General features: G+C 57.2%; 64 protein-coding genes (2 of these 64 running past the window's edge). 15 read left to right on the top strand and 49 right to left on the bottom strand.

The features are described from left to right. A protein-coding gene (locus RBB77_RS07570) for an ABC transporter ATP-binding protein (RefSeq protein WP_353066102.1) crosses the window boundary here: on the bottom strand, positions 1 to 150 show its 5' end (the start). The gene continues 792 nt to the left of window position 1, outside the view; the window shows 150 of its 942 coding nt (coding positions 1–150); the start codon lies at positions 148 to 150; the stop codon falls past the left edge of the window. A 118-nt stretch (positions 151 to 268) separates the two neighbouring features. Beyond that, the gene (locus RBB77_RS07565) at positions 269 to 1,306 is read right to left on the bottom strand and encodes a zinc-dependent alcohol dehydrogenase family protein (RefSeq protein ID WP_353066100.1); all 1,038 of its coding nucleotides are present in this window, start codon (positions 1,304 to 1,306) and stop codon (positions 269 to 271) included. Positions 1,307 to 1,437: 131 nt separating this feature from the next. Between RBB77_RS07565 and RBB77_RS07560 the strand changes: the two genes are divergently transcribed. Next, on the top strand, positions 1,438 to 1,659 hold the full coding sequence (locus RBB77_RS07560) for a hypothetical protein (protein ID WP_183976537.1): 222 nt from the start codon (positions 1,438 to 1,440) through the stop codon (positions 1,657 to 1,659). A 147-nt stretch (positions 1,660 to 1,806) separates the two neighbouring features. Here the strand turns inward: RBB77_RS07560 and RBB77_RS07555 are convergent, their stop codons facing one another. Together RBB77_RS07555 and RBB77_RS07550 are read right to left on the bottom strand one after the other, a co-directional pair. After that, positions 1,807 to 3,387: an OmpA family protein gene (locus tag RBB77_RS07555; RefSeq protein WP_353066098.1), complete on the bottom strand. Its 1,581-nt coding sequence runs from the start codon at positions 3,385 to 3,387 to the stop codon at positions 1,807 to 1,809. Positions 3,388 to 3,628: 241 nt separating this feature from the next. Further along, the gene (locus RBB77_RS07550) at positions 3,629 to 4,366 is read right to left on the bottom strand and encodes a GvpL/GvpF family gas vesicle protein (protein ID WP_353066096.1); all 738 of its coding nucleotides are present in this window, start codon (positions 4,364 to 4,366) and stop codon (positions 3,629 to 3,631) included. 548 nt (positions 4,367 to 4,914) lie between these two features. Between RBB77_RS07550 and RBB77_RS07545 the strand changes: the two genes are divergently transcribed. Then, on the top strand, positions 4,915 to 6,111 hold the full coding sequence (locus RBB77_RS07545; protein WP_353066094.1) for a DUF481 domain-containing protein: 1,197 nt from the start codon (positions 4,915 to 4,917) through the stop codon (positions 6,109 to 6,111). A 68-nt stretch (positions 6,112 to 6,179) separates the two neighbouring features. Here the strand turns inward: RBB77_RS07545 and RBB77_RS07540 are convergent, their stop codons facing one another. Then, positions 6,180 to 6,737 (bottom strand): c-type cytochrome, encoded by a 558-nt coding sequence (locus tag RBB77_RS07540; RefSeq protein WP_353066092.1) that lies wholly within the window; start codon positions 6,735 to 6,737, stop codon positions 6,180 to 6,182. A gap of 141 nt (positions 6,738 to 6,878) precedes the next feature. Between RBB77_RS07540 and RBB77_RS07535 the strand changes: the two genes are divergently transcribed. Next, positions 6,879 to 7,613: an outer membrane protein gene (locus tag RBB77_RS07535; protein ID WP_353066090.1), complete on the top strand. Its 735-nt coding sequence runs from the start codon at positions 6,879 to 6,881 to the stop codon at positions 7,611 to 7,613. A gap of 164 nt (positions 7,614 to 7,777) precedes the next feature. Beyond that, a complete protein-coding gene (locus RBB77_RS07530) occupies positions 7,778 to 9,301 on the top strand; it encodes a fumarate hydratase (protein WP_353066088.1) in 1,524 nt (507 codons plus the stop codon). A 14-nt stretch (positions 9,302 to 9,315) separates the two neighbouring features. On the opposite strand, the gene RBB77_RS07525 is transcribed toward RBB77_RS07530, so the two are convergent. Together RBB77_RS07525 and pgsA are read right to left on the bottom strand one after the other, a co-directional pair. Beyond that, positions 9,316 to 9,504 carry a hypothetical protein gene (locus tag RBB77_RS07525; RefSeq protein ID WP_353066086.1) on the bottom strand — a complete coding sequence of 63 codons (189 nt, stop codon included), beginning with the start codon at positions 9,502 to 9,504 and terminating at the stop codon, positions 9,316 to 9,318. A gap of 242 nt (positions 9,505 to 9,746) precedes the next feature. Then, positions 9,747 to 10,439 carry a CDP-diacylglycerol--glycerol-3-phosphate 3-phosphatidyltransferase gene (gene pgsA, locus RBB77_RS07520; protein ID WP_353066084.1) on the bottom strand — a complete coding sequence of 231 codons (693 nt, stop codon included), beginning with the start codon at positions 10,437 to 10,439 and terminating at the stop codon, positions 9,747 to 9,749. A 372-nt stretch (positions 10,440 to 10,811) separates the two neighbouring features. Here pgsA and RBB77_RS07515 point away from each other — a divergent pair, with 372 nt between their 5' ends. After that, entirely contained in the window at positions 10,812 to 13,547 is a 2,736-nt protein-coding gene (locus RBB77_RS07515; protein WP_353066082.1) for an FG-GAP-like repeat-containing protein, read from the top strand. 54 nt (positions 13,548 to 13,601) lie between these two features. Here RBB77_RS07515 and RBB77_RS07510 read toward each other — a convergent pair whose 3' ends face one another. Beyond that, positions 13,602 to 14,867 carry a Glu/Leu/Phe/Val family dehydrogenase gene (locus RBB77_RS07510; protein WP_353066080.1) on the bottom strand — a complete coding sequence of 422 codons (1,266 nt, stop codon included), beginning with the start codon at positions 14,865 to 14,867 and terminating at the stop codon, positions 13,602 to 13,604. Between the two features lie 230 nt (positions 14,868 to 15,097). Here RBB77_RS07510 and trpE point away from each other — a divergent pair, with 230 nt between their 5' ends. Next, on the top strand, positions 15,098 to 16,612 hold the full coding sequence (trpE, locus tag RBB77_RS07505) for an anthranilate synthase component I (protein ID WP_353066078.1): 1,515 nt from the start codon (positions 15,098 to 15,100) through the stop codon (positions 16,610 to 16,612). Between the two features lie 23 nt (positions 16,613 to 16,635). Here the strand turns inward: trpE and RBB77_RS07500 are convergent, their stop codons facing one another. After that, positions 16,636 to 17,349, bottom strand: a complete 714-nt coding sequence (locus RBB77_RS07500) for a hypothetical protein (RefSeq protein ID WP_353066076.1) — start codon at positions 17,347 to 17,349, stop codon at positions 16,636 to 16,638. A 149-nt stretch (positions 17,350 to 17,498) separates the two neighbouring features. Here RBB77_RS07500 and RBB77_RS07495 point away from each other — a divergent pair, with 149 nt between their 5' ends. From RBB77_RS07495 to RBB77_RS07470, 6 genes are all read left to right on the top strand, one after another. Beyond that, complete coding sequence (locus RBB77_RS07495) at positions 17,499 to 18,086, top strand: anthranilate synthase component II (RefSeq protein WP_353066075.1); 588 nt, start codon at positions 17,499 to 17,501, stop codon at positions 18,084 to 18,086. 8 nt (positions 18,087 to 18,094) lie between these two features. Further along, positions 18,095 to 19,045, top strand: coding sequence for a nuclease (locus RBB77_RS07490; protein WP_353066074.1), 951 nt, complete (start codon positions 18,095 to 18,097; stop codon positions 19,043 to 19,045). 148 nt (positions 19,046 to 19,193) lie between these two features. Next, entirely contained in the window at positions 19,194 to 19,751 is a 558-nt protein-coding gene (gene efp / locus RBB77_RS07485) for an elongation factor P (protein WP_353066072.1), read from the top strand. A gap of 100 nt (positions 19,752 to 19,851) precedes the next feature. Then, positions 19,852 to 20,133 (top strand): acylphosphatase, encoded by a 282-nt coding sequence (locus RBB77_RS07480; protein WP_353066070.1) that lies wholly within the window; start codon positions 19,852 to 19,854, stop codon positions 20,131 to 20,133. A 6-nt stretch (positions 20,134 to 20,139) separates the two neighbouring features. Beyond that, positions 20,140 to 20,679, top strand: a complete 540-nt coding sequence (locus RBB77_RS07475) for an adenine phosphoribosyltransferase (protein WP_353066068.1) — start codon at positions 20,140 to 20,142, stop codon at positions 20,677 to 20,679. A gap of 88 nt (positions 20,680 to 20,767) precedes the next feature. Beyond that, positions 20,768 to 21,814 (top strand): NAD(P)-dependent alcohol dehydrogenase, encoded by a 1,047-nt coding sequence (locus RBB77_RS07470; RefSeq protein ID WP_353066067.1) that lies wholly within the window; start codon positions 20,768 to 20,770, stop codon positions 21,812 to 21,814. A gap of 24 nt (positions 21,815 to 21,838) precedes the next feature. On the opposite strand, the gene RBB77_RS07465 is transcribed toward RBB77_RS07470, so the two are convergent. Together RBB77_RS07465 and RBB77_RS07460 are read right to left on the bottom strand one after the other, a co-directional pair. After that, entirely contained in the window at positions 21,839 to 23,044 is a 1,206-nt protein-coding gene (locus RBB77_RS07465) for a lactonase family protein (protein WP_353066065.1), read from the bottom strand. Positions 23,045 to 23,063: 19 nt separating this feature from the next. Continuing rightward, complete coding sequence (locus RBB77_RS07460) at positions 23,064 to 23,495, bottom strand: hypothetical protein (RefSeq protein ID WP_353066064.1); 432 nt, start codon at positions 23,493 to 23,495, stop codon at positions 23,064 to 23,066. 214 nt (positions 23,496 to 23,709) lie between these two features. Here RBB77_RS07460 and RBB77_RS07455 point away from each other — a divergent pair, with 214 nt between their 5' ends. Beyond that, positions 23,710 to 25,158 carry a GGDEF domain-containing protein gene (locus tag RBB77_RS07455; protein WP_353066062.1) on the top strand — a complete coding sequence of 483 codons (1,449 nt, stop codon included), beginning with the start codon at positions 23,710 to 23,712 and terminating at the stop codon, positions 25,156 to 25,158. Positions 25,159 to 25,234: 76 nt separating this feature from the next. On the opposite strand, the gene rplQ is transcribed toward RBB77_RS07455, so the two are convergent. The 36 genes from rplQ to rpsL all read right to left on the bottom strand — a co-directional run bounded on the left by rplQ (position 25,235) and on the right by rpsL (position 48,037). After that, a complete protein-coding gene (rplQ, locus tag RBB77_RS07450) occupies positions 25,235 to 25,714 on the bottom strand; it encodes a 50S ribosomal protein L17 (protein ID WP_020715205.1) in 480 nt (159 codons plus the stop codon). A gap of 173 nt (positions 25,715 to 25,887) precedes the next feature. Beyond that, on the bottom strand, positions 25,888 to 26,991 hold the full coding sequence (locus tag RBB77_RS07445; protein ID WP_353066060.1) for a DNA-directed RNA polymerase subunit alpha: 1,104 nt from the start codon (positions 26,989 to 26,991) through the stop codon (positions 25,888 to 25,890). Positions 26,992 to 27,159: 168 nt separating this feature from the next. Continuing rightward, the gene (gene rpsD, locus RBB77_RS07440; RefSeq protein WP_179585608.1) at positions 27,160 to 27,792 is read right to left on the bottom strand and encodes a 30S ribosomal protein S4; all 633 of its coding nucleotides are present in this window, start codon (positions 27,790 to 27,792) and stop codon (positions 27,160 to 27,162) included. Positions 27,793 to 27,846: 54 nt separating this feature from the next. Further along, positions 27,847 to 28,032, bottom strand: a complete 186-nt coding sequence (locus RBB77_RS07435; protein WP_353066057.1) for a DUF1272 domain-containing protein — start codon at positions 28,030 to 28,032, stop codon at positions 27,847 to 27,849. Between the two features lie 15 nt (positions 28,033 to 28,047). Beyond that, positions 28,048 to 28,470 carry a 30S ribosomal protein S11 gene (gene rpsK, locus RBB77_RS07430; RefSeq protein WP_353066055.1) on the bottom strand — a complete coding sequence of 141 codons (423 nt, stop codon included), beginning with the start codon at positions 28,468 to 28,470 and terminating at the stop codon, positions 28,048 to 28,050. A gap of 3 nt (positions 28,471 to 28,473) precedes the next feature. After that, positions 28,474 to 28,854 (bottom strand): 30S ribosomal protein S13, encoded by a 381-nt coding sequence (rpsM, locus tag RBB77_RS07425; RefSeq protein ID WP_353066053.1) that lies wholly within the window; start codon positions 28,852 to 28,854, stop codon positions 28,474 to 28,476. 135 nt (positions 28,855 to 28,989) lie between these two features. Next, the gene (gene rpmJ, locus RBB77_RS07420; protein ID WP_158790629.1) at positions 28,990 to 29,103 is read right to left on the bottom strand and encodes a 50S ribosomal protein L36; all 114 of its coding nucleotides are present in this window, start codon (positions 29,101 to 29,103) and stop codon (positions 28,990 to 28,992) included. A 177-nt stretch (positions 29,104 to 29,280) separates the two neighbouring features. Then, a complete protein-coding gene (infA, locus tag RBB77_RS07415) occupies positions 29,281 to 29,499 on the bottom strand; it encodes a translation initiation factor IF-1 (protein WP_013581270.1) in 219 nt (72 codons plus the stop codon). 147 nt (positions 29,500 to 29,646) lie between these two features. Next, the gene (map, locus tag RBB77_RS07410; RefSeq protein WP_353066050.1) at positions 29,647 to 30,396 is read right to left on the bottom strand and encodes a type I methionyl aminopeptidase; all 750 of its coding nucleotides are present in this window, start codon (positions 30,394 to 30,396) and stop codon (positions 29,647 to 29,649) included. 20 nt (positions 30,397 to 30,416) lie between these two features. Beyond that, positions 30,417 to 31,142: an adenylate kinase gene (locus tag RBB77_RS07405; RefSeq protein ID WP_353066048.1), complete on the bottom strand. Its 726-nt coding sequence runs from the start codon at positions 31,140 to 31,142 to the stop codon at positions 30,417 to 30,419. Between the two features lie 12 nt (positions 31,143 to 31,154). Next, complete coding sequence (gene secY, locus RBB77_RS07400) at positions 31,155 to 32,564, bottom strand: preprotein translocase subunit SecY (protein ID WP_353066046.1); 1,410 nt, start codon at positions 32,562 to 32,564, stop codon at positions 31,155 to 31,157. A 92-nt stretch (positions 32,565 to 32,656) separates the two neighbouring features. Continuing rightward, positions 32,657 to 33,118 (bottom strand): 50S ribosomal protein L15, encoded by a 462-nt coding sequence (rplO, locus tag RBB77_RS07395; protein ID WP_353066044.1) that lies wholly within the window; start codon positions 33,116 to 33,118, stop codon positions 32,657 to 32,659. 98 nt (positions 33,119 to 33,216) lie between these two features. Beyond that, positions 33,217 to 33,411, bottom strand: a complete 195-nt coding sequence (gene rpmD, locus RBB77_RS07390) for a 50S ribosomal protein L30 (RefSeq protein WP_183792928.1) — start codon at positions 33,409 to 33,411, stop codon at positions 33,217 to 33,219. A 40-nt stretch (positions 33,412 to 33,451) separates the two neighbouring features. Then, positions 33,452 to 33,958 (bottom strand): 30S ribosomal protein S5, encoded by a 507-nt coding sequence (gene rpsE / locus RBB77_RS07385; protein WP_218884479.1) that lies wholly within the window; start codon positions 33,956 to 33,958, stop codon positions 33,452 to 33,454. A 48-nt stretch (positions 33,959 to 34,006) separates the two neighbouring features. Then, a complete protein-coding gene (gene rplR / locus RBB77_RS07380) occupies positions 34,007 to 34,372 on the bottom strand; it encodes a 50S ribosomal protein L18 (RefSeq protein ID WP_179636966.1) in 366 nt (121 codons plus the stop codon). A 115-nt stretch (positions 34,373 to 34,487) separates the two neighbouring features. After that, complete coding sequence (gene rplF, locus RBB77_RS07375; protein ID WP_353066041.1) at positions 34,488 to 35,033, bottom strand: 50S ribosomal protein L6; 546 nt, start codon at positions 35,031 to 35,033, stop codon at positions 34,488 to 34,490. A gap of 117 nt (positions 35,034 to 35,150) precedes the next feature. After that, positions 35,151 to 35,549 (bottom strand): 30S ribosomal protein S8, encoded by a 399-nt coding sequence (gene rpsH / locus RBB77_RS07370; RefSeq protein ID WP_183975624.1) that lies wholly within the window; start codon positions 35,547 to 35,549, stop codon positions 35,151 to 35,153. A 161-nt stretch (positions 35,550 to 35,710) separates the two neighbouring features. Next, a complete protein-coding gene (locus RBB77_RS07365; RefSeq protein ID WP_020715220.1) occupies positions 35,711 to 35,896 on the bottom strand; it encodes a type Z 30S ribosomal protein S14 in 186 nt (61 codons plus the stop codon). Between the two features lie 61 nt (positions 35,897 to 35,957). After that, positions 35,958 to 36,506 (bottom strand): 50S ribosomal protein L5, encoded by a 549-nt coding sequence (gene rplE / locus RBB77_RS07360; RefSeq protein WP_353066038.1) that lies wholly within the window; start codon positions 36,504 to 36,506, stop codon positions 35,958 to 35,960. 113 nt (positions 36,507 to 36,619) lie between these two features. Further along, a complete protein-coding gene (gene rplX, locus RBB77_RS07355) occupies positions 36,620 to 36,949 on the bottom strand; it encodes a 50S ribosomal protein L24 (RefSeq protein WP_353066036.1) in 330 nt (109 codons plus the stop codon). A 67-nt stretch (positions 36,950 to 37,016) separates the two neighbouring features. Next, a complete protein-coding gene (gene rplN, locus RBB77_RS07350) occupies positions 37,017 to 37,388 on the bottom strand; it encodes a 50S ribosomal protein L14 (RefSeq protein ID WP_158790617.1) in 372 nt (123 codons plus the stop codon). A gap of 78 nt (positions 37,389 to 37,466) precedes the next feature. After that, positions 37,467 to 37,811, bottom strand: a complete 345-nt coding sequence (gene rpsQ / locus RBB77_RS07345; RefSeq protein WP_179636960.1) for a 30S ribosomal protein S17 — start codon at positions 37,809 to 37,811, stop codon at positions 37,467 to 37,469. A gap of 2 nt (positions 37,812 to 37,813) precedes the next feature. Next, on the bottom strand, positions 37,814 to 38,089 hold the full coding sequence (gene rpmC / locus RBB77_RS07340; protein ID WP_353066033.1) for a 50S ribosomal protein L29: 276 nt from the start codon (positions 38,087 to 38,089) through the stop codon (positions 37,814 to 37,816). A gap of 40 nt (positions 38,090 to 38,129) precedes the next feature. Next, positions 38,130 to 38,564, bottom strand: coding sequence for a 50S ribosomal protein L16 (gene rplP / locus RBB77_RS07335; protein WP_353066031.1), 435 nt, complete (start codon positions 38,562 to 38,564; stop codon positions 38,130 to 38,132). Positions 38,565 to 38,628: 64 nt separating this feature from the next. Further along, entirely contained in the window at positions 38,629 to 39,303 is a 675-nt protein-coding gene (gene rpsC, locus RBB77_RS07330) for a 30S ribosomal protein S3 (RefSeq protein ID WP_158943402.1), read from the bottom strand. A 79-nt stretch (positions 39,304 to 39,382) separates the two neighbouring features. After that, positions 39,383 to 39,907 (bottom strand): 50S ribosomal protein L22, encoded by a 525-nt coding sequence (gene rplV, locus RBB77_RS07325; RefSeq protein ID WP_353066029.1) that lies wholly within the window; start codon positions 39,905 to 39,907, stop codon positions 39,383 to 39,385. Between the two features lie 89 nt (positions 39,908 to 39,996). Continuing rightward, positions 39,997 to 40,284: a 30S ribosomal protein S19 gene (gene rpsS / locus RBB77_RS07320; protein ID WP_020715229.1), complete on the bottom strand. Its 288-nt coding sequence runs from the start codon at positions 40,282 to 40,284 to the stop codon at positions 39,997 to 39,999. 96 nt (positions 40,285 to 40,380) lie between these two features. Then, entirely contained in the window at positions 40,381 to 41,205 is an 825-nt protein-coding gene (gene rplB, locus RBB77_RS07315) for a 50S ribosomal protein L2 (protein WP_353066026.1), read from the bottom strand. Between the two features lie 83 nt (positions 41,206 to 41,288). Continuing rightward, the gene (locus tag RBB77_RS07310; protein WP_183975620.1) at positions 41,289 to 41,582 is read right to left on the bottom strand and encodes a 50S ribosomal protein L23; all 294 of its coding nucleotides are present in this window, start codon (positions 41,580 to 41,582) and stop codon (positions 41,289 to 41,291) included. Beyond that, complete coding sequence (gene rplD / locus RBB77_RS07305; protein WP_353066023.1) at positions 41,583 to 42,257, bottom strand: 50S ribosomal protein L4; 675 nt, start codon at positions 42,255 to 42,257, stop codon at positions 41,583 to 41,585. Between the two features lie 92 nt (positions 42,258 to 42,349). Then, positions 42,350 to 43,087, bottom strand: coding sequence for a 50S ribosomal protein L3 (gene rplC / locus RBB77_RS07300; RefSeq protein ID WP_353066021.1), 738 nt, complete (start codon positions 43,085 to 43,087; stop codon positions 42,350 to 42,352). 97 nt (positions 43,088 to 43,184) lie between these two features. After that, positions 43,185 to 43,502, bottom strand: coding sequence for a 30S ribosomal protein S10 (gene rpsJ / locus RBB77_RS07295; protein WP_013581294.1), 318 nt, complete (start codon positions 43,500 to 43,502; stop codon positions 43,185 to 43,187). A 128-nt stretch (positions 43,503 to 43,630) separates the two neighbouring features. Beyond that, the gene (gene tuf, locus RBB77_RS07290) at positions 43,631 to 44,818 is read right to left on the bottom strand and encodes an elongation factor Tu (RefSeq protein ID WP_353063398.1); all 1,188 of its coding nucleotides are present in this window, start codon (positions 44,816 to 44,818) and stop codon (positions 43,631 to 43,633) included. Positions 44,819 to 44,887: 69 nt separating this feature from the next. Beyond that, entirely contained in the window at positions 44,888 to 46,987 is a 2,100-nt protein-coding gene (gene fusA, locus RBB77_RS07285; RefSeq protein WP_353066018.1) for an elongation factor G, read from the bottom strand. 84 nt (positions 46,988 to 47,071) lie between these two features. Further along, positions 47,072 to 47,542, bottom strand: coding sequence for a 30S ribosomal protein S7 (gene rpsG, locus RBB77_RS07280; protein ID WP_158943903.1), 471 nt, complete (start codon positions 47,540 to 47,542; stop codon positions 47,072 to 47,074). Between the two features lie 111 nt (positions 47,543 to 47,653). Next, entirely contained in the window at positions 47,654 to 48,037 is a 384-nt protein-coding gene (rpsL, locus tag RBB77_RS07275) for a 30S ribosomal protein S12 (RefSeq protein WP_014263802.1), read from the bottom strand. Positions 48,038 to 48,684: 647 nt separating this feature from the next. Between rpsL and RBB77_RS07270 the strand changes: the two genes are divergently transcribed. Together RBB77_RS07270 and RBB77_RS07265 are read left to right on the top strand one after the other, a co-directional pair. After that, a complete protein-coding gene (locus RBB77_RS07270; RefSeq protein ID WP_353066015.1) occupies positions 48,685 to 50,760 on the top strand; it encodes an alpha/beta hydrolase family protein in 2,076 nt (691 codons plus the stop codon). A gap of 219 nt (positions 50,761 to 50,979) precedes the next feature. After that, on the top strand, positions 50,980 to 53,472 hold the full coding sequence (locus tag RBB77_RS07265; protein WP_353066013.1) for a YncE family protein: 2,493 nt from the start codon (positions 50,980 to 50,982) through the stop codon (positions 53,470 to 53,472). A 203-nt stretch (positions 53,473 to 53,675) separates the two neighbouring features. Here RBB77_RS07265 and nusB read toward each other — a convergent pair whose 3' ends face one another. After that, the gene (nusB, locus tag RBB77_RS07260) at positions 53,676 to 54,098 is read right to left on the bottom strand and encodes a transcription antitermination factor NusB (RefSeq protein ID WP_353066011.1); all 423 of its coding nucleotides are present in this window, start codon (positions 54,096 to 54,098) and stop codon (positions 53,676 to 53,678) included. After that, positions 54,098 to 54,837, bottom strand: partial view of a 6,7-dimethyl-8-ribityllumazine synthase gene (gene ribH / locus RBB77_RS07255; RefSeq protein WP_353066009.1) — the 3' portion only. It continues 142 nt past the right edge of the window; the window shows 740 of its 882 coding nt (coding positions 143–882); the start codon falls outside the window, past its right edge; it ends in the stop codon at positions 54,098 to 54,100. The genes nusB and ribH overlap by 1 nt, the downstream gene beginning before the upstream one ends.

Genomic DNA, 54,837 nt, shown 5'->3' with positions numbered 1-54,837 from the left:
GATGCTGATGGTGGTGGTTTTTCCGGCGCCGTTGGGGCCGAGAAGGCCGAAGAGTTCGCCCTCGCGGACGCTGAGATCGATGCCGTCGACGGCGACGACTCGCTGCTTGCCTTCGTAGATTTTCTGGAGGCCTTGGATCTCGACTATCACTGAGTTTCACTCCTGCGGCGCTTCTGCGATTATATGCAACGTGATGGCGCGATCCGGATCGTCCAGTCGCTGACTATTTCGCATCGTCAATATGTTGCCCTCAGAAATTGCCCGCCCCCTACTGTTGCGTCGTGATGCGGATGACGATTTTGCCGAAGTGAGAAGCGGATTCCATGTGTGCGAAGGCCTCGGCGGATTGGTTGAAATCGAAGACTTTGTCGACCACCGGATGCAGACGTGACTTTGCGATGGCTGCATTCATTTGTTCGAACATCGTGCGGGAGCCGACGTAGATGCCCTGCACGCGCAGTTGCTTGTGCAGGATGGGGGTAAGAGCGATTGGGTCTGTGGTGGAACCGCCCGAGAGGATGCCTATCTGCGCGATGGTTCCACCGACGCGGACTGCTCGTAGGGACTGTCCGAAGGTGCCGGCGCCGCCGACTTCGATGATGCGGTCTGCCCCTTTATTTGCAGTAGTCTCGGAGACCCACTTGGACCAGTCGGGGCGCTGTTTGTAGTTGCATCCTTCGTCGAGACCGAGAGAGCGGGCGCGGGATAATTTTTCTTCGCTGGAGGAGGTGCCGAGGACGCGGGCTCCGAGAAGCTTCCCGAATTGCAGCGCAAAGATAGAGACTCCGCCAGTGCCCTGAATGACGACCGTCTCGCCAGATTGAGTGGGATTGGCGGGGTCTCCGGCGTGATGAAGTGCGTTCCACGCGGTGACGCCGGCGCAGGGCAGAGTCGAGGCTTCTTCATAGGACAAGTGTTCAGGGAAGCTAACGACTCCCTGTTCGTGCAGGAGAACGTATTCGGCGAGCATCCCGTCGACGTCACCGCCAAGTGCGTCTTTTGATTTTTCGGCGGTCGGCGGCCCGTCGAGCCAGCGCTGCATGAAGATGCCGCAGACTCGATCGCCGACTTTGACTCGAGTGACGCCTTCGCCGATGGCGACAACCTCTCCGGCTCCATCGGAGCAGGGAATGCGTGGGAGGGCCATCTTGGGGTTGTAGAGGCCCTTGACTACCATCAGGTCGCGATAGTTGAGAGAGACGGCGTGAACTTTGATCAGGACTTTGCCCGGCTCTGCTTGTGGTTTAGGTAGATCGATTGGACGAAGGTGTTCGATGCCGAATTGCTGGACGGGGTATGCGCGCATGGTTCCTCTGATGCATTTGGATGCTGATTGATTCGGAAGATACGGGCAGGCTAGAGCGGCGAAACTATTTATATATTGATATATGACGGCGTAGAATGAACCCTATGTCGCGAGGATGGGAGAGTAAATCCGTGGAAGAACAGCAAAATCAGGCTGCCGCTCCGAAGCCTGTCACCGCAAATGATAATGCCGAGGTGGCAGAACGTAAACGAAAGCGACAGGCGCTGGAACTGCAACGGGAACGTATTCTTTCGGAGCGGACCTCAAGCCCGCACCGGCGATCCGCTCTTACGGTTGCGCTTGCCGATATCGAAGAGAAGCTTTCGGAACTTGGTTGGTCAATCCACATGTAGAGTTTTTTGACTGCTGTGACGAGTGGATAAGCTGGTTCAGCCGCGACTGCGCCGTGGCATTGAGCGGCTTATTTGAGTGTCGACATTTTGGGCTGGCAAAACGAAGGGCCGCTACGAGCGGCCCTTTTGGGTTTGTAACAAAGAGGTTTACTGAGGAGTTGCCGGAGCTGGCGTGGCATCAGGGCTGCTTTGTTCTACTCCGATGGCGTCTCCCGAGACGACAAGGTTGACGCGACGGTTTTGGGATCGGCCCTGTGCAGTCGCATTGTCCGCTACAGGCTTGGCCTTGCCGTAACCAGTGGCGGAGATGTTGTCCGGCTGTACTCCCTGTGTGACCAGAAAGTCGCGCACGGCGTCGGCGCGATTTTCAGAGAGCTTCTGGTTGTACGCGTCGCTTCCCACGCTGTCGGTGTAGCCCTCGACCTGGACCTTTAGACCGGGATAGGCTTGCAGAATGCCGGACACCTTGGCCAGACTGATCTGCGTGTTGGGCTTGAGGGTGTAACGGCCTGTATCGAAGAGGACGTCGGACATGTTGACGATGAGGCCGCGCGCCGATTCGCTGGTGGCAAGGACGCTATTGAGTTGAGAACGCAGCTTCTCGCGAACGGCGTTTGCGTCTGTTGCGCTCTTGTTAGCGGCGGCAGCGCGAGCCTGCGCTTCGGCAGCAGCTGCTTCGGCACGGGCACGGTCTGCATCAGCCTCGGCTTGGGCGGCACGGGCACGTTCAGCTTCGAGTTGAGACTGTTGAGCCTGTAGCTGCGACTGTTGGGCTGCGGCCTCAGCATCACGCTTGGCGTTATCGGCATTCAACTGCCGCTCGGCGGCCTGCTTGCGCAGAGTGACTAGACGGGCGTCTTCAGCACGCTGCACGGCTTGGCGTGCAAAAGTAATCTCCAGCCTTTTATCGGCTTTTTTGTTCTGGTCAATGTCGGTGGCGTTGCGAAGATCCTGCTTCGCCTCTGCCATGATATCGGCGGCGTATTTATCTGCCCCGGCGTCCTGTGCGATGCGAATGGCGTTATTGGCCTGATAGAGCTCAAGAGGAGACTTTTCATTCCGGGTGATCGGATTGAGGTTCGAGGTTGAGCCTTCGGTCTGCGCATAGGAGCCACGCGCCAGTAGAGAGTAATGTGCGTTCACTTTTTCCAGTACGCCTGTGGTTTTGTCGTTGATGATCACGTTTTGGAGCACCACGACGTCGCTTGGCTGGGTTACGGAGAAGTAGGGTTCTGCCGTGACGATCATTCCGAAGGACTGCAGGGCTGTCGTGACTTCGATGTTGTTCTTGTTATTTGAGGGAAGAACTTCACCCAGATTGTTGGGGCGGCCGTCCGGAGTAATTGCCCATAGTACGTAGGTTAGATACTCGGGGCCAAAGCCGTTGGCCGGAGTGAGACCTTGAAATCGGGCTTCAATATGGATTCCGCCGCGTTCACTGGTGACTTTTGCCTGGCCTTTGGCGAGAGGAAGAAGCGCCGTACCCTTGAACCCAATATTGGTCGAACCGCTGCGATGGAGGTAGTTAACAGCGTCGAGATCGCGTTGGACTACCTTCACGCGATAGATGTAAATTCCGTTATCCTGTTTTTTGATCTCATTCGAGTCTTGCGCGGGAGCAGTCTGGGCGGTGGGGTTCGGCTCCTGGGCGTGCAACGCTGTCGATGTTGATCCCCAAAGTCCGGCAAAAACCACCAGGGCAATAAAGAAGTTCTTGTTGCGATACATTCACGATCTCCTTGCCGTACACAAGCTTATGGCGCAGGCGCGCGGAACTTTGCTCACGCTTGGCGGTTATATCATGCGATGCGGAGGATGGGGCAAAGGGTGTCCAGAAGGCTATTGCTTCAGATGGCGCGGTCTGTATCTTGATGAACGATAAGATACTGAAAAAGCTAGGCTTGCTGGGATGACCAAAGAAAACGGCGACCTCGTGAATGGAGGTCGCCGTTTTCTTTGGTCTCTTGTTTTATGCGCTGTGCTGATGCTGCGGCGTGGTGCGATGCACGAAGTGATACGGGGGCCAGGGGCCGGAGAGCTGCATGCGGCAGTCTTTGAGCTCAAGCGTGGCGGAGGTGTACTTATTTTGATACCGCTCCACGGTCTTGTTGTCGATCAGGTGGGCGATGTCCAGAAGCATCTTGCCGGTATCCATGCGTTTGCAGGTGATCTCTTCGGCCAGTGGCAAAAACATGCGATGCATCTGGATGGAGAGCGCGCGGGCCTTGGACTGGCGCTCGCGTTGACGACTGGCGCTCTCGCGCAGGCTGGTCAAATACTGCTGACCGACTGTCATGTCCCGAGCTGAGTTGCCAGGGCAGATGTCGTCGACCAAGACCTTGAGGTGCATCTCGGCCTTGCCGCGGAGACGCTCGACATTGGCCTGGAAGTGACGTTGGTTGGAGCGAACGGAGCGGCGCAGGGCGTCGTCATCTTGAAAAGTCGTGCCAAAACGGAAGGGCAGAACGGTGGAAAGCTTAAAGCAATCTGCGACAACGCGTGCGTGGTCTTTGGCGGCCTGCTGGTCGAGCCGGGCGGTGTCTTCGGGGCTGTGCTCGGAGACGATGACCGCCAAGTCGCTGGCAGGAAAGAGAAACGTTTGATTACCGAAGAGCCCCGACACGTTGGTCAGAGGCATCGGGCGGCGGTGGCGGCAAAGTTCTGGAAATGCTTGTCTCTCTGCGACGCAATACGCGTACCATGCCATAATTTTTATCCTTCCGAGCACGCTGAGGGGTCTAACTGCCCCATCAGGAAGTTGGTTATGTAACTCAAACCGATACGAAAATTTTGAGGGAACTCTTCATTTCAATAGGTTTTTTGGCCCTGAGAAGCATGCGATTTATCGCAAACTCCGGCGAACCGAAACGGATAGTAAGCCTATTGAAGTACGATTGGCAACACTTTCTTCTCCGAAGAGATGCACTATTTTCTGTGCGAGGGTCTGCTCCCGATTCTTCACTTTGCCAGGTTTGACGAGAGCTCGCACCAATCGGATCGGCCCGAAGATACGCGGATCGTGGAGCTTACGGTCAGCGACCTACTCTTCGGTTGAACTTTTTCTAACCAGGAGGGATCGGCGGTGGGGTACGCCAGACCAAGTCGATCCGACACAATAATCGGCTTGGCAGACAGACTCTGGCGGGGCTGGAGGTGCCGACCAGACGCAACACTTTTCAATGACACGAACAACCGTTTGCAATATTCACCTCGGAAGTTCCTCAACTTCCGCACAGGCTAGGCTATTTTTAACGGATGAGCCCAAACTACGAAACTACCCCTGGCATCAGGCGCGGTAAGTGGCGCAGTCTGTTTGTCTTGAGCCTGATCACAGGCACCCTGTTTCACCTGGCACCGCAGGCATGGGCCCAGACCGCTGCGGCCAAACCGGGGCCCGATGTCGTCGTGTTTACCAATGGAGATCAGTTGACGGGGACACTGGAGCAAGCGACCGGCGACTCCTTCGTTTTTAAGAGCGACGTGGTTGGCGAGATCACTGTGACTGCGGACAAGATCAAAGAACTGCACACCGCGGGTAAGTTCGTCGCGTTGAAGAACGGCGAAAAGGTGACACGCACCTCCAAGACACCGGCGACGATGACCTATCAGGACAATGCGGTAGCGCTGGCGGACCACACATCCTCAAGCGTTGTCGAGACGATTCCAGTGAAAGATCTTTCCGCTTTGATCGACGGCGCGACTTACACCAAAGAGGTCTCCGGAAATCCAGGAATCTTCCAGGATTGGACAGGGGGAGTGAGCGGCGGAGTGACATTGGTCGAATCGACGAACACGGGAGAGACATTCACTGCGGCAGTCAACCTGATACGGCTCGTTCCTTCAGTCACGTTTTTGTCGCCGCGGACCCGCGACACCATCGACGTGCTCGAGACCTACGGCAAGTTGACGCAACCTGTGATTCCGCAGACGACCCCACCGACGCCGGACTCGGTGGCAAAGACAAACATCTTCCACGCTGATGCAGAGCACGATAAGTACTTCACTCCGCGGCTCTACGGGCTGGTCGGGTTATCGTACGATCACAACTTCTCACAAGGACTAAACCTGCAGCAGATCTACGGCGGTGGTATCGGCTATACGGTGATCAAGACGCCAGTTCAGGAGTTTGATGTTAAGGCGGATATTCACTATGAACGACAGAACTTCGTGCCTCCGACTGCGAGCAACAATCTAATTGGATCGAGTTTCTCAGAGCTATATCACCGGAACCTGCCGCATAAGATACTGTTCACAGAGTCCGGAACGTTCATCCCCGCATGGAACGATCCCAGCATCTATTCCGCTATCTTCGAGGCTGGATTGCTGCTGCCCACGTACAAACGCTTCAGCCTCAATCTGGATCTGCAGGATAACTATCTAAGCAATCCTGCGTTTGGATATAAAAACAACAGCTTCCAGTTCGTGACGGGTGTGACTTACACGCTGAAGTAGCGTGGCTGCATGCGCGAGACGTTTTCGCGCCCGTGCGCTAGACCATTGCTGCGTCTGAATGTTGTTGTTTACGGAGTCGGCGAGTCAAGGATCTGGGTGACTGGGCCGGGTAGATCTTTGTCGGCATTCTTGAGGAGCAGGCTGACCTGCCACATCTGCGTATCGGAGAGTACGTGCTTGTAAGATGGCATGCCTGAGAGGCGGATGCCGTTGGCTACCTTCCAGTACGTCTCACCGGGCTCGTCATCGCTGACGCCGACGACATCGCTAGTTTTGTGCTTTTTCCAGAGTTGCGGCGCGGTGGGAAACATCGTCTTGGCGAACGCTACATCGCGGCCGGGCGTACCGTGGCAGCTGGCACATTGAGCGCGATAGATGTGTGCTCCCGATTCGAAGACATCTTCGCTGATACCGAACGGAGCGGCTTTGGACTCGCGCTCGATGCGTGCGTCCAGAGGAAGCCGGACGATCTGCTTTTCGAAGGGGAGGGGCGCGTCGGCGACGGCGACCGGCAGCGGGCCGAACTTGAGATAGGCAAAAAGTCCCAGGGCGACGGCCACGATTCCTAGCAGAAAACCGAGAAAGAGCTTGCCAAAACCACCGCCGCTACTGCTTTTTTTCGCCATCTTGAGGAAACTCCTTCGGGGTGAGGGCCGCTTTGAGGCGCGGCGGATGTTCTAATAAGGGGATGGCCGCAGTTGGGTTTCCAGCCAGCAGGTCTTAAGTTTCACAATAGCAAAGCCAAGCTTGTGCAGGAGTAATCGTTGATGTTCGGTTTCAGGTCGAGTGTAAAGAAGGTTGCAGGATTGTTGCTGGCGGGGTTGATGGCCAGCGGAGCGGTTGCTGTACAGGCACAGGTAACGCATAGGACGCGACGGGAGTCGAGCGCCAATCGCAAGGCCCGCATCGCGAGGACGACAGCAGAGACTTACGACCATCGATATGAAGTCGCAGGCGGCGGCGGCTACATGCGTTTCAAGTCCGGCTCATTGCTGCAGAGGAATAATGAGGTTACGTTTTGGATGACGGGGACATACTTCCTCAATCCGAAGCTGGGCATTATCGGTGAAGTTCGCGGAGCATATGGGAATGCGAAGATCGCGAATAACCTTGGCTCTCCTGTTACCCTTCCCTTCAATCCGCAGATCTCGCAGTACCCATTCCTGGGCGGAGTGGCGTACCGGGTATACGCGAAGGAGAAAATCGCGGTGACGGTGACCGGCGAGGGCGGAGCTGCGCTGGGCAAGTTTGATGGCGACGCCAAGGGCTTTCAGTCGAAGGATATCGGGGTGTGGCAGGACGCGACCAAGCCTGCGTTCGCCCTGGGCGCCAACTTCGACTACAACTTCTATCCGAATATCGCGTTCCGAGTTTCTCCGACATACCTGGCGACTTTCTTCCGGCTCGATCCGTTGGATCTGACGCATGGGCCGCAGAGCACGATCCAGAACAACTTCGGCGTCAACGTCGGCGTCGTGTATCGGTTCGGAAAGATCAAGTAAGAGACGGTTGGTTTTCAAACGGGTGCGGCGAGAGACCTCGCTGCACCCGTTTTGTTTTGCGCCGAGTTGATCTTCGGTCGTGGGTCTACGCAGAGACCTTCAGGCCAGAGATGCTGGAGCGCAAGTAAAATGCTGTAGCGGAATTATCGTGGAGGCAGTTTGTAATGGCGACGATCAAGCAGGACGACTTTATCCGGAGTGTGGCGGATGCGCTGCAGTACATCAGCTTTTATCACCCGGTGGACTACATTACCAACCTGGCACGAGCCTACGAGATGGAAGAGAGCCACGCCGCCAAGGATGCGATGGCGCAGATTTTGATCAACTCGCGCATGTGTGCTGAGGGTCATCGACCAATCTGCCAGGACACCGGGATCGTGACGGCGTTTGTGAAGGTGGGAATGGATGTCCGGTGGGGGGCTGGCATCGGCGGCATGATGACAATGCAGGAGATGGTCGATGAAGGCGTGCGCGAAGCTTGGCGGAATGCTGACAACGTCTTGCGGCCGAGCATCCTTGAAGATCCGGCGTTCACAAGGAGAAATACGGGTGACAACACACCGGCGATGGTGGTGGTCGAGCTGGTGGAAGGCGGAGACGTTGACGTTACGGTTGCCTCGAAGGGCGGAGGCTCGGAGGCGAAGAGCAAGTTTGCGATGCTGAATCCGTCGGACTCGCTGGTGGACTGGGTGCTGAAAACGGTGCCGACGATGGGTGCGGGTTGGTGCCCACCTGGGATGCTCGGGATCGGAATTGGAGGGACTGCGGAGAAGGCGATGGTAATGGCGAAAGAGTCGCTGATGGACCCGATCGACATGCAGGAGTTGATCGCGCGGGGAGCCAAGACGAAGATCGAAGAGCTGCGGATTGAGCTGTATCACAAGGTCAATCGGTTGGGGATCGGTGCGCAGGGGCTGGGCGGCCTGACGACTGTGCTTGATGTGAAGATCATGGATTTTCCAACGCACGCGGCGAACCTGCCGGTCGCGATGATTCCAAACTGCGCGGCGACACGGCATCTCCACTTCAAGCTGGATGGAAGCGGACCGGTGATGGTAGATCCGCCGAAGCTGGATGCTTGGCCGAAGCTCGAATATGACGTACACACGGCGCGGCGAGTCGATCTGAACGCAGTGACGCATGAGGACGTGAAGACGTGGAAGCCGGGCGAGGTGATTCTGCTCTCGGGCAAGCTGTTGACTGGGCGTGATGCTGCGCACAAACGAATGACCGACATGCTGACGCGAGGCGAAAAACTGCCAGTCGATTTCAAGAACAGGTTCATCTACTACGTTGGGCCGGTGGAGGCAGTGCGTGACGAGGCCGTTGGGCCTGCGGGGCCGACTACAGCGACGCGCATGGACAAGTTCACACGGCAGATGCTGGCTGAGACCGGCTTGCTGGGCATGATTGGCAAAGCAGAGCGTGGACCTGCTGGAATCGAGGCGATTCGCGAGTTCGAGGCGGTATATTTGATTGCAATCGGCGGCGCGGCGTATCTGGTCTCAAAAGCGATCAAGAGCTCGAAGGTCCTGGCGTTCGCGGACCTCGGAATGGAAGCGATCTACGAGTTCGAAGTGCAGGACATGCCTGTGACCGTGGCCGTCGACACCAAGGGAACCAGCGTCCATACGACAGGTCCGGAGGAGTGGTCGCGTAGAATCGCTGGAATTCCAATCTTGCAATAGAGAGTGAATCGGCTTCAGTGCCGTATCGCGGCGACAGAGGATTGTTTCCTGATCTTTTGGTTCTCGCTCGTTTGTTTTTCCATGCGACGTTGAGCAAAGAAGCGACCACAGGGCGGGCAGATAAAGTTCAGGAGTGGCACCCAGGCGAACAAGAGCGCGATGATGGCGACGGTGATGATGAGGGCGATGATTTCGTCGGACATGTGACTTCTCCAGGCCTCGCAAGAGGCGGTTTAGGGAATGGGGAGGCATGGCTCCTCGCTCATGAGGAAAACCTGCAAAGCATCACAATTGACTCGGATAGGTGTTGTTCGCTGGAGACGATTCGATCCGAGAACGGGCCCGGTCGTGCGTCGAGCGGAGGGCGCTCCGACACCAGCAGTATGCCACAGGCCCTAAATTCAGGCCACATCAATTTTTCGTTCAAGTGCAACTCCGCTGGAACTTAGGAGATGCGGGAGGGATGCTCTGCCGGTGGCACCGGTTTGGGCTTGCGACTCAGAACGAAGCTGCGGCGCTTGCGGCGTTTGTCGGAGGCGTGGTCAATCTTCTGCCAGAAACCGATGAAGTAGTCGATCGCAGAGATGATCGAGACGATGGTCATCCAGTAGATGGCGGTGACGGCGATGAAGTGAACGCCGACGACGTAGCCGCCCCAGTTCCAGTAGTCCCATCGGTGCGCGAGGATGGCCGCGACGACGGAGACGATCTGAATGACAGTCTTCAGCTTGCCGATCTCGCTGGCTTCGATCGTGAAGCCTTCGGTAGCCGCGATACTGCGTAGTCCTGAGACCAGGAACTCGCGGCCGATGACCAGAACCGCGATCCATGGTGGAACGACTCGGGGATTGTATGCCACCAGAATAATGTAGGCGGCGGTGACCATGAGCTTGTCGGCGAGGGGGTCGAGAAGGATACCCATGGTGGTGATCTGTTTGCGGCGGCGAGCGAGGTAGCCGTCGAGGCCATCGGTAATGCTGGCGAGGATGAAGACGATGCTGGCGATGATCTCCTGTTCGCCGCCGCGCAGGCCCGTGGCGCCGTGACCACCCGTCAAGGGGAACACGGGCGAGAGTATCCAGATGAGCAGCGGGACGCATGCGATACGGCTCATCGTGATGGAGTTTGGCAGATTCATCGAGAGGTTACGCGGCTCGCGGCAGAGGCACCAACAATAGCATTCTGCCACAGTAAGACGCGCGAAAGTGCGAAAGGCTCATGCTGACCGGAAGTTGCAGGGCGTGATGCCATGGAGAAACGCAGGCCGACGCTCCCTCGGGCATGTCTTTGTCACGATTCAGGTTGTCCAGCAGAGGGCCAGACTTTCTTGAGAGTTATCGGCGAGACGGCTGGGAGGTTTAGTGAAGTCCCATACTCGCCGAGACAATCCTAAAAGCTCCCACTGAGCAGCAGCTGAAGACGGGAGTTCCCCTGCATAACTCCTTTCCCCTCAGAGCGCCTCTACCTTCGCTCCAAGACGCCGATAGAGAAGACAGGTCGAGCGTGCGACATGCTGATCCGAAGTGTCCTGCCCAAGACGATCACCTTTTGCGCTCTGAGCCTACCGGCCTTGGCTGCGATGGCCCAGCAGTTTCAGCAGCCTTTGGTGATCGCGACCGGAGACTGGCCATCTGGAGTTGTGGCTGCGGATTTGAACGGTGACGGCAGGACGGACCTGATCTATACCGACTACGGTGCTACCCAGACTGCATCGACCACTCATATTTTGTTAAGTAACGGAGATGGAACCTTCACAGTCGGCCAGACAATCCCCACGGCGGGGGCGTCGATTGCTGTTGCAGACTTCAATCATGATGGGCACGCGGACCTGGCATGGGTGTGGGGTGCGGTTGAACTTGGGAAAGCGTATCTGGCGTTGGGGAACGGCGATGGGACGTTTGCATCTGCACAGCAGCTTGGAACCTTCGCGATTTTAGGAACGGCTGCACCTCTGTTCCGTTACGTCAAGGGCGCGCAGCTGCACGATACGGGATACATGGATCTGCTGGTGGAAGACGCTGCGAACCCTTCGTTGTTCACATTGACGAGCGACGATAGCGGAACTCTGGTGAGGATCGTCGGAACGCAGCTCCAGGGCGGTGTCGGCCCAATGATGACTGCTGATTTGAATGGGGATGGGCATACCGACCTGGTCATTCAGTCTGTCACAAATGGCGTTGCAGACGTTTTTCTTGGATCGAGCGATGGACTGCTGACTCCTTCAGGGGTTTACGCGGGGTCAAGTGCTGCGCAGAGCATGTTGCTGTATGACGTAGACGATGACGGACATCCTGACCTTGTGTTGGAGGGCATCGATGGACGGGTTGAGATCTTTCATGGAAACGCGGATGGAAGTTTTTCGACCGTGTCGGAGGGCGGAAGTGGGAACGCGGACGCGACGACAGGCCTGGGAGGACATCTGGTCGCGGTAACTGCTGCCTTAGGACGACAGATCTTTTATACGGCGACTCCGGCAGGCATGAGCGTGTTGCTGGAGAAGAGTGATTTGAATCTCACTCTGGGGGGGATCTATAACGCGGGACCGGGTCGAACAAGCTTTGCGTCTGGAGACTTTAACGGCGATGGAGTTCTCGATGTGGCAGTCGATTCGCCTGAAGGAATCGCAGTGCTGCTTGGAGACGCGGATGGAAGTCTCGGAAGCTCACGCGCGTTTGCGGCAGGGAAACCTGCACTGAGCGGAGCTTTGGGAGAGTTCAGCGGTTCGAACAATCTGGACGCGGTCGTGAATGTGGCGGCGTCACAGGCACTGCTGCTGCACGGGAATGGGGACGGAACGTTTGCTGGTGCAGCCACGCCGACGACTTCGAAGGTGAGTGCTTCCCCAAGCCCTCAGGTCGTCTCCCTTCCGGGAGCACCACGTGCTGCGGGTCTTGTGCAGGCAGCATTGGTGACCGAAGATCTCGATGGGGATGGCAATCAGGATGTGATCGTGGCGTATGACAACCCCAGCGCCGATCACGCTCATCCCGCGGCGACTGCGTCGAACGCGATTTATATCTGGTACGGCAACAGCGATGGGGGCTTTGAAGCTCCCGTCGTGACGTCGCCGTCGCGAAACTTTTACCAACTGGCGGTGGCCGATGTGAATGGCGATGGGCGGCCGGATCTGATGATGAGCGACGGATACGTGGTTAGTGTTCAGAACAATCTCGGGGGACGAGTCTTTGGCGAAGAAGAGCACTTTCTGGCGGGAATGGGGATCAACTCCATCTCGGCAGGCGATGTAAACAAGGATGGATATACGGATCTGGTGATTGCCAATGGCGGTACGGTGATCGCGAATACGGCGATCAGCAGCCTAACGACACCGGTGAGCGGTGGTGTGACTACCGGCGGGATCACGGTGTTGTTGAACAGGATCAAGACAAAGGCTGTTCCGGAGATCCCGACCACGGTAGTCTTTACCCTTTCGACACCATCGACGATCTACTTCGGGCTGGTGGTGAGTGGGTCTGCACGGGTCGCCGCGAGTGATGGAAGTACACCGACGGGAACAATCTCTTTTTTCGATGGCCCGACAAATATTTGCACAATTGCTGTGACGCAGGCGGCGAGTTGCCCACCTGGTGCAGGTTCCGGATTCGCCGTAGGAACACATACGTTGACGGCGGCGTACTCGGGCGATGCGACGCATATGGGATCGACCTCAGCGCCGGTGACGGTGACGGTGCTACCGCTTGCCACGATGACGGATAAGTTCAGCATTTCAGTAACTGGTTCTTCGACCACAACAGTGGGCGGAACGGTGAACCTGCAAGTCGCGGTGATTCCTCAGACCGGATCTACGGCACCGGTATTGCTGTCGTGCGGAGATCTGCCGGCAGAGGCGACGTGTGCGTTTCAAGCACAGACGATTCCGGGAAGCGGCGGGACGACAACGCTGCGACTGAGCGTGATGCCTCCACGATCATGCGTGGTCGCGGATTCTGAATCGAGAACGGCCAGTTTGCCGTTTGCGAGTACCATCCTCGCAGCCTTCATTGTCATACTCATACCCGGTAAGCGAAGACGGGCGATCAAGAGTCTGCTGGTTGCCGTCGTTGCGATCTTCGGGATTGCTTCGCTAACAGGATGCGGATCCTGCACGAACCTGGGGACGAAGCCCGGAAGCTATACGATTCGAGTCATTGGGACGGGGACCGGGCAAGTTGAGAGCGTCGTGACGGCGAAAATAAGGCTCACGGTGGACGAGTACTGCTCCGATGACAGTAGCAACTGCTACTAGACCAAAGAGGCAGCCTTTTGAGCTGCCTCCTTTATATTGCAGCGAATTTAGGAGTTAGGCGTAGATACCGCGCTGCTTGGTGGTGTAGGCTACGCGGTCGATTGCGAGCATATACGCGGCGATGCGGTTGTTGACTCCGTGGTTCTGAGCGTAGGTCACGACATCGTTGAAGCTCTCGGTCATGATGTTGTCGAGGCGCTGATTGACTTCAGCCTCCGTCCAGAAGTAACCCATCCGATCCTGCACCCACTCGAAGTAGCTGGTGGTAACGCCGCCAGCGTTGGCGAGAATGTCGGGGATGATGAAGACCCGCTTGTCGGCGAGGATCTCGTCGGCGATGGTGGTGGTGGGGCCATTGGCGCCTTCGCAGAGGATCTTGCAGCGTATGCGATCTGCATTCTTGCTGGTAATGACATTTTCGGTCGCTGCGGGAATGAGAATCTCGCAGTTATACGTGAGGAGTTCGCGTTTATCGGCGGCCTCGGCCTCGGTGAAGCCGTTGATGGTGCCAGCGTTCTTGCGATGCTCGATCAGGGCCGGAATGTCGATTCCTTTTGGGTTGTAGAGGCCGCCATCAAACTCGGCGATGCCGATGATCGTGTAGCCCTTCTGCGCGAGCAGTTTGGCGGAGTTGGAGCCGACGTTGCCGAAGCCTTGAATGATGACACGGCAACCGTCAATGGACATACCGAGATGCTTGATCGCCTCGTCGCAGACGACGGAGACTCCACGGCCAGTAGCTTCTTTCCGTCCGCGTGAGCCGCCGAGGTTGACGGGCTTGCCGGTGACGACGGCGTTCACGGTCTGGCGCATGTGCATGGAGTAGGTGTCCATGATCCATGCCATGGTCTGCTCGTCGGTGCCCATGTCGGGCGCGGGAACATCTTTTTCCGGTCCGATGAATTCCATGAGTTCGGCGGTGTAGCGGCGAGTCATGCGCTCGAGTTCACCCTGGGACATCTTTTTGGGATCGCAGATGACGCCGCCCTTGGCTCCGCCGAAAGGGATGTTAACGACGGCGCACTTCCAGGTCATCCAGGAGGCGAGTGCGCGGACTTCATCGAGGGAGACGTCTGGGGAGTAGCGGATGCCGCCCTTGGCAGGGCCGCGGGCCACTGAGTGCTGAACACGGTAGCCGGTGAAGACTTCGATCGAGCCGTCATCCATGCCGACGGGGATGTGAACGATAAGTTCGCGGGATGGGTAGCGAAGGACCTTCCAGATGCCTTGATCGAGATTGAGTTTCTGTGCGGCGAAGTCGAACCGAGCGGCCTGGGCTTCCCAGGGATTAGTCTCCTGCTCGAGCGTAAGGGTCTGCATTTTTACTTTCCTTTGTTCTGTTGCTGGTATCAGCGATTCTCCGGCCATCTTGTGCCTCCGCTAGAAGCAGGATACTGCTTGTGCCAGACCGGTCTGTGGCCAAACTCGAGGAGTATAGGCTCGCCGAACGACGATGTGCAATCGAACCAACGGGGGAGGAGCCGTCATCGTCAAGTGTATCCGTCCCAACATAAAACACGCATAAAGCTGCATTTATGATGGATGTAGCCATGCCTTCTTTTGACTCCAACTCCCTTCCCTCCGCTCGCGAATTTCTGAAATTAAGCCGTAACCATTCGCTTGTGCCCGTTTATCGGACAGTGACGGCAGACCTCGAGACTCCGGTTTCGGCATTTCTGCGTATAGCCTCTGACGAGCCGGAAGCGTTTCTGCTCGAATCGGTCGAAGGTGGCGAGCATGTTGGCCGTTACACCTTCATCGGCATTCAGCCATACAAAAAGATGACGGCTCGGGGAACGCGCATTACTGTTCGCGAAGGACGGCGGGAGCATACGTTCGACGGGGATATCTTTGAGGAGCTGAAGCGCGCTCTGAGTGGGCACACGCCGGCGCGATTGCCGGGGCTACCTCCGTTTACGGCAGGTGCGGTTGGGTTCTTTGCTTATGATGTCGTGCGTCAGATTGAGAAGTTGCCCTCGCTGGCCAAGGATGAGCTCGGCGTACCGGATGCCTGTCTGATGTTCTTCGATCAAGTGCTCGCCTTCGACCACGTGAAGAAGGAGATTCACCTGATGGTTACGGCGGACCTGACGCGCGAGTCTCGCGAAGGCGCCTACGAGCGCGCGGTGCGACGGCTGAACAAGATGGAGAAGCGGCTGGCTGCGGCATTGCCAGTGAGAAAGAAGAAGAAGCCTGAGGGAAAGTTGAAGATCACTTCACGTACTCCGAAGGCTGCGTTTTTGAAGGCGGTGGAGAAGGCGAAGGAGTACATCGCTTCTGGGGATGTATTTCAGTGTGTGATCTCGCAACGGTTCGATTGCGTGCCGGGGGTCGATTCCTTCGAGATCTATCGAGCACTCCGCATCGTGAATCCTTCGCCTTACATGTATTTTTTGCGGTTTGGGCTGGAGGAGAAAGCCGCGAAGAAACCGAGCTTGGCGCACATCGTAGGGTCTTCGCCCGAGCTGCTGGTGCGGGTACACGGGCAGGAGGTAGAGTATCGGCCGATTGCGGGAACACGGCCGCGGGGTGCGGATGAGGCGAAGGATCGGGCGATGGAGGCGGATCTTCGCGCGGATGAGAAGGAGGTGGCCGAGCATATTATGCTGGTCGACCTCGGAAGGAACGACGTTGGGCGGGTGAGTGAGTTTGGGTCGGTGAAGGTGAAGGATCTGATGTTCGTGGAGCGGTATAGCCACGTGATGCATATGGTGAGTTCGCTCGAAGGCACCCTGCGTTCGGAGTTGGGGGCACTCGATGCGTTCCGTGCCTGCTTCCCTGCCGGAACGCTCAGCGGAGCACCGAAGATCCGAGCCATGGAGATAATCGAAGAGCTGGAGCCAGCACGGCGAGGAGTGTATGGCGGGAGTGTGCTGTATGCGGACTTCAGTGGGAATCTGGATTCTTGTATCGCGATTCGGACGCTGTTTATGAATGGGGAGCAGGGACACTTTCAAGCGGGTGGCGGGATCGTGGCGGATTCGGTGCCTGAGAAAGAGTTTGAGGAGTCAGTGAATAAGGCGCGAGCGGTAGTTAGGGCGATTGAGCGGGCAAGGGGAGTCTAAGGGTCTGGTTTGCGTCGCATCAGTCAGGGAAGGATCTGCCGGTCGTCTTTGCAGCGCAGAATGGACGTCAAACAATGCAGTTGAAAGTCTAGTGCTTGCGAGCGTTCAGCGGGTGTGGCTCGCTCGTCCAGCCTGATGAATCTGGCATGGCAACAACTAAAGCTCGTCGGGTTTCCGCTCTGATCCGCCTGGCCGGTGCTTCGGGAGTATTCCCAGTAACCGTTGAAGTTCTCAGAGGGGGTACCGTCGTAGAGGCTTCTGGCAATTTGCCCATTTCGATTGGAAACCACGGTGACGGACGCGGAATTTGGATGAGGGAATCCGGGTTGGTCCTCCTGCATTTCTATGATGTGAATACCCGCGACTAGCCCATCTGTGAAATCGAGATGAGCCTCAAACAGGGTCCAAGGTAGCGTCAGGCGAATCGGAATAAATCTAAGGTGGTACGCGAGCGAAGTGACCCACTCCGGGGAGTTGTAAAACTGATATCCGAGCTGACTGGAAACGGTTCCCGCGCGCCGCGTATCCGATCCATCTTCATAAGCGGAAAACGGCTTGAGTGCTGCGCGAGCCTGTTCCTCGGTAGTGGTGCCAGGCCGGATCTGTCGCAATGCGGAGAGTAGTCTCGACGCGTACCAGCGACGATAATGGCTGACTGTCAGTTCGCTGGCTAACGGAACCGAGAGGAGCAACGCTGAAGCGAGGAAGATGCAAATCGCTGCTTTCTGAACGCGCATTCCCATCCCTCATAATCTGCTTCCCTGACGCACTAATTTATCAGTTCCTTGAAATGAGTGCCGCACTCCCTCGCAACTAGGGTTATCGGCAAGTTCGCACTAAGCGTTCGACAACAGAGCGCTGCCTGGAGCGTAGAATTTAATACGATATGGTCTTTGTTCTGGATAACTACGATTCGTTTACTTACAACCTGGTGCAGTACATGGGTGAGCTTGGTGCCGCGATGGTGATTCGGCGCAACGATGAGCTGACGCCGAAAGAGGTTGAGGCGCTGCGGCCGGAGAGGATTTTGATCTCGCCGGGGCCGTGTACTCCGCAGGATGCGGGGATCAGCATGGAGCTGATCAAGCACTTCGCATCCTTAGCAGAGGCGGGTGGGCGCAGTGTGCCGATTCTCGGCGTTTGCTTAGGGCATCAGGCGATCGGTGCGGCATTTGGCGGCAACGTAGTGCGCGCACCTAAGCTGATGCATGGCAAGACCAGTGAAGTCGAGCACGACGGTAAGACTATCTTCAAAGGCATTCCGTCTGCGATGACCTGCACGCGGTACCACTCGCTGATCGTAAACGACGAAGGACTGCCGGAGGAACTCGAGGTTTCGGCGCGAACCGCGGATGGGGAGACCATTATGGCGCTTCGTCACCGCGAGTTGCCCATCGAGGGTGTGCAGTTCCATCCCGAAAGCGTGCTGACCGTACACGGCAAACAGATCATTCAAAACTTCCTGAAGATGTAGGGTGGGCAATGATGGTGCGTCGGCTGATTCTTGTGTTCACAATCGGTTGCGGAATTGCGTGGGCGCAGCAGCCGATTGGCACGGTGGGAGTGCAGAACGCCAACATCGCCGGGGCGCTTGAGATAAACAACGGACGCGCGATTCTGGTTGGAAACACGACAGTGACAGCCCGAGACCACACGGCTGAGATTGAGTTGAAACGCGGTGGGACGATTCGGGTGTGCGCGACCAGCGGACTGCATCTGACCTCGGGACAGGGCGCCGCTGGTACAGCTCCGCTAATGCTGGCGCTCGATCGCGGCGCGATTGAGATACAAATGGCCGCGACGACGCAGGATATGGTGATGACGCCGGACCTGCGATTTACGATGCGTGGAGACGGACCGCTCGATCTGCAGCTCAGAGTAACGAGGAACGGCGACACTTGCGTTGAGAATCGCGGAGCCCTGGCGCCTGTACTCAACATTGCCGACCAGTTCGGCGAAGCGGCTTACGAACTGAAGGCGGGGCAGCATGTGCTGTTCGAACACGGCAGCCTAAAAGAGGTGGTCGACCATGAAAGCTCGTCGTGCGGATGTCCTCCTGAGCCGGCGATGACGGTAGCCGATGCGCTGCTGAACTCCGGCAATGCGGGAACTCCGGGTGATCCGAAGACTGCGGCGGAACTGCACCCTTTTCCAGCCGCCATAAGCGCAGGGCTGGCTCCGGCACCGATCCCCGAGGCGCCCGCAGGGGCATTGCACGAGCAGGTCACCGCTACCCTGAACTCCGGCGACAGTCCGGATAGCACAACTGAGCCGCCGGCTAAACCCGAGGCAAAGAGCACGACGACCGAGGCGACGGCAAATGCGCCACAGAGCACGACGGCAGCCAGCGCCAGCGCTCCAGCCGCAACCCCTCCTCGTCATGGTTTCGCACATGCAATTGGACGATTCTTCCGAAAGATCTTCGGCAGCTGATTGGTATTGCGTTGAATGGTCGTCAGACCCGGAAACATGCTCGCTGAGCTACAATTAAAAGGTTGTAGGCTTGCTGGCAGCTATCGCCGATGCCCGCACAAATATCTCAGTACAGCTGAAATTCAGCACAGATCAGAGGTTTTCTTTTATGTCGATTCCCGCAACGCAGATGCGCCCGGGCATGATTATCAAATTCAAGGACGATCTTCACCTGGTTTTCTCGGTGGAGCACCGCACGCCTGGCAATCTTCGGGCCTTCATCCAGGCCAAACTTCGCAACGTGCGCACCGGCGCAATGTTCGTCGAGCGTTTTCGCTCACCTGACCCAATTGATCGCGTAATCGTTGACGAAGTGAAGATGGAGTTTTTATACAACGACGGCGATGAGTATTACTTCATGGATGACAAATTCGAGCAGACGATGCTGAAGCGCGACACGCTCGGCGATGCCGTCGACTATCTATTGCCTAATCTCTCGATCAACGTAAGCTTTCATGATGGCAAGGCTGTCGGCATTGAGCTTCCGGGCGTAGTCGAGATGACCGTGATGGAGACAGAGCCTGGCATCAAGTCGGCGACTGCGTCGTCGGTGACCAAACCTGCAAAGCTCGAAACAGGTCTGGTTGTGCAGGTACCCCCCTTCATCAACGAAGGCGAAAAGATTCGCGTAGATACTGCAGAAGGCGCTTACATGAGCAGGGCCTAAGACAAGTCTTCAATAGGAAAGGCGGAGTCACTGGCTCCGCCTTTTCTTTCGCCTCCTACGCCTTGCGTGGGGATATCTGCTCTGCGACACTGGAGTCTCCATGGTGTGCCATTACCTCGTAAAAGGTCGCGTGCAGGGAGTCGGATTTCGCTGGTTCGTGCACCAGGAGGCGGCGGAGCTCGGACTGCGGGGATGGGTCCGAAACACAGATCAGGGTCACGTCGAGATCGTCGCGGCGGGTAAACCTGAAGAGCTTGCCGAGTTGAAGGATGCGCTGCGAAAAGGTTCGCGCGGCAGCCGCGTCGATGCCGTAGAGGAACAGGAACTGGCCGAGAGCGAAGGCGCGCAGCTTGGGCCATTTGAGATTGAAGGAGCCTGGTAAGGACTGATGACACTACCGATTAACTGCGAACCGCTGAAGACCCTGATCCGCACTGTGCCCGATTTCCCAAAGCCTGGGATTCTCTTCTATGACATTACGACCGTGCTGAAGGATAAGGCAGGGTTTGCCACACTGATCGACGCCTTCGCGCAGTATTACATCGGAAAGGAGATCGATCTCGTGTTGGGAATCGAGGCACGCGGATTTATCTTCGGACCAGCACTGGCCTATCGGCTGAACGCCGGCTTCGTGCCTGTTCGCAAGCCGAAGAAGCTGCCTGCGCCGACCGCCCGGGTCACTTACGATCTCGAGTATGGCACCGACGCTCTAGAGATTCATCTGGACGCGATCCAGCCGGGAGAGCGCGTCGTCATCGTGGACGATCTGCTGGCAACCGGCGGCACGATGCAGGCGACGGTCGAGCTCGTGCGACAGTTGGGCGGCGAGATCGCCGGGCTTGGTTTTGCGATCGAGCTCGACTTCCTGAAAGGCCGCGAGAAATTTCAACAGTACGACGTGCTGAGTCTGCTGCACTACGACGAGTAATTCTGAATAGCGAACGTAACCGTCAGATCAACTGCCAGCGTCTTCGAGAAGAACTGGTCATCCAGTTCGGACGATAGAGGGGTCGAGAATGAAATCACGTGGATATGCCGTACACGATAAAAAGTCACCACTAGTTCCTTTCAGCTTTGAACGCCGTGAGCCAGGCGCGAGCGAAGTTGTCGTTGAGATTGCCTACTCCGGGATCTGTCACTCGGACATTCACCAGGCGCGGGATGAGTGGGGCGGGTCGATCTATCCTATGGTGCCAGGACACGAGATTGTCGGGCATGTGACGGCGGTCGGCAGCAATGTGAAGAAGTTCAAAGTGGGCGATCTGGCTGCTGTCGGAGTGATCGTCGACTCGTGCCGCGAGTGCGAGAACTGCAAAGCGGACGAGCAGCAGTACTGTCTGAAGGGTGCAGTCGAAACCTACAACAAACGCGATTACTCAGGCCAGGTCACCTACGGCGGATACGCCAACAACATCGTCGTGCACGAATACTACGTTCACAGTGTCTCGCCGAAGCTCAATCTCGCTGCTGTAGCTCCTCTGCTCTGCGCAGGGATTACAACCTACTCTCCCCTACGCCATTGGAAGGTCGGAAAGAACAGCAAAGTAGGCGTCGTTGGCCTGGGTGGGCTCGGTCACATGGGCCTGAAGTTCGCTCATTCCTTTGGCGCGCATGTAGTCCAATTCACCACCTCCGAGAACAAGATCGAAGACGCGAAGAAGCTGGGTGCCGACGAGGTAGTCGTGACGAAAGATGCCGCCGCTGTAGCGAAGCACACCGGCAGCTTCGATATCATTCTCGACTGCGTTTCGGCGCCACACGACGTCAATCAGTATCTGAATCTGCTGCGGTTGAATGGCACTCTCTGTCTCGTCGGCTTGCCTGAAACGCCATTGTCAGTGGCTCCATTTTCTGTGGTGGCCAATCGGCGCTCTCTCGCCGGATCGGGTATCGGCGGGATGAATCAAACCCAGGAGATGCTGGACTACTGCGCCGAGCACAACATCGTCTCCGATATTGAACTGACCTCAGTTGACAAGCTGAATGAAGCCTATGAACGGGTGCTGAAATCGGATGTGAAGTACCGGTTCGTAATCGACATGGCGACGTTGCCTAAGAGCTAAAAAGCGCCACGCCTCTGTTTACTTCTAGGCAAAGAGAGTGAACAGAGGCGAGTCCAGAGCGAGGGTCTGCACAGGGCCTGAGAGCAACCCGGTTGCGGAATCACGACGAAAGACCGTAACGTTTGCGGAATCCTGGTTCCCGCAGATGACCCACTGTGCTGTCGGGTCCAGGGTGAAGTGGCGAGGAGTCTTGCCACCACAGGTGATTCGCTGTACCAGCGTAAGGTCACCATTCTTCGTACTGATTGAGAAAACAACCAGTGTGTTCTCCCCACGATTGCTGGCGTAGAGAAAATTGCCGTCAGGAGAGATTGCAAGTTCGGCAGCCGTGTTCTTGTCGGCGGGAAATTCCGGGGCGATGGTCTTGATCGAGAAAGTGGAATTAACCAAAAGGCCTTGCGGCGTATTGCTGAAGCGCGTAGCAGTCCAGAGGCAGCGATCGATGGTGGAGTCCATCTCATTGATGCAGTAGACCCAACGGCTGTTGGGGTGGAAGACGACGTGGCGAGGTCCTGAACCAGGACGTTCATTCGTGAACAGGTGTGGGTCGGAGAGTGTGCCAGTCTCGGGATGAATATAGAAAACTGCAATATGGTCTGTGCCTAGATCGCAGACCAGGAGGAAGCGGTCATCCGGTGAGATGGTGACGCAGTGGGGATGCGGATCCTGCTGGCGCGCAGAGTTCGGCCCAGGTTCTCCAAATTTCTGATGGTCTTTGAAGTCCAGGCGTTCTACCGGCTGACTGAGCGTGCCGTCGGGCTGAATGCGATAAGAAGAGATAGAGGAGCCGGAGTAATTAGCCACAAATGCGGCGTGGCCGGTAGAGTCCACCGAGACACAAGCAGGCCCGGCTCCGCCCGAGGGCACTTGGCCGATCTGACGAAGGTTGCAGGTTCCCGGGTCCAGCGCAAAGGTCGTAACGGTTGCGGCGGGATCATTAATCGCATTGACCGCATAGAGCGAGCTGTGGCCTGAACCGGGAGGCGCCAACGCAAGAAAGGATGGCCGAGCCGTGTCGGCAACCAACACTGGCGGACTTAATTGGCCATGGGTTGAATCAAAGGTCGACCGATAGATGCCTTTGCACACCCCTTTGGTCGTGTCGGTTCCGAAGAAGACATAAACCGGAGCCGGCAAGGCTTTCCTCTTGCGTACAGGCCACGTCGCAAAGGCACGTGCGGACGCCGCAAAGGCAGGAAACACGACAAGAAATCGGCGGCGCGAGAACATGGACCAAACCCCTGGGAGGTTATGCTGGTTCGCCTGGAAGATGAATGCCCAACTCGTCCTCGGCGCGGATATCCGGGTTGATGACGGGAAGGCTGGGAAGATTGTCGGTGCGACCGGCTTCTTTTACGACCGCGCCGGCGTGTTCGAGAACCTCATCGACCGTCATGGTGTACATCTCCCGGCCATTGTCGTAACCGGATTTGACGGCGTGCTGCAGATACCGCCCGGCGACCTGAGCTGCAAGATAATCCGTGATGACGAAGCCGGTACGACGCTTCTGTTCGACCCACGCCAGATTCGGCATGGATATCCAGACGTGTCTGTCGTTGACCGCGAAGCGGATGTCGGTGGCGTCGGCATGCCGCGTCGCGATAGCCACCATCGTTCCCTTCCAAACGCAGTGAAGGTCTTCTCCGGTCCAGCGGTCGGTTACTTTGAAGTCTTCATACATGATTGTCTCTAGATTAGTGCAGGGGGAAGGTATCAGCAAGGTAAGGGCCCAAAACGAGGAGTATTCTGGTCTGACCTCCAACTAAATCGATTATCTTCACCTTCTATTCCCACAATGGGAATAATATGCTGGGTTACTTTCGTAAGCACTTGAAATTGCTTCTAGCGTATGCAAGTCACCAAAGCTATCCTTAGTTTTGATTTTACGGTGATAGATGACCCTGCGTCGAACAGAAGCTGAAGCCGCTAGTTTAAGGGCGATCTGGACACGTGATTTGTTGGACTCCCAGCCAGAGTTTGAATGTGGCGAACTTGTACGACTTGCTGCCTGCCTCTGCGGAACTCCAATTGGTTTGGTGACCCTGCTCGATGAGCGGCACCAATGGTTTCGTGCGTCTGACGATCTGAAGATGGGCGAGACACCGCGAGAGGTAGCCTTCTGCGCGCACGCAGTTCGGCAGAATGGGCTTTTCATGGTGAACGACGCCCTGACGGATCAGCGGTTTTCGAGCAATCCTCTGGTGACTTGGGATCCGGCGATCCGTTTCTTCGCCGGTGTCGGGTTATATAACTCAGACGATGAGCCGATGGGGACCTTCTGCGTAGTTGATTTGGTTCCCCGGATCCTAAGTGAAGATCAGATGGAAGCTCTCGAGATTCTGGGGCGGCAGATCAGTCTTCGGCTGGAAGCAGTAGTGCAGCGCAAAGCTCTGGAACAAGCGCTGGCAGACAAAGAAAGAGCGAGCGCGGGCCTAAGGGCGAGCGAAGAACTATTTCGCGCGTTTATGAACGCGAGCCCGTTTCTGAGCTATATCAAGGATGCTGCTGGACGGTTGCTGTTTTACAACCGTAGCTTCGCTCAAAGGTTTGGGGTAAGCGAGTACGCGTGGCTGGGGCGGACCGACGAGCAACTCTGGTCAAGAAAACTTACAAAATCGGTGCGAACTCACGATCTCGAGGTCATGGCAGGCGGCAAAATGGTCGAGACGGAGGAGCATATCCGGAACTCCGACGGATCGGTGAGCTCGTTGCGATCCTTTAAGTTCCCCTGCCACGATTCTGCAGGAAATGTGTTGTTGGCCGGTGTAGCCGTCGATGTGTCGGAGGAGGTAGCTCATCATGCGGAGTTGGAACGCTACCACCGCGAACTTGAAGATGCCAATGATCAGTTGCGCAAGCTCGCCGTCACCGATGAACTGACAGGATTGCGTAATCGGAGATCCTTTGAAGAGCGTCTCGTCATGGAATTCTCGCTCGCGCGGCGGAGAAAGCGAGAGCTTTCGGTGTTGTTGATCGACGTCGACAACTTCAAAACGATCAACGACAGATGGGGCCACGCAGCCGGCGATGAAGTCTTGCGTCGCCTTGGCATGATCCTGCGAACGACGGTGCGGCTCCCGGACCTGCCTGCACGATATGGCGGCGAAGAGTTTGTGGTTCTGCTGCCGGAGAGCGGCGAAGAGAGCGCCATGGGACTCGCCCGGCGCGTCATGCAGCGAGTCGCAACAGAGGACTGGGAAAATGAGCCGCTCACCATCAGTGTGGGAATGGCTTCGATGAACGAGTCGCTCGAGAACGGATTTCAATTGGTGGAGCTAGCAGACGAAGCTCTCTACGCCGCCAAGCGCGCAGGGAAAAACCGTGTCATGGTTCACAGCGGTTAGTTTCTTCTAGCATTGCGAAAAACAGAGAGACGCACCCAGAAGGTGCGTCTCTCTGTTTTGATGGTTTCGCTTAACTTTATGCTTCAGCGTTCGGGTCGCCGGCTTCGCCTTCGCCGCGCTCTTCCATCTGCTTAGCAAGCTCTTCGCGCTTCTTCGTACGGGCTTCTGCGCGCTTCTGAGCCTTCTCGTTGAGCTCATGCTCGGCACCGAGGAGCTCGATATATGCCATCTCGGCTGCGTCACCCTTGCGGGCTCCGAGGCGCGTAATGCGGAGGTATCCGCCTTGGCGTGCGGCGTAGCGCGGAGCCACGGTGGCAAAGAGGCGGTCAACCGACTCGGGCGTCATAAGGTAAGCGGCGGCCTGACGACGGGCGTGAACGGTGCCGCGCTTGCCGAGGGTGATCATCTTCTCGATGAGAGGACGGGTGGCCTTGCACTTGGTGATGGTGGTCTCGACGCGGTCCATCAGGATGACGGAAGTGACGAGGTTGCGCAGCATGGCGCGGCGATGGCTGGTGTTGCGGCCTAGTTTGTATCCTGCATTACGGTGACGCATCGATGATCTCCTTCGACTCGGCACTGGCCGTGAGTCGGTGCTGCTTAGAATGTGCGCTCGGTGGAAGCATGGCGCGGGTGAAGCTGCCCGAAGGCTTTGTCGCTACGCGGCTTGCGCTCGCGTTTCATCTAGAGACTGCGGCGGCGGAGTTGATTCCACCGCCGCAACCCTGGCTAGAAGTTCTCTGGTTCGCTGCCGACGAGGTCGAGGTCTTCGTCCTCATCTTCGTCTTCGTCATCATCGTCATCAAAGTTGCCGAAGCTGGCGGCGAGGGTGGCTGCGGGCAGGACGGAGGTAGGTCCGGGCTGCGGGTTGCCGTTCTCGTCGATCTTCATGCCGAGGGACAGGCCCATCTGCGCGAGGATCTCTTTGATCTCGTTCAGGGACTTGCGGCCGAAGTTCTTGGTCTTCAACATCTCGGCTTCGGTCTTCTGAATGAGCTCGCCGATTGTGGCGATGTTGGCGTTCTTGAGGCAGTTGTAGCTTCGGACGGAGAGCTCAAGCTCTTCGACCGAGCGGTTGAGGTTCTCGTTGCGCATTGCCGGGCCGTCGTGCAGACCGTCGTGGCCGGCTTCCATCTCCTCTTCAAAGTTGATGAAGATGGTCATGTGGTCCTTCAGCAGCTTCGCGGAAAGGCCAAGTGCATCGGCGGGAAGAATGGTGCCGTTGGTCCAGATCTCGATGGTGAGCTTGTCGTAGTCGGTGATCTGACCGAGACGAGCTGCCTCGACGAGATAGTTGACCTTGCGGACGGGCGAGTGGACGGAGTCGACCGGAATGAAGCCGAGGCCGAGGTCGCCGTCGAAGTTCTTGTCAGCCGAGATGTAGCCACGGCCGCGCTTCAGGCGCATCTCCATATCGATCTTGCCGCCTTCAGAGACGGTGCAAATGTAGACGTTCTTGTCGAGGATTTCGACGTCCCCATCAGCTTCGATCATGCCGGACGTGATGACGCCGGCCTGGTCAGCGCGGAGGTAGAGAGCCTTGGGGCCTTCGCCAGCAAGCTTGAACGGAATCTGCTTGAGGTTCAGGATGATGTCTGTTGCATCTTCAACAACGCCCGTAATGGACTGGAACTCGTGCAGGACACCTTCGATGCGAACGGCGGTCACGGCAGCTCCCTCGATCGAGGAGAGTAGGGTGCGGCGAAGTGCGTTGCCAATGGTGGTACCGAAGCCGCGCTCAAAGGGCTGCGCGGAGAACTTGCCGTACTTTTCGGTTAGAGTTTCGGTGTCGACTGCGAGGCGCTTGGGCTTTTGAAAACCTCTCCAAAGCATGTGTTTCTCCTTTTCCGGCTCATTCGCGATGCATTCTGCGAGATGGCGGGGTGTTTCAGTTGCTGGTTGAGTTGTGTACTACTCGCCTTCCCTTTCGGGCCGGCTAAGGGTGAATCCACGTCCGATGATCTGGACGTGGAGATCCAATCTTTTTTGTAACTACTACAGTTACTTGCTGTAGAGTTCGACGATCAGCTGCTCGTTGACGGGCAGGTTGACGTCCTCGCGCTTCGGCAGAGCGATGACCTTGCCGGAGAGATTGTCGCGGTTAATGTCGAGCCACTGAACCTGGTTCTGACCGGCGGCAAAGTTCTTCGCCTCTTCGAGCATGACCAGAGCCTTCGAACCCTCGCGGATCGCGATCTCATCGCCAACCTTCACCTGAAAGGACGGGATGTTGACCTTGCGGCCATTGACCTGAAGGTGACCGTGACGGACGACCTGACGGGCCTGGCGGCGGCTCATTGCGAAGCCGAGGCGGTAGGCGACGTTGTCGAGACGGGTCTCAAGCTGCTGGAGCAGGAGTTCGCCGGTGACGCCGGTTTTGTTCGAGGCCTTCTGGTAGTAGGCGCGGAACTGAGTCTCGAGTGTGAAGTAGATGCGCTTGGCCTTCTGCTTCTCGCGGAGTTGCAGACCGTAGCCGACGACCTTCTTCACCTTGCGGGACTGGCCGTGCTGGCCTGGTGGGAAGTTGCGCTTCTCGACGGGGCATTTTTCAGAGAAGCATTTAGTTCCCTTGAGGAAAAGCTTGGTGCCGTCGCGGCGGCAGAGGCGGCAGACGGGTCCGGTGTAACGTGCCATTTTTATAACTCCTAACTTCGGGTGACGATCGCTTTACGCGCGGGCAGCGCTTCTTCACGATCCGGTTGCGGTAAGGTCTTGCCTGCGGCGGGGCCTGAGAACAAGCTCACCGCCACAGTTGGGACAGATTGCATTCAAAACCTGAGTGCATGTTGCACAAAAGCTGCACTCATAACTGCAGATGAAGGCTCTTCCGTTTGCATCGAGAGCTGTATTACAGCGCTCGCATTCGGACTTCATCAAAAGTGCCACAGATCAAACGCGGCGGCGCTTCGGCGGACGGCAACCGTTGTGCGGCATCGGCGTAACGTCTCGGATGCTGCGCACCTCGATGCCGGTGGTGGCGAGAGCGCGGATCGCGGACTCGCGGCCTGAGCCGGGCCCCGAGACGCGCACATCGACCGAACGGACACCGTGGTCGCGGGCTGCGTTGGCTGCACCGACGGCGGCCTGCTGAGCGGCAAACGGGGTTCCCTTACGGGAGCCGCGGAAGCCAAGCGAACCGGACGACTTCCAGCTCAGCGTGTTGCCGATCTGGTCGGTGATGGTGACGATCGTGTTGTTGAACGAAGCCTGAATGAAGACGAGGCCAAATGGAACGTTCTTCCGTTCGCGCTTTTTGAACTTCTTATTCTTGCCGGGCTTTGCTGCGCTCTTCGTATTCTGTGTCTTCGCCATGTCTTATTTCGTCGCTTTCTTCTTACCAGCAACGGTTCCCTTGCGCGGGCCTTTGCGGGTGCGAGCGTTGGTGTGGGTGCGCTGGCCACGGACAGGAAGGCTGCGGCGATGGCGGAGGCCACGGTAGGACTGAATTTCGATGAGGCGCTTGATGTTGAGCGAGATGTCCTTGCGGAGATCGCCTTCGATCTGGCCCTCGGCTTCAATTACCTGACGGATGCGGTTCAGCGCGTCTTCGTCGAGCGTGCCGACCTTCGCGAACGGATCAACATCCGCCTTCGCAAGGATCTTGGCCGCGCGAGAGTCGCCGATTCCAAAGATGTAGGTGAGACCGATGCGCGCCTGTTTGTTATTAGGGACATCGACTCCAGCAATACGTGCCATGGGGTTCCTTTTCGGTTGAGCTTCGTAGCTTCGCCACGAGAGCAGGGTTGCTTGTTTGCGGTGAGTCCGTCGGGTTCAACGCAAGCCTTGATTTCGGCTAACTAGCCCGACGGGGCCGGTAACATTGGGTCTTCTTTATCCCTGACGCTGCTTGTGCTTCGCGTTCTCGCAGATAACACGCACCACACCACGGCGGTGAATGACCTTGCACTTGTCACACATCTTCTTTACTGAGGCACGAACCTTCATTGTGATTCCCTTCTTTATGCAACCTGTAACCTGACGACTAAAGGACGCGGTCAATGGGGAATGAGTTCCCTTTTGACAAACGACCTGAACGCCAGGGCAAACGCCCTGACTTATCCCAAGTGCAAATGCGCTTGAGCAACCCATGATGGAGACGGGATGGGCTCCCGTAGCCGTTGTCTACTTGTAGCGGTAGACAATGCGGCCGCGGTTGAGATCGTACGGGCTGAGCTCAATCGCGACGCGGTCGCCGGGGAGGATACGAATGAAGTTTTTGCGCATACGCCCGGAGACGTGTGCAAGGGCCTGGTGCTTGTTCTCAAGCTCGACCTTGAACATCGCATTCGGCAGGGTTTCGACAACCACCGCCATCACTTCAATTGCATCTTCCTTCGACAAACGATCTCCTTTGGAGGGGAAGAGGCTAAACCCCTTTCATCTCCACAACTTCTTCTATAAGTTGAGTGTTTTCCTCAACCAGAGTTACCATGCGACACACTTGCGCACACCGCATCTTCTATAGTACCCCAAAAGGGGACTATTTTCCTATCTGGTTAGCACCTGGGGGCCATCTTTCGTGATGGCAACCGTGTGCTCAAAATGGGCACTGTAGCTGCCATCGATGGTCACCGCCGTCCATCCATCCTTCAAAACACGTACTTCCGGCCCGCCGGCGTTGATCATGGGCTCGATCGCGAGCACCATTCCTGCTTTCAGCCGCGGCCCCTTGCCGGCAGCGCCAAAGTTCGGAACCTGGGGATCTTCGTGCATGGCGCGACCGATTCCATGGCCCACAAACTCGCGGACAACCCCAAAACCTTCTGCTTCACAGAGTTCCTGGACGGCGGCGGAGATATCTCCCAGGCGTCCGCCCACCTGGCACTGCTCAATGGCCCTTTCCAGGGAAGCTTTCGTCACTTCGAGCAACTTCGTCGTCTCCGCACTGACCTTGCCGATAGGGTAGGTCACGGCAGCGTCGGAGTAGTAGCCGTCGATAATGACGCCGCAGTCGATCGAAAGAATATCGCCTTCGGCGAGAATCCGCTTGGCGTTGGGCATGCCGTGGACCACTTCGTTATTGACCGAAGTGCACAGAGCGGCAGGAAAGCCGTGATATCCCTTGAAGGCCGCTATCGCGCCCAGCTCCGCAATCTTTTTGACGGCAATCTCTTCGAGATCCATCGTCGAAGCGCCGGCGACAACATGGGGCGCAATCGCGTTGTGGACCTGGCGAAGAGCTTTACCGGAGATCCGCATCTTCTCGATCTCCTGCGCCGTTTTGATCATGATAGCCATAGTGCAGTTCGTCTCAAGTGTTACTGGTTTGGCGCCTGGCGAAGCCGATGGAGAGCGGCATTAATTCCAGCCGTGACCTCTTCCACCGGACGATCCCCATCCACGATCTCGAAGCGGCCCTGCTTGCGATAGTGCTCAACCACAGGCGCGGTCTGCGCTTCGAAGGTCTTCATCCGTTCCGTAAAGACAGCTTCGGAGTCGTCAGGACGCTGGATCAGGGCCGAGCCATCAACATCACAGATGCCAGCAACCTTCGGAGGATTCGAGTAGATGTTGTAGATGCGGCCTGCAGGAGAAATACGGCGACCGGTGATGCGATGAAGCAACTGCTCGTATTCGACCACAATGCTGATCGCGACGACAGGCAGAGTGCTGGTATCCGTGGAAAGCTGCGCATCCAGCCAGTTCGCCTGATTCAAAGTCCGCGGAAAACCGTCTAGAATAAAGCCGCGCAGCGTATCGGGCTGCTTCAGCCTGTCTGCGACCATCTGGTTCACGAGGTCGTCGGAGACAAGCGTGCCCTGATCGACGAGCGCCTTGGCTGCTTTGCCGAGCTCCGTTCCCTTCGAGATGTTGGCGCGGAGAATGTCGCCAGTCGAGACTTGAGGGATGCCGTAGGCAGCCATCAAAGCCTTCGCCTGCGTTCCCTTGCCAACGCCCGGGGCGCCTAAAAGGAGTACTGGCCCAGGCAGAAAGTTCTTGTCTGCCGGGGCCGTCTCGGGCTCAGATACGATGCTTGTCGTCAATGCGATAACTTCCTACCAGCTCTTGCGGCCACGGATGCGGCCACTCTTGGGAGTGAAGCCGTCATAGTGACGCATGATGAGCTGCGATTCGATCTGCTGGACGGTATCCATGGCCACGCCTACAACGATCAGCAAGCTGGTGCCACCGAAGTAGAAGTTGACGCCAAGACCGTTGGTCATCCAGGTTGGCAGGTGGTCGAAGACAGAGCCAATCAGCCAGATGTGGTTGAAGTGAATTCCGCTGATCAGCAACTGCGGAATGATGGTGATGATGATCAGATAAAGCGCGCCGACCAGGGTGATGCGGGTCAGCACATCATTGATAAAGTCGGCCGTGCGCTTGCCTGGACGAATGCCGGGGATAAAGCCGCCGTATTTTCGCATGTTATCGGCGATGTCGTCGGGCCGAAAGACAATCGAGATGTAGAAGTAGGCGAAGAAGATGATCGCCACCATCTGCAGCAACTCGTACCACGGTTCACCCGGTGCAAGAGCACGCAGGATCGGGCCAAAGAACGAAGAGTCCTGCAGAGAGTATCCGAAGATGTGAGCGCCGGAGAAGAGCAAAGGCGCCGACAGAATCGAGCTCGCAAAGATAACCGGCATCACGCCGCCTGAGTTCACTTTGAGCGGAAGGTGCGTGGACTGGCCACCCATCATCTTGCGCCCAACAATGCGCTTGGCGTATTGGACCGGAATACGACGTTCGGAACGCTCCACGAAAACGATGAAGGCGACCACCGCGATCATGCCGACAACCAGGAGAACAACCGCGATCGGTGTGAGCGCTCCCCATGCGTTATCGCGAACCTTCTCGTACAGATTCTCGATCCCCTTGGGCAGGCCAACAACGATACCGGCGAAGATCAGCAAGCTCATACCGTTGCCGATGCCGCGCTCGGTGATCTGCTCGCCCAGCCACATGATGAAGGCGGTGCCGGATGTCAACGTGATGACGCAGAGCGGAATGAACGCAGCGCGGGAGATCGTGACCATCGACTGACCTGTGCTCGTGTTGGTTAGCGTCAGAGCGATAGCAAACGACTGCACGATACCAAGCAGGACCGTGACGTAGCGGGTCCATTGAGTAATCTTGCGACGACCGAGTTCGCCTTCCTTCTGCAGCTTCGCAAGCGGCTCATAGATAACCGTCAGCAGCTGGAAGATGATCGAAGCCGTGATGTACGGCATGATCCCGAGGGCGAAGACTGTGAGCTTCCGGAGGTTTCCACCCGAGAAGAGATCGACGAGGCCGAGTGCGGAGCCAGAGTTCTGATTGAAGAACTGCGCGAGCATGTCGGCGTTGATACCGGGGGTTGGAATATGCGAGCCGAGGCGGTATACGGCCAGCATGCCAAGCGTGAAGAGCACACGCTTGCGGAGATCAGGAATTTTGAAGATGTTTGCGATTTTCTCGAACATCGGGTGCAGGAACCTCGGGGTAAAACTGGTGATCTGGTGAAACGGCGATGCGAGGGCGTGTGCCCTCGCCTGCCAATCATTCTAAATGCTGCTTAGCCGATGAGGATGGCCTTGCCGCCGGCCTTTTCGATCGCTTCCTGCGCAGTCTTCGAAAACTTGTGTGCGTGAACCGTCACGGCGGTCTTGATCTCGCCGTTATTCAACACTTTGAGCAAAGCACCCTTCTTGCGGAGGAGGCCAAGTTCAATAATCTTATCGAGTGTGAACTCGGTGACATTCTCGGCAGCGACGATCTCGGCGACACGATCGAGTCCAAGGACCTGGTACTCAACGCGGAAGATGTTGGTAAAGCCGCGCTTCGGCAAACGGCGGTGAAGGGGCATCTGGCCGCCTTCAAAACCACGCATCAAGGAAGAACCAGAGCGAGAACCCTGACCCTTGTGTCCACGGGTCGAGGTCTTACCCATGCCCGAACCCATACCACGGCCGACACGCTTCTTGTTTTCGTTAGCCTTCTTGGGGGCGCGGAGATTGGAGAGATTACGAATTGCCATTGTTTCCTCGCTTAACGCCGACGAAGCAGCTTCTGCTCTTCGCCGACTCGCATATAGATTTGCCCTGACGGGTTTGGTGCGGTTATGCCGGATCGTGACTAGTCGACGACGCGGACCAGATGTGGAACCTTTGCGACCATGCCACGGATGGATGGTGTGTCTTCCCGCTCGACGATCTGGTTCAGACGGGTAAAGCCGAGGCCCTTGATCACGAGCTTGTGCTTGACTGGGGTGCAGATCTTGGAACGGAAGTACTGCAGCTTAATTTTGGCAGTTGCGTTGGTATCAGCCATGAGAGAGCTCCTTGAATCTTGTTAGAGCAGAGGCAAGAGCTTAGAGCTCTTCCACTGCCTTACCGCGCAGGGCGGCGACTTCGGCCTTGTTGCGAAGCTGGATGAGAGCGTCGAACGTAGCCTTGATGACGTTGTGTGGGTTCGCCGAGCCGAGGCTCTTGGTCAGCACGTTCTGTACACCAGCGGCGGTCATCACAGCGCGAACCGTCTTGCCGGCAATGACGCCTGTACCTTCGGGAGCTGGCTTCAGCATCACCTGGCCGGCGCCGAAGTGGCCCAGAACCTGGTGAGGAATCGTGCTCTCGGTCAGATTGACCTTGTGCAAATTCTTCTTGGCCGACTCAATCCCCTTGCGGATCGCCTGGGGAACTTCCTTAGCTTTGCCCGAGCCGTAGCCAACTACGCCTTCCGCCGGGTCGCCGATGACGACCAGCGCGGCAAAGGACATATTCTTACCGCCCTTAACGACCTTGGTGACGCGGTTGATCGAAACGACTTCGTCCTTCAGGTTGAGGCGGTTCGCATCGATTTTTTTCTTCATTGCCATAATGTCTTATCCAGCTTTCTGGCGGCCAATCAGGGCGCCGTGGGAACCTTAGAAATCGAGACCCGCTTCACGGGCTGCATCGGCGAGAGCCTTCACACGGCCGTGATACAGATAGCCGCCACGATCAAACACAATCTTCTTGATGCCCTTTTCCTTGGCACGCTCGGCGATCAGCTTGCCGACTTCAGCAGCTGCGGCGATGTTACCGCCGTACTTCTTCTCTTCGGTCTTCTTGCCCATCGAAGAGGCAGAGGCGATGGTGACTCCGTTGAGATCGTCAATGAGCTGCGTGTAGATGTGGTTGAGCGAGCGATAGACGTTGAGGCGCGGACGCTCGGCAGTACCAGACATCTTCTCGCGGATGCGGGTGTGAACGCGCTGGCGGATCACATTACGCTGACGTGGATTGATCATGATTGACTTTCCTTCCTAATAGCGTACTCAGAGTGCTGAGGACGTTCGGTTGTTGAAACGACATTGATTGGCTGCGTAAGGAGTCAATCAAGACTTACTCCTCACGCAGCGCAGATTACTTCGCTCCGGTCTTTCCGACCTTCTTCTTCAGCTTCTCGCCGGTGTAGCGCACGCCCTTGTTCTTGTAAGGATCAGGCTTGCGGAGCGAACGCATGTCCGCAGCAATTTGGCCTACCTTCTGCCGGTCGATGCCGGATACAGTGAGGTGGGTCTGCTTCGCATCGATTTCAACCGAGATGCCAGTCGGCAACGGAAACTCGATGGGGTGAGAGTAGCCCAGGGTGAAGACCACCATGTTCTTACCCTTCAGCTCGGCGCGGTATCCGATACCGACGATGTCGATTTCCTTGTTCCAGCCAGTGGTGACGCCGGTAACCGCGTTGAAGACCAGCGCGCGGGCGAGGCCGTGAAACGCCGCCTGCTTATCAGTCTGACGCTCGGTGACCAGGTGGCCATCCTTCTGGACGAGGGTGATGCCGCCAGGCAGCATCGCGGTGACTTTGCCCTTGGGTCCTTCGACCAGAACGGTGTTGCCATTCTCGCTGACCGTGTACTTGACGCCGGCGGGTAGAGCGATCGGCTTCTTACCAATACGTGACATAACGAATCCCTTTTAGTGGCTTGCGAGTCGCGACAACATTTTGTGCTGATCGTTCCACTGCAGCCGAGAAAACTTTTCTGTCTCGTCATCGCAAAGATGACGAGAACCTATTCCGAACTACCAGACTTCGCAGAGAATTTCGCCGCCAACGCCTTCGCGACGCGCCTGGCGACCGGTCATGACACCCTTAGGGGTCGTCATGATGGAGATACCTAGACCACCCTGAACGCGACGGATCTCGTCACGTCCAAGATACACACGGCAACCAGGACGGGACACACGCTGCAGATCGCGGATGACAGCCTCGTTGTTCGGGCCGTACTTCAAGTAAACACGGAGAACCTTCATGCCATTCTCTTCGGTCGGCTTGTAGTTCGCGATATAACCCTCTTCTTTGAGAATGCGGGCAATCTCGGCCTTGAGCTTGGATGCGGGGACGTCGAGCTTCTGGTGACGCGCACGGATGGAGTTACGGATGCGTGTCAAAAAGTCTGCTACTGGATCAGTGAGGTTCATTCATTCTCCTTCATCCCCCGTTCGCTCACGAGTGTCTCTCGCGAGAACCTGCGGGGATGTCTGTTTCGGGTGATACGTCCAGACTTCTGCACCATAAGCTGACGCCCTGATGAGGTCTCTGGAGTAAGTGCGCGGCTGAGCCGCACACGAATCTCTTTATTCTACCAGCTCGACTTCACAACGCCCGGAATTTCTCCCTTAAGGGCGAGCGAACGGAAGCAGAGACGGCATACGCCGAACTTGCGAAGGAACGCGCGAGGACGACCGCAGAGCTGGCAGCGGTTGTGCTGGCGAGACTTGAACTTCGGTTTCCTTGCGTCTTTGACGCGCTTTGCTGTAGTTGCCATGTGTTTTGCTCTCTATCTTTAGTGCAAATCTGTTCGAGACCCGTGGGCCTGGCTTCGTAGACTAAGCTCCAACGCGGAAGGGCATACCAAAGCTCTTCAGCAGGGCGCGGGCACCGTTGTCGTCCTTCGCCGTCGTGACGATGGTGACGTTCATACCCTTCAACTTGTCGACCTTGGCATAATCGATCTCAGCGAAGATCAGCTGATCGCGCAGACCAAGGGTGTAGTTGCCGCGACCATCAAAGCTCTTCGATGAAACACCGCGGAAGTCGCGGACGCGGGGAAGAGCGATCGAGATGAGGCGGTCAAGAAACTCGTACATCGTGTCGCCGCGAAGCGTAACCATCGCACCAATCGGCATGCCCTCGCGCACCTTGAAGGCTGCGATGGACTTCTTGGCCTTGGTGGTCACAGGCTTCTGTCCGGCAATGGCGGCAAGATCAGCCACCAGGGGATCCATGATCTTGACGTTCTGGGTGGCTTCGCCGAGACCCATGTTGATAACGATCTTCTCGAGCTTCGGGATCGCCATGGCGTTAGTGATGTTGAGCTCTTTACCCAGCGCCTGCTTGATCTCGCTCTCGTACTTATGCTTCAGACGTGCTGCCATGATTTTCTTCGCTTTCTCCACGATTTCCGGGTTGGGTTTGAGCCCGTGTACCGATGCGTGGGGTAAACCGTTGTTACAGGATTTGAACTGCTGCTACGTGAAACAAACTTTGTTTACTTCTTCTTCTCGGCGATTGTTGAGCCGCTGGTCTTCGAGAAGCGAACCTTCGTGTCACCTTCGAAACGCGAGCCGATGCGGGTCTTCTTCCCATCACCATCGAGCAGCATAACGTTCGAGATGTGGATGGTGGCCTCCTGCTCCGCGATGCCGCCCTTGATGTTGCGCTGTGGGTTCGGCTTCACGTGCTTCTTAACCATCATGACGCCCTCAACCAGGACGCGATTCTTTTCGGCGATGACGCGAAGAACGCGGCCCTGCTTGCCCTTGTCCTTGCCTGCGATTACTTCGACCTTGTCATTCCGCTTAATCTTGATGCCTGCCATAGCTCTCTCTTTTTCTCGACGATCGTGAAACCACGGAGCCGGACTCCGATAGAAAAACAGAAATTGATTAGATGACTTCCGGTGCGAGTGAAACAATCTTCAAAAACTTCTTCTCGCGAAGCTCACGGGCCACTGGTCCAAACACGCGGGTTCCGACCGGCTCATTGGCATCATTGATGACGACAGCGGCGTTCTGGTCGAAGCGGATGTACGTTCCATCACGGCGGCGATACTCCTTGCGCGTACGGACGATCACAGCCTTGACGACCTTACCCTTCTTGACGGTGCCATCGGGAGAGGCTTCTTTGACAGCTGCGGTGACGACGTCGCCGAGGCCTGCCTTCTTGCCGAGACCACCACCGAGCGGCAGGATCACCTGCAACTTGCGCGCGCCGGAGTTATCGGCTACGTCAAGCATTGTTCTCATTTGTACTGACATCGTTCTTCTCCTGGCAATCTACTGCGGTGACACGGCCCGGGCTCATGCCGCAGGCTTGAACTTGATAAACGCTAAAAGCTACTTAGCTTCGGCAGCGACAGCAGCCGCGGACTTCTCTTCCGCCAGCGCGAGCGACGAACGGCGAACGATCTCCTCGAGCGACCAGCGCTTGAGCTTCGACAGAGGACGCGCCTCGCGAATGCGAACGACGTCACCGACGCGTGCGGAGTTCTGCTCGTCATGCGCGTAGAACTTCTTGTTCGACTTCATCACGCGCTTGTACTTGGGGTGCGCCTTACGCATCTCGATCTCGACGACGATCGTCTTCTGCATCTTGGTCGAGACGACCAGACCAACCTTCTCATTGCGACGCGAGGTCTGAGCTTCGGGAGTTGCGGCTGCGGTGTTGGTTGTATCTGCCATAATTAGTCCTTCTTCGCTTTCTTGCGGGCGGTGCGAGTGCTCTTGGCCGGCGCAACGTTGGCGACGACGGGGTTGGCGGCCTTCTCGGCGGCCAGAGTGCGCTGCCGTTCGACGGTCTTGATGCGGGCGATGTCCAGCTTGAGGGTCCGCAGCTTCTTGATGCCCTCGTTGTTGCCAAGGCTCTTCTGGAAGCGGATGCGGAAGAGCTGCTCGCCGGCCTTGGCCTGCTCGCTCTTGAGCTCATCGTCACTGAGATTGCTAATTTTCTCGAATTCCATTGTCTTTTTCCTTCACTACTAAAAGCTACTTAGCCCGGTGTTACTTGGTAACGACCGTCGCCTTCACATCGTGGCGCTGAACAAAGCTCGTTTTGAGCGGAAGCTTATGAGCCGCGAGACGCATCGCTTCTTTGGCCAGCTCGGGAGTAACGCCTTCCATCTCGAACAGGATACGGCCCGGGCGAACAACACAGACCCAGTGATCCGGAGCGCCCTTACCTTTACCCATACGGGTTTCAGCAGGCTTCTTGGTGATCGGCTTGTCCGGGAACAGACGGAGCCAGACCTTGCCGCCACGCTTGATGAAACGCGTCATCGCGATACGGCTGGCTTCGATCTGGCGATCGGTAATGTAACCGCACTCCATCACCTTCAGGCCGAAGTCGCCGAACGAGAGATCGGAGCCGCGCCACGCTTTGCCGCACATGCGACCGCGCTGCTGTTTGCGAAACTTGACCTTCTTTGGCATCAACATAACGAAACCCTCTTCACTCTTTCGGGAATATGATCCCGGAAACTCCGGCTAAGCCGGGAAAATCTTAGCTTGCGAATGCGCCAGTCGTAACGCCCTGGTCGCGACGCTTCTTCTGCTCATAGATATCGCCGCGGTAGACCCAGGTCTTGACGCCGATGATGCCGTAGGTGGTGTGCGCTTCGGCAAAACCGTAGTCGATGTCGGCACGCAGCGTGTGCAGCGGCAGACGGCCCTGGAGGTACCACTCGGAGCGGGCGATCTCGTTTCCGTTCAGACGACCGGAGACGCGGACCTTAATACCCTTGCAACCGAAGCGGAGTGCGGAGTCAACCGACTTGCGCATCGCGCGGCGGAAGCTGACGCGCTTCTCGAGCTGCAGCGCGATGTTCTCGGCAACCAGCTGAGCATCGAGCTCAGGCTTGTTGACCTCGAGAATGTCGATGAAGACCTCGCGGCTGGTGCGCTTCTGAATGTCGGCCTTGAGCTTGTCGATCTCGGCACCCTTGCGGCCGATGATAATGCCCGGACGCGCAGTGCGGATGATCAGGCGCAGCTTGTTGCCTGGGCGCTCCACTTCAACCGAGCTGACACCGGCAGCCTTCAGCTTCTCGCGCAGCTCAGCCTTCAGCTTGACGTCTTCGACCAGCAGCTTGTCATAGCCGCGTTCCACGAACCAGCGTGACTTCCACGGCTTGTTGATGCCGAGGCGCAACCCATACGGATGGACTTTCTGTCCCATAGCTTCCCTTTACTCCGTGCCCTCTCCGGTTGAGCCGGTGGGCGGTAGTGCAAAACTTTAAGTTTACAAGAAAACCCGCTTACTTCGCGGCCTTTTTCGCTACAGGCTTCTTGGCGGCTGCCTTCTTGGCTGCGGGCTTCTTCGCCGCGGTCTTGGTGGCTGCCTTCTTGGTGCCCTTCTTCGCTGCCGGGGCCGGAGCTGCATCAGCAGCTGCGCTGATCGCAGTGGCCGACTTCTTCTCAGCAACGGTAACGATGATGTGTGCGAGTCTGCGCTGGTAGCGGAACGCACGGCCCATTGGGGCAGGGCGGATACGCTTCATGCGCGGACCCTCGTTCGCAATCGCGGTGCGGACGTAGAGGTTATCGACATCAACATCGAGCCCCTGCTCCTGCGAGACGTAGGTTGCGTTCTGGATTGCCGAACGCAGAACCTTCTCCACCACGGGCGCCATGCGCTTGGTGCTGAAGTGGACGGTGTTGAGCGCCTGCTCGACGCGTAGTCCCTTGATCAGATCCAGGACAAGCTTCGCCTTCTGCGGGCTGGTGCGCTGAAACTTAGCTTCTGCGCGGAACTCTCTGATTTTTTCTGCTGCCTTAGCCATAATCTTCGTCCTTCAAACTTCTGCTTCGCTGCCCGTTATCCGTTGCTACAGGCTCGCGGTCTTACCTAACTGCAAACGATCGGCCCGATTTATTTGGGCTTCGCGGAGGTCTCAGCGGCGCGCGCGGAGTGTCCCTTGAAGGTGCGGGTTGCCGAAAACTCTCCGAGCTTGTGGCCAACCATGTTCTCCGTTACGTACACCGGAATGAACTTGCGGCCGTTATGCACGGCAATAGTGTGACCGACGAAGTCCGGGTGAATCGTGGACCGGCGCGACCAGGTGCGCAACACCTTCTTGTCGTTGACCTGGTTCATCCCCTCAATCTTCTTCATGAGGTGATCGTCGATGAAAGGACCTTTTTTTGCTGAACGTGACATTTTGCTAAGCTCCGATTTTCCTGTTGCGATGCTCGATACGACGAATCTCTTGCTTGCGAGACTTGGTGTTGCCCTTTACTGCGGAACTGTTAGTCCTTACTTAGTACGACGCTTCACGATGAACACATCGGTCCGCTTGTTATTGCGGGTCTTGTATCCGCGGGTAGGCTGACCCCAAGGCGTTACAGGGTGACGACCGCCTGAAGTCTTACCTTCACCACCACCGTGCGGGTGATCGACAGGGTTCATCGAAACACCACGGTTGGCTGGACGAATACCCTTCCAGCGATTGCGTCCGGCCTTACCGACCGTAACGTTCTCATGGTCGGTGTTGCCAACCTGGCCGATGGTCGCCATGCACTCGACAAGCACCTTGCGGGTCTCGCCGGAGGGCAGCTTCAGTAGAGCGTAATCGCCTTCCTTGGCGATCAGGTTGACCTGGGCGCCGGCTGAACGAGCCATCTGTGCGCCCTTACCCGGACGAAGTTCGATGTTATGCACAATCGTTCCGGTCGGGATGAACTTCAACGGCAGAGCATTACCGACAAGGATATCGGCTTCTGGGCCGCTCATGATTGACTGGCCTACCGTGAGACCAATCGGCTGAATGATGTAGCGCTTCTCGCCGTCTGCGTAGTTGATCAACGCGATGCGGGAGCTGCGGTTCGGATCGTACTCAACCGTCGCAACCGTACCGGGGATCCCGTACTTGTCACGCTTGAAGTCGATAAGGCGCAGCTTCTGCTTGTGACCGCCACCGTGGTGACGCATCGTGAGACCACCGTTGTTGTTGCGGCCGCCGGTGCGCTGCTTGACTCCGAGCAACGGCTTATGAGGCTTGTCAGTCGTGATGTCATCGTTGACAAGCTTCGTCGCGAAGCGGAGTGATGGGGTAATCGGTCGAAATGATTTGATCGGCATCGTCTTTATTCCCTTGCCCGCGCTGCTAATCGCTTAGCTGCGCTTCGGTCCTGAATTCTGTTTGCTGCGAAACAAATTCGCGCTTAGAGACTGTTGAGGTACTCCGGCATCTTCTCGCCATCCTTCAGGCGAACGTAAGCCTTCTTCCAATCGGGGCGAAAGCCGGCGAACTTGCCCCGGCGACGCTCCTTGCCTTCAACGGTCGAGGTGCGAACACCAGTAACTTTGACCTTGAAGAGTGTTTCAACAGCTTGCTTGACTTCGGTCTTGGTGGCCTTCAGGGCGACTTCGAACACCAGAGTGTTCTGCGTCTCCTTGACGGTCATGCCCTTCTCGGTAATGAGGGGGCGGCGAATGACGGTATAGAGAGTTGGCATTTACGCAACCTCCTTCTGCGCGGTTTTGCTGCGCTTCGAAACAAACTTCTTGAGAGTCTCCTGAAGAGCCTCGATGGCATCCTTCGAGAACACAGCGTGCTCGTAGCGGAGCAGGTCGTAAGGATGAACCTCAGAGCTGAGAACCAATTCAACACCCTGCAGATTACGCGAACCGAGGTAGAGCTTCTCGTCGAGCTTGCGGCTGCTCTCAACGAGCAGAGTCGTCTTGCCAGCTTCAAGCTTGTTCAGCGCGGTGCGGAAGAGCTTGGTCTTCGCCTCAGGAACCTCGAACGAGTCGACAACGGTGAACTTGCCGTCGTTGATCTTCGCGGAGATCGCGGAGCGAAGTGCGCCCATCAGCTTCTTCTGCGGAAAGGCGTACTCGTAGCTGCGCGGCTTCGGTCCATGGACCGTACCACCACCACGCCAGAGCGGAGTGCGAATCGAACCGACACGTGCGCGACCGGTTCCCTTCTGCTTCCATAGCTTCTTGCCAGCACCAGAGACCTGATTGCGGCTCTTGGTGGCTGCAGTTCCCTGCCGAAGAGCGGCACGGTAGTGCTTGACCGACTCCCAGAGGAGCCCGTCGTTGATCTCTGCCGCAAACACCTCGTCGACGAGTTCGAACTCTCCGACCTTGGCTCCAGCGAGATTTACTACGTTGATGTTTGCCATCGTTCTTCTCTCTTTGCGCTCGCCATCGATGCGGCGAGCAAAAACTTTGTTTAGTAAGCACTCAAATAAAGTGCTTTTTGTCTAAAACTTCTTTACTTCTTCTTCGGCGCAGCCTTCTTCGAAGCCTTCAACGCGTCCTTCGTCGCTTCTCCAGCAAATCCACGACGCTCGCGCGGTGGAGCCTTAGCCTTCGAGATCAGCACGAAACCATCACGCGGGCCGGGCACTGCCCCTTCAACCAGCAGAAGGTTATCCTCAAGATCAATCCCGCGAATACGCAGGTTGCGAACCGTAATCTGTGCATCGCCCATGTGGCCCGGCATACGCTGACCAGGGAAGACGCGAGACGGAAACGACGAAGCTCCGATCGAACCCTGCACCTGGAACATGTGACCGTGCGACTTGGGACCGCCGCCGAATCCATGGCGACGGATAACACCAGCAAAACCGCGTCCCTTGGAGGTTCCAATCACGTCAACAAACCGCTCGTCGTTGAAGATGTCGACCAGAATCCGGTCGCCCGCCTTGGCCGTTACCTTCTCTTCGCCTTCAGCAGTCTTCACTGCTTCGAGACCAACTTCGCGGATCACCTTGACTGGAGGAACATCCGACTTGGCGAAGTGACCAGTCATCGCCTTATTGACCTTGGAGGCCTTGACGAAGTCGACGTAGCCGATCTGCGCGGCTTCATAGCCATCCTTCGCAAGCGTCTTCAGCTGAGTGATCACGCAAGGACCAGCCTTCAAAACAGTCACGGGGTGAATATCACCGCGCTCGTCGAAGATCTGCGTCATGCCGACTTTTTTTCCGAGAATTCCTACTACTGACATTGGAGCTTCCTTTCCTCATCATGCTGAACTTCAGCTCAGCACTGCCGGGCTAGTACTTTTAATAAGCGAAAACAGAAACATTTCGCCAAAAGATTTTTTACTTCTGAACCGTCTTGATCTCGACGTCAACACCTGCAGGCAGATCCAACTTCATCAACGCATCGACGGTCTGCTGAGTCGGCTCGAGAATATCGATCAGCCGCTTGTGCGTACGAATCTCGAAGGCCTCGCGCGACTTCTTGTCGACGTGGGGCGAACGAAGAACGCAGTACTTGTTCTTCATGGTCGGCAGGGGAATGGGACCCGCAACCTGAGCGCCCGTGCGCTTTGCCGTCTCGACGATCTCGCCGGTCGACGTATCCAGCACGCGGTAGTCATATGCCTTCAAACGAATTCTGATTCTCTGTCCAGCCATTTTCGGTCTCTTTCACGCTACTCAAAGATCGTTTGGAGTAACTGCCGGCCATGAACTTCTGCACGTACCGGCAGCCCTCGATTCTCAATACAGCAACAACTAAAAGACTTCTTCGTGGTGCACGTTCTTTACTTGATGATCTCGCTGATGGTGCCTGCTCCGACGGTGCGTCCGCCTTCGCGGATGGCGAAGCGCAGACCCTTCTCCATCGCGACCGGCGTGTGCAGCGTGATCTCCAGCTGGATGTTGTCGCCAGGCATGCACATCTCGGTTCCCGCAGGAAGCTTCGCCGAACCGGTCACGTCCGTCGTACGGAAGTAGAACTGGGGACGGTAGCCGTTGAAGAACGGGGTGTGACGTCCGCCCTCTTCCTTCGAGAGCACGTAGACCTCGCCCTTGAACTCGGTGTGCGGCTTGATCGAACCAGGCTTGGCTAGAACCATGCCGCGCTGAACCGCTTCCTTCGCGATACCGCGCAGAAGAAGACCAGCGTTGTCGCCCGCGAGACCCTCGTCCAGCTGCTTCTTGAACATCTCGACGCCGGTGCAGACCGTTGCTTGCGTGTCGCCAAAACCCACGATCTCGCAGGCCTCGCCGACCTTCACCTTGCCGCGCTCGATACGGCCAGTCACCACGGTTCCACGGCCAGAGATCGAGAAGATGTCTTCGATCGGCATCAGGAACGGCAGGTCCACCGCACGCTCAGGCTGCGGAATGTACTTGTCCACCGCTGCCATCAACTCGTCGATCTTCGCTTCCCACTGGGCTTCGCCGTTCAGCGCGCCCAACGCAGAGCCACGGATGATCGGAGTGTCGTCGCCAGGGTAGTCATACTTCGACAACAGCTCACGAACTTCCATCTCCACCAGCTCGACCAGCTCTTCGTCCTCAACCGCATCGCACTTGTTCAAAAACACCACGATGAAGGGAACGCCAACCTGACGCGCCAAGAGAACGTGCTCCTTGGTCTGAGGCATCGGGCCGTCGGTTGCGGCAACCACCAGGATCGCGCCGTCCATCTGCGCCGCTCCGGTGATCATGTTCTTGATGTAGTCCGCGTGGCCCGGGCAGTCGACGTGCGCATAGTGACGGTTCGGGGTCTCGTACTCCACGTGCGAGGTCGCAATCGTAATACCGCGCTCGCGCTCCTCTGGTGCGTTGTCGATCGTGTCGAACGAACGGAACGTGTTCTTCGGGTTGTGCTTCGACAACACCTTCGTAATCGCTGCCGTCAGCGTCGTCTTGCCATGATCGATGTGCCCGATCGTCCCGATGTTTACGTGCGGCTTTGACCGGTCAAACTTTTCCTTGCCCATGACTCTCTCCGTGTTTCCTGTGTCTCGTTGACTTCTAAAATTCTTGCCCGGGCTAACGCCCAATGGCGTTTACTTTGCGTTTGCTTCTTTGCCCTGCACCTTGGCAATGATCTCTTCCGAGACCGAGCGAGGCGCTTCTTCGTACTGCTTGAACTGCATCGAGTAGTTCGCGCGGCCCTGCGTGGACGACCGCATGTGAGTGGCATAACCAAACATCGTGCTCAGCGGGACAGTGGCTTTGATTGCCTGTGTGCCACCAACCATCTCCATACCTTCGATACGGCCGCGACGGCTGTTGAGGTCGCCGATGATCGTACCCATGTACTCCTCAGGAACAGTCACTTCGACCGACATCACCGGCTCCAGCAGAACTGGCTTTGCCTTGCGGGCAGCTTCCTTGAACGCCATCGAACCGGCGATCTTGAATGCCATTTCGTTCGAGTCGACATCGTGATAGCTGCCGTCATACAGCGAAACTTTGACGTCCACCATCTCGTAGCCGGCCAGAACGCCACGCTGCATCGCATCTTGAATGCCCTGGTCGATCGGCTTGATGTACTCCTTGGGAATTGCTCCTCCCTTGGTGTCGTTGCTGAACTCGTAGCCCTTGCCCGGCTCATTGGGAGAGATACGAATCTTCGCGTGGCCGTAGTTACCCGAACCGCCGGTCTGACGGATGTATTTGCCTTCTGCCTCGGCGTTGGCGCGGATCGTCTCGCGGTAGTTCACCTGCGGCTTACCAACGTTGGCCTCGACCTTGTACTCACGCATCATGCGGTCGACGATGATCTCAAGGTGCAACTCGCCCATTCCAGCAATGATGGTCTGGCCCGAATCGATATCCGTACGAACACGGAACGTGGGATCTTCCTGCGCGAGCTTCGCAAGCGCCATGCCCATCTTTTCCTGGTCAGCCTTCGTCTTCGGCTCCACAGCAACCTCAATAACAGGCGCCGGGAAGTCGATCGACTCGAGTACAACGGGGTGCTTGTCCGTGGTGATCGTGTCGCCCGTGACGAGATTCTTCAGACCAACCGCAGCGCAAATATCACCCGCGAGGATCTCAGTGATCTCTTCACGTTTGTTGGCGTGCATCTTCAGCAGACGGCCAATGCGTTCCGTCTTGCCGGTACGCGGATTCAACACCGAATCGCCGGTCTTCAACTGACCCGAGTAGACGCGGATGAAGATCAGCTGACCGACGAAAGGATCGGTCATGATCTTGAAGCCGAGCGCCGAGAACGGCTCGTTATCATCAGCTTTGCGGATAACCTCTTCTTCCATGTTGTCGGGGTTGTGTCCGATCATTGGAGGAATATCGAGCGGGCTAGGCAGGTAATCGACAACTGCATCGAGCAGCGTCTGTACGCCCTTGTTCTTGAACGACGAACCGCAGAGCACCGGGAAGATGTTCATCGCGATGGTCGCCTTACGGATGCCAGCCTTGAGCTGAGCCTCAGTCGGTTCCTGACCTTCGAGATAAAGATGCATGATCTCGTCATCAGAGTCAGAGACAGCTTCGATCAGGTACGCACGGGCAGCCTTTGCCTTCTCAAGCAGCTCAGCAGGGATCTCTTCCACCGAGTACTCGGCGCCCATAGTCTCGTCGTGCCAGTAGATAGCCTTCATCGTGACGAGATCGACGACACCTAGAAACTTCGCCTCGGCACCAATCTGAATATTGATCGGCACAGCGCGCGCGCCCAAACGATCAACGATCGTCGAAGTCGCATAAACAGCGTCCGCACCGGCCTTGTCCATCTTGTTGATGAAGCAGATCCGGGGAACCTTGTACTTGTCAGCCTGACGCCAGACAGTCTCAGACTGAGGCTGCACACCAGCGACAGCGTCGAAGCAGGCGACAGCACCGTCGAGCACGCGGAGCGAACGCTCCACCTCGGCCGTGAAGTCTACGTGGCCAGGCGTGTCGATGATGTTGATGCGGATGTTCTTCCAGGTGCAGGTCGTCGCGGCGGAGGTAATCGTAATTCCGCGCTCCTGCTCCTGCTCCATCCAGTCCATGGTCGCAGTTCCCTCGTGCACTTCACCGATACGGTGCGTAATACCCGTATAGAAGAGAATGCGCTCGGTCGTCGTCGTCTTGCCGGCGTCGATGTGCGCCATGATTCCGATGTTCCGGCAACGATTCAGAGGTGTAGTGCGTGCCACGATCTATCTCTCATCTGCGAGCATTCTGCTCGCGGTAATAACAGCGTTGAACCTAAAATCACAAGGACGTTGCTGGAGAACTAACTACCAGCGGTAGTGCGCGAAAGCCTTATTGGCTTCGGCCATACGGTGAACGTCTTCCTTCTTCTTCATCGCGGCGCCACGGCCGTTCGCGGCATCGAGCAACTCAGCAGTGAGCTTCTCAACCATGCCCTTCTCGCCACGCGCGCGGCCATAAGTCACAAGCCAGCGAATAGCAAGCGAGGTGCGGCGCTCCGGCAGAACTTCGATCGGCACCTGGTAGTTCGCACCACCAACACGGCGGCTCTTGACCTCGAGAAGCGGCTTGCAGTTCTCGATCGCCTTCTTGAACAGCTTGAGGGCTTCGTCGCCGCCCTTCTGCTCAAGGTTGGTCATGGCGGTGTAGAAGATGCCCTGCGCGGTCGACTTCTTGCCGCCCCACATCATCGAGTTAACAAACTTCGTGACCAGGGTCGAGTTATAGACCGGGTCTGCAGCAACTTCACGCTTTGCGATGTAACCTTTTCTCGGCATTGCTTTCTCTTCTCGTCTTCCTTCAGGGCCGTAGAACTCTCAAGCCCTGAACCTGATTAATGCGGCTAACCGATTCACTCAGTCAGCCGGGTTGATCTCAAAACTACAAACTTACTTAGCAGCAGCCTTCGGACGCTTCGCGCCGTACTTCGAGCGGCTCTGCTTGCGGTTGGCCACGCCGACCGAGTCGAGCGTGCCGCGAACCACGTGATACCGAACGCCCGGCAGATCCTTCACACGGCCGCCGCGGATCAGCACAATCGAGTGCTCCTGCAGGTTGTGGCCGATGCCCGGGATATAGGTCGTAACTTCGATCCCGTTGGTGAGGCGAACACGCGCAACCTTCCGGAGAGCCGAGTTCGGCTTCTTGGGGGTCTGAGTGTAAACGCGGGTGCAGACGCCACGGCGCTGGGGCGAACCCTGAAGCGCGGGACTGGCGGTCTTATAACGAGTGGGCGTGCGGCCCTGCTTGACGAGCTGATGGAACGTAGGCACTAGAACTCCTTGTTAATGCGCGCGAAACATTACAACCAAACTTATGTGAGACGCACAGGTAAGATTCAAGCTTCGCCTCTTTGCGGTACATACCCCGTACACGCAAAAAAGTGAGAACGCTGAAGCGTCTCTGACGAAGATCTTCCCTGCTGCGTCTGTAAACCGGTACAACAAACCAGACGTAAACAGTCGACGGTGGCCGAGCGCCTTTCCTCAACTTTCGAAGGATGAGCCGACTCCGTTTCGCTGTCCCGGCCCGCATAGCCCATCCAGGGTGGAGGGTGTCGCAGGCACGATTGCGATAGGCCGCAGACGAACGACATTCAGATCCGATGAATCAGACGAATCACTGACCGGGAATGTCCTGCGGTGAATCTCTTGTATCCAGTATAGCGCAATCATCCTCAACCCGTCTTGCGACGGGAAGCGAACCTAAGATCACGTGGGTTTTTCTCCACCCATCCGTGCGTCGAGCTTCCCCTACGACACGGTCCGGATACTCGCGGAACCTTTTTACAATATCAATATGACGGCAAAACGTCAAATTTTTCGCCGCTTTTCCCATCAAAAACCGCTGATTGCACAAGCCAGGATGCAGTCGCCCTTCCGCCGACATCCGCATGTCCTCTCCATGCTAGGCTTTTCGCATGGCTTTGGTAGAACTTCGTAAGCATTCGCTCTCCTTTGGGTTCATCGCCTTCACTGCTTTATCGACGTTTGGACTCGCCTCCGCAGCGAGAGCCGAATCCGACGCGTCCGCAACCACCCCCAGTGACCCGCGAATCGGCCCGCTGATCGAAACACTTGGCCAGACCAAAACTCCCACTGCAGTAGCAATCTCACCAGATGGCGCCAGCGTAGCCTGGTCGGTCCGAAGTCACGGAAGCACCCAGATTCATCTGTCCGACGCTTTGAATCCGGATCCCGCCAAAGAGAAGATCATCAGCACAGGATCAGGAGCAACCGACTGCAGTAGCGCGGATCCAAAGTGGTCGCCCGATGGAGAATCCCTCGCGTTCGTCTCCGACTGCACAGCAAAAGCCGATCAGTCAGGACAGGACGAGATCTTCCTCTGGTCAAAGAGCACAGGCGAATCAAAGCAACTGACCCATCTCGTAGGCAACATCGACTCTCTCGCCTGGTCCCCCGATGGAAAATCCGTTGGCTTCCTCTTTGTTGAGAATGCTACGCGCAGTGCCGGAGCCCTCGCAGCTATGAAGCCATGGTCAGGCGTCATCGGCGAAGACGGCGTCGAAATTCAGCGGGTCGGAGTCGTACAGGTCGCAACCGGCACCTTCTCGCAGGCAACGCCCGCATCGCTGCACGTCTATGAATTCAGCTGGTCGCCTGACTCGAAAAATCTAGCCTTTGTAGCCGCAAACCCACCGGGCGAGAACAACTGGTGGGTCGCTCAGCTCTACACCGGAGATCTTGCCACCGGTGAGCCCAAATCCATCCTCGATACCACCAAGATCTCCGGCCCCCTCCACGGTCTCCAGATCGCCGTCCCCCGTTGGTCGCCGAACGGCAAGCAAATCGCCTTTATCGGCGGCATCATGAGCGACCAGGGATCCACCGGCGGTGACCTCTATCTCATCCCATCCACCGGCGGCGAACCCAAAGACGTAACTCCAGGTCGCGCCGCTTCGGTCGCCTTCATCGGCTGGGTCGGACCCGAAATCATGGCCATCGCGGAACAGGTCGGCGGCAGCAGTCACCTCACGGCCATCGATCTGGCAACCGGCAAAGATATCCCCCAGGCCAGCGTGACCTTCCCGGAGACCATCGGCGCAGGCGACTTTGAGATGAGCGTCTCGCTGTCTCACGAACACACCATTGCGATCGTCCGCAGCTCGTACGAGCGAGCCCCCGAAGTATGGGCAGGTCCAATCCACGACCTGAAACAGATCACACATCTCAATGACGGCCTCAAACCCACCTGGGGAAAGGCCGAGAACATCGAGTGGACCAACGACGGATTCAAAGTCCAGGGATGGCTTCTCTACCCTGCTAACTATGATCCCGCGAAAAAGTATCCTCTCCTCGTCGGTGTTCACGGCGGCCCCTCAGCTGCCGTCACGCCGCGTTGGCCTGGTGTCGGCTACGGAAGCGTGCCGTTTTCCGCCCTCGGATACTTTGTCTTCATGCCGAACCCACGCGGCAGCTATGGCCAGGGAGAGAAATTCACGCAAGCCAACATCAAGGACTTCGGCTATGGCGATCTCCGCGACATCCTCGCCGGCATGGACGTCCTCGAAAAGCGCTTCCCCATCGACAAAAATCGTGAAGGCCTCACCGGCTGGAGCTACGGCGGCTTCATGACGATGTTCGGCGTCACGCAAACCAATCGCTTCCGCGCCGCAGTCGCCGGAGCAGGCATCAGCGACTGGAAGAGCTACTACGGCGAAAACTCGATCGACCAGTGGATGGTGCCGTTCTTCGGCAAAACCGTCTATGACGACGCGGACGTCTACGCCAAAAGCTCGGCAATCGAGTACATCAAGAAAGTAAAGACCCCAACCCTGGTCGTCGTAGGGGATCGCGACGGCGAATGCCCCGCTCCTCAGAGCTTCGAGTTCTGGCATGCCCTCCGTGCCGAAGGCGTAAAGACACAGTTGGTGATATACCCGAACGAGGGACACTCGTTCCACGACCCCGGCCACCGGAGAGACGTTCTCGAGCGCGCTCTGAACTGGTTCGAAACAGAGATGCCCGCAAACTAGACGGTCCGTCTCCAAGCCTCGCTCCCTTCAACGTTTTTTTTGCTGAAGGGAGCGATCTTCCCACGATGCGAAATGATTGGTTGGATCGTCCAACCAGCGTTCACTATTAGGCCCGGACGATTTGCTTCCGGTCTGTGCAGCTTTTACACTATGGGTTCAGCTATCCAGCGGTTGCGGTGTGACCGTTCAGCTTGAGTTCTGGTTGGACGGGGAGGTTCAATGCGTCGGTTTCTCACGTTAGTTTTTCTTCTGCTTTTCACGATTCCTTTTGGCGTCTCAATCTCAGGCTGTTCCAAAAAATCCGCCACCGTCTTCTGCAACGGCGGGGACACCGGCCCGGCCGTAGGTCAGGTATCGAACATCACGCTTCAACCAAAGATTTTCGGCGTCTCGCTGAACTTCGCACAGATCGGACAGGTCAGCGCACCGTCCGCAGTCGACTGCAAAGGTACAACCGTGACGGTGTCGAGCTTCACTTACGCCACCTTCCTTCCGAACGGCCAGCCTGACATGACCATCGCCGATGTGCAGCCCACCACCGGCCGTCTCTGCGCAGGAACCTGGAACAGGAACACCGGCGGCGGCATCGCCGACTTCACCACCTGCAACCCCACCAACAAAACCGGCACGGTCTACGTCGTCGCCAACGGAGGAGGAGTCAGCAGCAACCCACTCCCGGTCTTTATCCATCCCGTCGTCACCAACGTCACACTCGGGGCACTCTCAACAGACTGCGTCAACGATCCGGCTACCAACTGCAGCCCCGCCGCGTTTGACACGCAAGCCTCCACCTGCGCGCAAACCACCAACGGAAACGGCTGCTGCGCCGTACCGGTCCCGACAACCGCCACTGCAGCCGCTGAAACCGGTTGCGTCTCCCAATCCATCACCAGCCAGCTCGCGGCCAGGGTGGTCGCCGGAAACGGTACGAATATCAGTTGCCAAGTCGGCCATCTCTCCTACGCCCCGCAGACCGCTACTGTTGTCACCATCGACGAGAACGGCGTCGCGACCGCGCAGCAACCAGGTTCGACCGTCATCACAGCAAATATCTCGAACGCAGGAAGCTCCGCAGGATTCTTCTCCACCTGCCCTCCCACCTCGATCGCACTCACCGCCCCGGTTGGGACCACCCCTTCCACTAGCGTCACCGTCAACCCCAACAACGTTCAGCCGATCAACGTAGTAGCGATAGACAAAAATAATACGATCCTCACCGGCCTCACCCTCAACTTCGAATCGACGACTCCCACTACGATTCCCGCTGCTTCAGCCGCCTCGGTGACCCCCATCTTCCCCGGCGCAGCTGCCATCACTGCCGTCTGCCAGCCTCCCACCTGCAATCCTTCCCCGTTCAACCAGATTGGTCTCTTCGGCAACGGAAAAGCGATCACCTCGAATCCTGTTCTCGTCACAGCGCCAGGCACCAACAGCACTAATCTCTACATTGCAAGCACCAGCTCGTTCTATCTGGTGCCAGTAGATTTCACGCAGCCTCAGCTCGGCAGCCCGGTTCGCCTGCCCTATTACCCCAACTCGATGGTCATCAGTAACGACGGCAGCACCGTCTACATGGGAAGCTCCTTCGAGTTGATGACCTTCTCTGCCGCGACAAACAGCTTAGGCGCTCAGGACACGACCGTACCCGGCTCTGTACTCGCCATCTCCCCCGACGGTACGACCCTCGTCATCACCGACCCGGTTCGCCAGTTCGTCTACCTCTACAACGCGAGCGGCGGCATCCAGACCCAATACGGCGGCGTTGGCACCCACGCCGTCTTCTCGCCCGACAGCACCACCGTCTATATCACCCTCGGCGATGTAACGACGCAGGCAACACCTACGACACCAGCCGTAGTCACCCCAAACAACCAGCTCCTCGTTCACTCCACCTTCACCGGCTGGTACCAGACGCAAACAACGCTACCCAATACGACAACCCCATTGAATACGACGGACGTCGCAATCGGGGTTCCAAGCGTGGGAGCCTTCTTCGGCGGTAGCAACACGACGGCACGCTCCTACTGCCCGGTGACAACCACCGTAGGTGTACCTCCGACCACATCATCGACCACCACGAACCTCTTCTACCCGGATGCCGGTGTACAGAGCCCACAAACAGACCGGATCGCCACAACAAACGACGGCATCCACGTTCTGGGCGCGACCATCAATCCGACGCCAACCCTGGTCGACTTGGCTCTTAGTCACCCCGCCACCAAGTATGTTTTAGCCGGACCGGGACTACCACCTGGAGAATGCCCTGAAGCCGATTCATCCGGCAACACAATACCGCAGCTCTTTCCCGCCAGCACCGTCTTCTCCGGCCCAATCCCCGGCATAACCGCCACCGCGATCACCGGTGTCTTCCCCACCTCGGACTCGAAGATCGCCTTCGTCACCTATCTAGGAAGCGGAGCGGTTGTACCGACCTACACTCCTCAGCCCACAGGCCCCGGAACCCTTGGCAGCATCCCACTATCGACGGCACTCGGTACTCCGATCGCACCAGTCATTGGCGTCGTAAGCGCTGACAACCAGACCTTCTTCGCTGGCACTTCCGGAGACAACGCCGTCCATCTCATCACCAAACAGACCGACGGCACCTACAAGGACACCACCACCCCGATCGCGCCGAAGCTACCCGACGTGAACGGAAACATCGTCACGCCGAACCTGCTCGTGCAGAAGCCGCGCAAAGCAACTTCCTAAAATTGATCCTGCCGGACGAGCGCCCTGCGCGGGTAGCGGTCACTTCGTGACTCGTAATTGCTGCGCAGGGTGCTCCCGTTGGTCGCAAACTAAGATCCGCGCCGACCGACGGGAGGACCTAACGGTTCATCCAGCCACGACCGGGACACAAGTCACGAAGTGACCGCCGCCCGCGCAGGGCGCCCGTCCGGCAGGACACCGTATCAGGCTAGCCGCGCTTTCAGCACATCCCGCGCAATCGCATCCAGAACGCCATTGAGGAAGTGAATCGACTCAGGCGCTGCAAACCGCCGTCCAATCTCCAGCGTCTCGTTGATGATGATCGCAGCAGGCGTATTGGGAAATCCCAGCATCTCGGCGACCGCCGCACGCAGCAGATTACGGTCAACCACCGGCATCCGCTCCAGGCGCCAGTTCTGTGCATGCGCCTCAATCAGGTTGTCGATCTCTTCATCGCGAGTCGTAGCGATGCGATAGAGATCTTCGGCAAAGCCCCGCGTCTCGGCGTCCACATCTTCCACCGAAGCCCAGAAAAGCTTCTGTACCTGTTCAGGCCGCTGCTTGCCCAGGTCCCCCTGAAACAACATCTGCATCGTAAGTTCACGCGACTTCCGGCGGGTGCCCATTATTTTTTCCCCCCACCGTTCTTTGCCGCGAGCTTACGCTGAATCGACACCATCTCAATCGCCGCACTCGCCGCTTCGAACCCTTTATTCCCCGCCTTCAGTCCAGCCCGATCCAACGCCTGCTCCAGCGTCTCGCAGGTCAGCACCCCGAATGCATGCGGAATCCCAGTCTCCTGCTGCGACTGGCCAATCCCTCGCGCCACCTCGTTGTAGATCGCCTCGTAATGCGCCGTCTCGCCGCGAAGCAGGCACCCAAGCGTGATGATTGCATCGAACTTCTTCGACTCCGCCAGCGTCCGCGCAGCATTCGGAACCTCCCACGCACCCGGGACCCGAACAACTTCAATGTCCGCCTTGGCCGCACCACTGCGATGAAGCGCGTCCAGCGAGCCCTGCAGCAATCGGTCAGTAATCACCGTATTCCACCGCGTCGTCACCACGGCAAAGCGCATATTCGCGGCGCTCAAGTCGCCCTCAAGCGCCTCTGGCAAGTCATGAAGCGGATTCTCCGACTGCCAGAATCCAATCCTCAGTTCGGGACTTATCTGCACGCTGAAAAGCCTGCTATTCCAATGCGTCAGCTCCGCAGCCGACAGAATATCCGCGATCTCCTCGCTGCGATAGCTGGTGAGCAGCCACTTCTCCACCAGCGACCGAACGTGATCCAGCTGCGTGACCTCGATCAGTACCGTCGGTACAGCAGGCGCCCTCCCAGTGACGAACTCAAGGTTCCCAACTG

The sequence above is a fragment of the Tunturibacter psychrotolerans genome (assembly GCF_040359615.1).
GTDB classification, from domain to species: Bacteria; Acidobacteriota; Terriglobia; order Terriglobales; family Acidobacteriaceae; genus Edaphobacter; species Edaphobacter psychrotolerans.
This window is presented reverse-complemented; position numbering and strand designations above follow the sequence as displayed.

Coding starts and splice junctions, on each gene's coding strand:
- RBB77_RS07565 (WP_353066100.1), bottom strand. CDS start 1,306: ATGCGCGCATACCCCGTCCAGCAATTCGGCATCGAACACCTTCGTCCA.
- RBB77_RS07555 (WP_353066098.1), bottom strand. CDS start 3,387: ATGTATCGCAACAAGAACTTCTTTATTGCCCTGGTGGTTTTTGCCGGA.
- RBB77_RS07550 (WP_353066096.1), bottom strand. CDS start 4,366: ATGGCATGGTACGCGTATTGCGTCGCAGAGAGACAAGCATTTCCAGAA.
- RBB77_RS07545 (WP_353066094.1), top strand. CDS start 4,915: ATGAGCCCAAACTACGAAACTACCCCTGGCATCAGGCGCGGTAAGTGG.
- RBB77_RS07540 (WP_353066092.1), bottom strand. CDS start 6,737: ATGGCGAAAAAAAGCAGTAGCGGCGGTGGTTTTGGCAAGCTCTTTCTC.
- RBB77_RS07535 (WP_353066090.1), top strand. CDS start 6,879: ATGTTCGGTTTCAGGTCGAGTGTAAAGAAGGTTGCAGGATTGTTGCTG.
- RBB77_RS07530 (WP_353066088.1), top strand. CDS start 7,778: ATGGCGACGATCAAGCAGGACGACTTTATCCGGAGTGTGGCGGATGCG.
- RBB77_RS07525 (WP_353066086.1), bottom strand. CDS start 9,504: ATGTCCGACGAAATCATCGCCCTCATCATCACCGTCGCCATCATCGCG.
- pgsA (WP_353066084.1), bottom strand. CDS start 10,439: ATGAATCTGCCAAACTCCATCACGATGAGCCGTATCGCATGCGTCCCG.
- RBB77_RS07515 (WP_353066082.1), top strand. CDS start 10,812: ATGCTGATCCGAAGTGTCCTGCCCAAGACGATCACCTTTTGCGCTCTG.
- RBB77_RS07510 (WP_353066080.1), bottom strand. CDS start 14,867: ATGCAGACCCTTACGCTCGAGCAGGAGACTAATCCCTGGGAAGCCCAG.
- trpE (WP_353066078.1), top strand. CDS start 15,098: ATGCCTTCTTTTGACTCCAACTCCCTTCCCTCCGCTCGCGAATTTCTG.
- RBB77_RS07500 (WP_353066076.1), bottom strand. CDS start 17,349: ATGCGCGTTCAGAAAGCAGCGATTTGCATCTTCCTCGCTTCAGCGTTG.
- RBB77_RS07495 (WP_353066075.1), top strand. CDS start 17,499: ATGGTCTTTGTTCTGGATAACTACGATTCGTTTACTTACAACCTGGTG.
- RBB77_RS07490 (WP_353066074.1), top strand. CDS start 18,095: ATGATGGTGCGTCGGCTGATTCTTGTGTTCACAATCGGTTGCGGAATT.
- efp (WP_353066072.1), top strand. CDS start 19,194: ATGTCGATTCCCGCAACGCAGATGCGCCCGGGCATGATTATCAAATTC.
- RBB77_RS07480 (WP_353066070.1), top strand. CDS start 19,852: ATGGTGTGCCATTACCTCGTAAAAGGTCGCGTGCAGGGAGTCGGATTT.
- RBB77_RS07475 (WP_353066068.1), top strand. CDS start 20,140: ATGACACTACCGATTAACTGCGAACCGCTGAAGACCCTGATCCGCACT.
- RBB77_RS07470 (WP_353066067.1), top strand. CDS start 20,768: ATGAAATCACGTGGATATGCCGTACACGATAAAAAGTCACCACTAGTT.
- RBB77_RS07465 (WP_353066065.1), bottom strand. CDS start 23,044: ATGTTCTCGCGCCGCCGATTTCTTGTCGTGTTTCCTGCCTTTGCGGCG.
- RBB77_RS07460 (WP_353066064.1), bottom strand. CDS start 23,495: ATGTATGAAGACTTCAAAGTAACCGACCGCTGGACCGGAGAAGACCTT.
- RBB77_RS07455 (WP_353066062.1), top strand. CDS start 23,710: ATGACCCTGCGTCGAACAGAAGCTGAAGCCGCTAGTTTAAGGGCGATC.
- rplQ (WP_020715205.1), bottom strand. CDS start 25,714: ATGCGTCACCGTAATGCAGGATACAAACTAGGCCGCAACACCAGCCAT.
- RBB77_RS07445 (WP_353066060.1), bottom strand. CDS start 26,991: ATGCTTTGGAGAGGTTTTCAAAAGCCCAAGCGCCTCGCAGTCGACACC.
- rpsD (WP_179585608.1), bottom strand. CDS start 27,792: ATGGCACGTTACACCGGACCCGTCTGCCGCCTCTGCCGCCGCGACGGC.
- RBB77_RS07435 (WP_353066057.1), bottom strand. CDS start 28,032: ATGAAGTCCGAATGCGAGCGCTGTAATACAGCTCTCGATGCAAACGGA.
- rpsK (WP_353066055.1), bottom strand. CDS start 28,470: ATGGCGAAGACACAGAATACGAAGAGCGCAGCAAAGCCCGGCAAGAAT.
- rpsM (WP_353066053.1), bottom strand. CDS start 28,854: ATGGCACGTATTGCTGGAGTCGATGTCCCTAATAACAAACAGGCGCGC.
- rpmJ (WP_158790629.1), bottom strand. CDS start 29,103: ATGAAGGTTCGTGCCTCAGTAAAGAAGATGTGTGACAAGTGCAAGGTC.
- map (WP_353066050.1), bottom strand. CDS start 30,396: ATGGCTATCATGATCAAAACGGCGCAGGAGATCGAGAAGATGCGGATC.
- secY (WP_353066046.1), bottom strand. CDS start 32,564: ATGTTCGAGAAAATCGCAAACATCTTCAAAATTCCTGATCTCCGCAAG.
- rplO (WP_353066044.1), bottom strand. CDS start 33,118: ATGGCAATTCGTAATCTCTCCAATCTCCGCGCCCCCAAGAAGGCTAAC.
- rpmD (WP_183792928.1), bottom strand. CDS start 33,411: ATGGCTGATACCAACGCAACTGCCAAAATTAAGCTGCAGTACTTCCGT.
- rpsE (WP_218884479.1), bottom strand. CDS start 33,958: ATGGCAATGAAGAAAAAAATCGATGCGAACCGCCTCAACCTGAAGGAC.
- rplR (WP_179636966.1), bottom strand. CDS start 34,372: ATGATCAATCCACGTCAGCGTAATGTGATCCGCCAGCGCGTTCACACC.
- rplF (WP_353066041.1), bottom strand. CDS start 35,033: ATGTCACGTATTGGTAAGAAGCCGATCGCTCTACCCGCCGGCGTCAAG.
- rpsH (WP_183975624.1), bottom strand. CDS start 35,549: ATGAACCTCACTGATCCAGTAGCAGACTTTTTGACACGCATCCGTAAC.
- RBB77_RS07365 (WP_020715220.1), bottom strand. CDS start 35,896: ATGGCAACTACAGCAAAGCGCGTCAAAGACGCAAGGAAACCGAAGTTC.
- rplE (WP_353066038.1), bottom strand. CDS start 36,506: ATGGCAGCACGTCTGAAGCATAAGTACGAGAGCGAGATCAAGCAGGCG.
- rplX (WP_353066036.1), bottom strand. CDS start 36,949: ATGGCAGGCATCAAGATTAAGCGGAATGACAAGGTCGAAGTAATCGCA.
- rplN (WP_158790617.1), bottom strand. CDS start 37,388: ATGTCAGTACAAATGAGAACAATGCTTGACGTAGCCGATAACTCCGGC.
- rpsQ (WP_179636960.1), bottom strand. CDS start 37,811: ATGGCAGATACAACCAACACCGCAGCCGCAACTCCCGAAGCTCAGACC.
- rpmC (WP_353066033.1), bottom strand. CDS start 38,089: ATGGAATTCGAGAAAATTAGCAATCTCAGTGACGATGAGCTCAAGAGC.
- rplP (WP_353066031.1), bottom strand. CDS start 38,564: ATGTTGATGCCAAAGAAGGTCAAGTTTCGCAAACAGCAGCGCGGTCGC.
- rpsC (WP_158943402.1), bottom strand. CDS start 39,303: ATGGGACAGAAAGTCCATCCGTATGGGTTGCGCCTCGGCATCAACAAG.
- rplV (WP_353066029.1), bottom strand. CDS start 39,907: ATGGCTAAGGCAGCAGAAAAAATCAGAGAGTTCCGCGCAGAAGCTAAG.
- rpsS (WP_020715229.1), bottom strand. CDS start 40,284: ATGTCACGTTCAGCAAAAAAAGGTCCTTTCATCGACGATCACCTCATG.
- rplB (WP_353066026.1), bottom strand. CDS start 41,205: ATGCCGATCAAATCATTTCGACCGATTACCCCATCACTCCGCTTCGCG.
- RBB77_RS07310 (WP_183975620.1), bottom strand. CDS start 41,582: ATGCCAACTCTCTATACCGTCATTCGCCGCCCCCTCATTACCGAGAAG.
- rplD (WP_353066023.1), bottom strand. CDS start 42,257: ATGGCAAACATCAACGTAGTAAATCTCGCTGGAGCCAAGGTCGGAGAG.
- rplC (WP_353066021.1), bottom strand. CDS start 43,087: ATGTCAGTAGTAGGAATTCTCGGAAAAAAAGTCGGCATGACGCAGATC.
- rpsJ (WP_013581294.1), bottom strand. CDS start 43,502: ATGGCTGGACAGAGAATCAGAATTCGTTTGAAGGCATATGACTACCGC.
- tuf (WP_353063398.1), bottom strand. CDS start 44,818: ATGGGCAAGGAAAAGTTTGACCGGTCAAAGCCGCACGTAAACATCGGG.
- rpsG (WP_158943903.1), bottom strand. CDS start 47,542: ATGCCGAGAAAAGGTTACATCGCAAAGCGTGAAGTTGCTGCAGACCCG.
- RBB77_RS07270 (WP_353066015.1), top strand. CDS start 48,685: ATGGCTTTGGTAGAACTTCGTAAGCATTCGCTCTCCTTTGGGTTCATC.
- RBB77_RS07265 (WP_353066013.1), top strand. CDS start 50,980: ATGCGTCGGTTTCTCACGTTAGTTTTTCTTCTGCTTTTCACGATTCCT.
- nusB (WP_353066011.1), bottom strand. CDS start 54,098: ATGGGCACCCGCCGGAAGTCGCGTGAACTTACGATGCAGATGTTGTTT.